Below are 57,671 nucleotides of genomic sequence, written 5' to 3'. Positions count from 1 at the left end.
CTATGAGGACGTGACCCTGGCGCTGATCAACCAGCAACGCCGAGACATCCGGCACGCGTGGGCATGGGCGCAGCCTCGGCATTTCCAGGAGGCCAATTGGATCAACCGTCACATCGAGGCCGCCTCGGACCTCAGGTCATTGATGGCCCTTGAAAGCACCTTCAAAGACCACACGACACCCGCCATCGCGGCGTTTGAACGAAAACTGCCGCCCCGCCCAGCGCCCATTCCTGAACCTGCCGCGCCGAAGCCGATCAACCTGAACGTCTACATCCATCGTGATTTGCACGGCGATAGCCGGCTGTCGTCCCTGCGCGAAGATTATTTTTCCTGGCTGCAAACCGAGCTGGAAGACCTGTCCGGCCGGACAGTCATGATCACCTTCCATCAGGAAACCGGGCCAGTTGCTTTAATTGATTTCAATTACAAAGGGGACGAACAAAAGAGAAGCTCTGCCTGGAAAAAAACGGTGCTCCAGTACCTGCAAAACCTTTCGACCACCCATTCACCGCTTGACCTGTACCTACTGCTGACAGGTGACAACATCAACAGTAGAGTCGCCGGCATTGCTAATGTGCGTGGAAGCTTCGGCATTGCCGCGACAACGTCATACCGCATCGCAGCCCATGAAGTCGGGCATATGCTCGGCGCGCTGCATAAAGACGGCGACAATATTTTCAATGGCTGGTGGCACGAAACCCTGATGAAGAATCGTGACTTTTTCTCGTTCCTGAGGGGCAACGCCTACCGGTTCAGCGACAAGAACCGGGACAATATCCGCACCTACCTGAGCCAGTTCGATTGACGCACGGCTATACGGCGGGGCTCGCCGCTCCGCCTTCGAGCTTGCGCCACAGCAACCGCACGTTCGCCTTGCGTACCAAGGCACAGCGGTACAGGCGGATTTCCAGCGGCACATGCCATTGCGGCCCGCCGCACACCACCAGCTCACCCCGCGCCAGCTCGGCGCGCACGCTCAACTGCGGTACCCAGGCTATGCCCAGCCCCTCAAGGGCCATGCTCTTGAGGCTGTCGGCCATGGCGGTTTCGTACACGGTGGTAAAGCGCAGCGCCCGCTGGCGCAGCAGCAAATTCACCGAGCGACCGAGAAACGCGCCGGCGCTGTAGGCCAGCAATGGCACGCTGCCCTCGCCTTCCAGGTCGAACAGCGGTTTGCCGTCGGCGTCGGCGGCACACACCGGGAGCATTTCGGTGTTGCCCAGGTGCAACGACGGGAAGATTTCCGAATCCATCTGCATCGCGGCGTCGGGGTCGTAGAACGCCAGCATCAAGTCACAACCGCCTTCGCGTAGCGCATGCACGGCGTCGCCAACGTTGGTAGCCACCAGCCGGGTGGCGATGTTCAGGCCTTCGTTGCGCAGTTGCGCGATCCAGCGCGGAAAGAAGCCCAAGGCCAGGGAATGCGCCGCCGCCACTTGCATGACCTCGCCCTGCCCGCCTTCCAGGTGATGCAAATGGCGCAGCACTTCACCGAGCTGCTCGACCACCGTGCGCGCGGTGACCAGGAACAACTGGCCCGCCGCCGTCAGCTCCACCGGCGTGCGCGAGCGGTTGACCAGGGTCAGGCCCAACGCGGCCTCCAAGCTGCGGATGCGTCGGCTGAACGCCGGCTGGGTGACGAAGCGCCGCTCCGCTGCCTGGGAAAAACTGCGGGTCGCCGCCAAGGCGCTGAAGTCTTCCAGCCATTTGCTCTCAAGGTTCATTACTGCCTCCCGTGGGTACGCACCATTTTGGCACACACGCCCGCCATGATAACCGGGTCACACTCACATTATGCCGTTTGTGCATAGGCCAGTGCTTAACAGCATTGGCCCAAAAAGTTCTACAAGCCTAGCATTCGCAGCGTTCCGGCCAGTTCCGGGTCCATATCGAGATGATTTCCGTCATGTCCTCCGCTGCATCTTTCCGTACCGAAAAAGACCTGCTTGGCGTACTCGAAGTACCGGCTCAAGCGTATTACGGCATCCAGACCCTGCGAGCGGTGAACAACTTCCGCCTCTCGGGCGTTCCGATTTCGCATTACCCGAAATTGGTGGTCGGTCTGGCAATGGTCAAGCAAGCGGCGGCTGACGCCAACCGCGAGTTGGGCCAGCTCAGCGAAGCCAAGCACGCTGCCATCAGCGAAGCCTGTGCCCGTCTGATCCGCGGCGATTTCCACGAAGAGTTCGTGGTGGACATGATTCAAGGCGGCGCTGGCACTTCAACCAACATGAATGCCAACGAAGTCATCGCCAACATCGCGTTGGAGGCCATGGGCCACAACAAGGGCGAGTACCAATACCTGCACCCGAACAACGACGTGAACATGGCGCAGTCGACCAACGACGCCTACCCGACCGCGATCCGCCTGGGTCTGCTGCTGGGCCATGACGCGCTGCTGGCCAGCCTCGACAGCCTGATCCAGGCGTTCGCCGCCAAAGGCGTCGAATTCAGCCATGTGCTGAAAATGGGCCGCACCCAATTGCAAGACGCCGTGCCGATGACCCTCGGCCAGGAATTCCGCGCCTTCGCCACCACCCTGGGGGAAGACCTGGCGCGCCTGAAAACTCTGGCGCCTGAGTTGCTGACCGAAGTGAACCTGGGCGGCACCGCCATCGGTACCGGCATCAACGCCGACCCGCGCTACCAGGCCCTGGCCGTACAGCGCCTGGCGGTGATCAGCGGCCAGCCGGTCGTGCCGGCTGCCGACCTGATCGAAGCCACCTCCGACATGGGCGCCTTCGTGCTGTTCTCCGGCATGCTCAAGCGCACCGCGGTGAAGCTGTCGAAGATCTGCAACGACCTGCGCCTGCTGTCCAGCGGCCCACGCACCGGCATCAACGAGATCAACCTGCCGGCACGCCAGCCAGGCAGCTCGATCATGCCCGGCAAGGTCAACCCGGTGATCCCGGAAGCCGTGAACCAAGTGGCGTTCCAGGTCATCGGTAACGACCTGGCCCTGACCATGGCGGCCGAAGGCGGCCAGTTGCAACTGAACGTGATGGAGCCGCTGATCGCGTTCAAGATCTTCGACTCGATCCGCCTGCTGCAACGCGCCATGGACATGCTGCGCGAGCACTGCATCGTCGGCATCACCGCCAACGAAGCCCGCTGCCGCGAACTGGTGGAGCACTCCATCGGCCTGGTCACCGCGCTGAACCCGTACATCGGCTATGAAAACGCCACCCGCATCGCCCGTATCGCCCTCGAAAGCGGCCGTGGCGTGCTGGAACTGGTGCGCGAAGAAGGCTTGCTCGACGACGCCATGCTCGACGACATCCTGCGCCCCGAAAACATGATTGCCCCTCGCTTGGTCCCGCTGAAGGCCTAAGCGTTTGTTGCACCGCTCACCAGGTTGAGGGACTAGACACCTCTCACCTTTTGAGGGCCTGAAGGCTCGTTCTTCAGGCCCTTTTTTTTGCCCCGAGGTTGTGAATGAAGCCTATAAAAACGCCAATATCGCTCTGTAAGTCCACCACCCAGCTGAAACCTTTAATCGCCCCGAGCAGACGGATCACGTTCGCCTAGGTATAGTGCCGCCCCTCTTCGCGTCAGAGATCGTCGGTAACGAGGTCCTGGACAGCGCGAAACCGCATGAATAACAACACCCGCAAAAGGATTGGGGTCGAAGCGTCGTGCACTGCCTGGTGCTGAGCGATAGCGTCGAACCGTCCTGCGTTTGCCATTAGAAAAATCAGCGAGGAACACTCCATGCTCGAAGTCATCAACGACTTCCTCTCAGGGAAAGTACTGATCGTGCTCATTGTCGGGCTCGGCGGTTATTTCACGATTCGCTCGCGTTTCGTACAACTGCGTCACTTCTTCCACATGTTTTCGGTATTTCGCGACAGCCTGAAAAACAGCTCCGATCAGCTCAGCTCCTTCCAGGCGCTGATGCTCAGCCTGGCCGGCCGCGTGGGTGCCGGCAACATTGCCGGTGTCGGTATTGCCGTGACACTGGGTGGCCCGGGCGCCGTGTTCTGGATGTGGGTCACCGCGCTGGTGGGCATGTCGTCGAGCTTCATCGAGTGCTCCCTCGGCCAGTTGTACAAGCGCACTGACGCCGAGGGCACCTTCCGTGGCGGCCCGGCCTATTACATCCAGCACGGTTTGCACAAGCGCTGGCTGGGCATGGTCATGGCGTTCCTGTTGCTGGTGACCTTCGGTTTCGCTTTCAACGGCCTGCAAGCCCACGCCGTGACCCACTCGCTGAACAACGCCTTCGGCCTGGACACCACCTACACCGGCCTGGCCCTGGCGGTACTGCTGGGCCTGGTGTTCATCGGCGGGATCAAGCGCATCGCCTCGATTGCCGACCTGCTGGTGCCGGTCAAGACCCTGGTCTACATCGCCGTAACCCTCTATGTGATCGTGCTGCAATTCGACCATGTGCCGGCCATGCTCGCGACCATCGTCAAGAGCGCCTTCGGCCTCGACCAGGCCTTCGGTGGCCTGGTGGGCAGCGCGATCATCATGGGTGTGAAGCGCGGCGTGTTCGCCAACGAAGCCGGCCTGGGCAGTGCGCCTAACGTGGCAGCAGTAGCCTCGGTTGAGCACCCGATCGCCCAGGGCGTGGTCCAGGCGTTCAGCGTGTTCCTCGATACCTTCGTGATCTGCACCTGTACTGCATTGCTGATCCTGCTTTCCGGTTTCTACACCCCGGGCTTTGAAGGCGACGGCATTGCCCTGACCCAGAACTCCCTGGCGGCGGTGGTCGGCGACTGGGGCCGCATGTTCATCTCGGTGGCCCTGGCGTTGTTCGTGTTCACCTCGATCATGTACAACTACTACCTGGGCGAGAGCAACCTGCGCTTCCTGGTGGGCAACAACCGCAAGGTGCTGATGGGCTACCGCGCACTGGTGCTGGTGCTGATCTTCTGGGGTTCCATCGAGAACCTGAGCACCGTGTTCGCCTTTGCCGACATCACCATGACCCTGCTGGCGTTCGTCAACCTGTTCGCCCTGGCGTTCCTGTTCAAGATCGCCATGCGTATCCTCAACGACTACGACAACCAGCGCGCAGCGGGCATCAAGACCCCAGTGTTCGACTCCAGCCAGTTCCCTGACCTGGACCTGGACCGCAAGGCCTGGCCGGCCAACCCGGTCAAGCCTGAGCCAGGTGCTCAAGCAAGCGCTGAACTGAACGCCCAAGCGCAACGCTGAGCGTAGATAGATGACACGCCGCCCGGCCTTGGGCATGCTCTGGGCCCGGCGGCGTTTTTCGTTCAGGAGAAAATTCGATGTCCCCAGCTAACAACGTGATGGTGCTCTATACCGGTGGCACCATCGGCATGCAGGCCAGTGCCAACGGCCTGGCGCCTGCGTCCGGTTTTGAAGCACGCATGCGCGAACAGCTTGCCGACGTGCAAGTGCCCACCTGGTGCTTTCGGGAAATGTCGCCGCTGATCGACAGCGCCAATATGACCCCCGCCTACTGGCAGCGCCTGCACGCCGCCGTGGTCGAAGCCGTGGACAACGGCTGCGACGCCGTACTGATCCTGCACGGCACTGACACGCTGGCCTACAGCGCCGCCGCCATGAGCTTCCAACTGCTCGGCCTGCCGGCGCCGGTGGTGTTCACTGGCTCCATGCTGCCCGCCGGTGTGCCCGACAGCGATGCCCGGGAGAACGTCAGCGGTGCCTTGGCGGCACTCGGCGAAGGCCTGGCGCCAGGTGTGCAGTTGTTCTTCCACGGCGCACTGATGGCGCCGACCCGCTGCGCGAAAGTCCGCAGCTTTGGCCGCCATCCGTTTGCTGCCCTGCAGCGCAATGGCGGCGTCGCCCAGGCCGAAATGATCCCGGCCGCCCTGCATTACCGCCAGCCCAAAGCCGTGGCCAACGTGGGTGTGCTGCCACTGGTGCCGGGCATCGCCGCCGGGCAACTGGATGCACTGATCGACAGCGGTATCCAGGCGCTGGTGCTGGAATGCTTCGGCAGCGGCACCGGGCCGAGCGACAACCCGGCGTTCCTGGCCAGCCTCCAACGAGCACAGGATCAAGGCGTGGTGGTGGTGGCGATCACCCAATGCCATGAAGGCGGCGTGGAACTGGATGTGTATGAAGCGGGCAGCCGCTTGCGCGGCGTCGGCGTATTGTCCGGTGGCGGCATGACCCGCGAAGCGGTGTTCGGCAAGCTCAATGCACTGCTCGGTGCCGGGCTCGACACTGCCGAGGTTCGCCGCCTGGTGGAACTCGACCTGTGTGGCGAGCTGAGCTGATCGGCCTGTAACTTGCTTCCCTTCCAGCCATCCCCTGGCTGGAAGCACCCCATGCTGCACTCCCACCTGACCACCCTCAACGCCGTATCCCTGGTGCTCAACGCCTTCAAGGCCGAAGGCTTGCCGGCCCAGGAACTGCTGGCCGGCAGCGGCATCTGTGCGGCGGACTTGAGCCGCGCCGACACGCGCATTACCACCAACCAGGAGATGCGCGTGTGCGCCAATGCCGTGGCGCGGCGCCGGGATATCGGCCTTGAACTGGGCCGGCAGATGCATGTATCGGCCTATGGCATGCTCGGCTATGCCCTGCTCACCAGTGCCACCTTTGGTGACGCCTTGCGCCTGGCGTTGCACTACCCGGCGCTGTTGGGAACACTTTTCGAGTTGAGCCTGGAGGAAGACGGCCAGCGCGTGTGGTTCACCGCCGGTGATTATCGAGAAGACCCGGCGCTTGAACGGTTCAATGTCGAACTGTGCCTGGCCTCGCTGAAGGTCATCTGCGACGACCTGCTGGGCCAGCCACTGCCACTGCTCGGCGCACGCTTCGAGCACGCCGCCCCGGACTACCGCGCGCGCTATACCGAAAGCTTCCCTTGCCCGTTGCAGTTCCAGGCCACCGCCAACGCATTTGCCTTCGACCGGCACTGGCTCGAACAGCCACTGCCGCTGGCAGACACCGTCACCCACCAGGCCATGGCCGAGCGCTGCCGCAAGCAGAACCTGGAGTTCACCGGGCGCCAGGCCTGGCTGGGCAGGATTCGCCAGTTGCTCACCGCGCAACTCAACGCCGCGCCGGGCCTGGAAGGCCTGGCCATGCAGATGAACTGCTCGGCGCGCACCCTGCGCCGGCATTTACACGACCTGGGCTGCAGCTACCAGGAGCTGTTGGACGAGTTGCGCTTCGAGCGCGCCAAGCAACTGCTGGCCGAGGACCAGTGGCCGATCTACCGGATTGCCGAAGCGTTGGGGTTCAGCGAAACGGCCAGTTTCCGGCATGCATTTGTGCGCTGGAGCGGCGTGGCGCCGAGCCAATTTCGAGCATGATGCGCCATTGAGGGGCGAATTACGGACAAACAATTTGGCCATATTCCTCCCCTTTTGGCCGCTCCTGCCGTTCTCTTAAACCGCGCCCACCGCAAGACTGCAGGCACCGACCCAGCCTGCGGAGAACAAGAATGCTGACGATCTATTCGGACGATCACCACCTGCACCACGGTCGCTGCGAATTGATGGACGGGCAGTTGATGCCCTGCTTCGAAATGCCCTCGCGGGCCGACCATGTGCTGCAACGGGTCAGGGACCGCGAACTGGGCCCGGTGCAGGCGCCACAGGATTTTGGCCTGGCGCCCTTGCAACGCATCCACAGCCGCGATTACCTGGACTTCTTCAAAGGCGCCTGGGCGCGCTGGACCGAATACGGCCAGGACGGCGACCTGCTGCCCTACACCTGGCCCGCGCGCACCCTGCGCCGGGTGCTGCCCACCAGCCTGCACGGCCAGTTGGGCTACTACAGCTTCGATGGCGGCGCGCCGATCACCGCCGGAACCTGGCAGGCGGCCTACTCGGCGGCGCAAGTGGCGCTCACCGCACAACAGGCGATCCAGCACGGCGCCCACAGTGCGTTCGCGTTGTGCCGCCCGCCGGGGCATCACGCCGCCAGTGACTTGATGGGCGGTTATTGCTACCTGAACAACGCGGCGATCGCCGCCCAGGCGTTTCTCGACCAGGGCCACCGCAAGGTCGCGATCCTCGATGTGGACTACCACCACGGCAACGGCACCCAGTCGATTTTCTACGACCGCAGCGACGTGCTGTTTACCTCGATCCACGGGCACCCGGAGGCCGAGTTTCCGTTTTTCCTGGGCTATGCCGACGAGAGGGGCGAAGGCGCAGGCGAAGGCTTCAACTTCAACTACCCGCTGCCCGCCGGCTCCGGCTGGGAAACGTGGAGCGCGGCGCTGGAGCAGGCCTGCCGGGAGATCGAACACTACGGCGCCGACATCATTGTGGTCTCACTGGGCGTGGACACCTTCAAGGATGACCCGATCTCACAGTTCAAGCTCGACAGCCCGGACTACCTGACCATGGGCGCGCGCATCGCACGCCTGGGCAAACCGACGCTGTTCGTGATGGAAGGCGGTTACGCGGTGGAAGAAATCGGCATCAATGCCGTCAACGTACTCGAAGGTTTTGAGGGGGCAGCCCAATGAACATGCTCAAGTCGCTTGTGCTCTGCGCCGCCGTGCTGAGCAGCGCCGCGTACGCCGAAGAAAAAACCCTGAAGGTCTATAACTGGTTCGACTACATCACGCCCAAGGCGCTGGAGGACTTCAAGGCGCAGAACCCGGCGATCAAACTGGTCTACGACATCTTCGACACCAACGAAGCACTGGAGGCCAAGCTGCTGACCGGTAACTCCGGCTATGACGTGGTGGTGCCGTCCAACGTATTCCTCGCCAAGCAAATCGAGGCCGGCGTGTTCCAGCCCCTGGACCGCAACCAATTGCCCAACTGGAACCACCTCGATCCCAAGCTGATGAAGCTGATCGAGGCCAATGACCCCGGCAATAAATTCGCCGTGCCCTACATGTACGGCACCATCCTGATCGGCTTCAACCCGGCCAAGGTCAAGGCCGCGCTCGGCGACAACGCCCCGGTGGACAGCTGGGACCTGATCTTCAAGGAAGAGAACATCAGCAAGCTCAAGCAATGCGGCGTGGCCCTGCTGGACTCGCCTTCGGAGATCCTGCCGCTGGCCCTGCAGCACCTGGGCCTGGACCCCAACAGCAGCAACCCCAAGGACTACGTCAAGACCGAGGCGCTGTTGATGAAGATCCGCCCGTACATCACCTATTTCCATTCGTCCAAGTACATGGCCGATATCGCCAACGGTGACATCTGCGTGGCCGTCGGTTATTCGGGCAGTTTTTCCCAGGCGGCCAACCGGGCCAAGGAGGCCAAGAACGGCGTAGTCGTCGACATGCGCCTGCCCAAGGAAGGCGCGCCGATCTGGTTCGACATGCTCGCCATTCCCAAAGGCGCGCAGAACCCGCAGGACGCCTACACCTTTATCAACTACCTGCTGCAACCCCAGGTGATCGCGCCGATCAGCGATTTTGTCGGTTACCCCAACCCGAACAAGGACGCCACCGGACAGGTCGACCCGGCCATCCGCAACAACCCCAACCTGTACCCCACCGAGGCGGCGATGGCGACGCTCTATACCTTGAAACCCCTGGGCCGTGATGCCGAGCGCGCCAGGACCCGCGCCTGGACCAAGATCAAGTCCGGCACCTGACGGGCCTACATAAACACCGCCTGCCTGACTGCGCGCTTTCTAGCATGGCTACACCCGGGGCCTGGCCTCGGGTTTTGTCCATCCCACGCATGTCAGGCTCCCCTATGACTTCAACCCAAAAAGCCTCTGCCACGCAGCAGCCGCCGCGCTACTACTCCACCGCCACCTTGATCACTCAATTGTCCACTGGCCCGGCGTTTCGGGAAGTGGCCGCCGTATTGCTGCGACGTGAACTCAAGGCGCATTACCCGAACCTGGATATCGACCCGAACATCACCCTGGTGGAATTGGCCGATCGCGAATCGGTGTCCAACGCCGACGCACGCTGGGCCACCTTCAAGCACACCGGTTGGTTGATCTTCAACGCGGCCTTGCCATTCCTTGGTTCGACGGTGGGGGGGCGCGGCGTGGATCTGGCAAATCATGGATCAACTGCAAGAAGTCGTGGAGGCCGAAGGCGACCCGCAACACCGCTCACGCTGGAGCGCCATCGCCGATCTGCTGCTCAACCTGGGCATGGCGATCACGTTGCACCGCGTGACCCTGCGCCCGTTGGAGTCAGAGCCTCCCACCCTCGCCAAGCTACCCAAACCGGTCGAGCCCAAGCCGGTAGAACGGATTGACTTCTACCTCAGCGAGATCGGCCTGGAGCCGGCGAGCCGGCTGTTTTTCGAGAAGAAAAAGACCTGATTCCGCCGTTACTTATCTACCGTCCCAGCCACTCCTGCTGTCGCTACCGTGCGCGTTCGCTGTTCGCCCTGGCCAACGACAGAAGGAGCCGCCAATGTCCAAAAACGCGCACAACAACAATAACCACACCCTGAACGGGCGCCCCACCAACGCCTACGAATTACTCACCCAATTGACCACCGGCCCGTCTGCCCGGGAAGTGGCGTCCTACACCCTTCGCTGGGTACTGAAGGAGCAGTACCCCACGCTCAATATCGACCCGGACCTGACGATGATCGTCACTCCGCGCTGGCATGTTCTTGAGTCGGTCATCATGCCGGTTCCGCCCCACGTCGAATCCATCACGACGGTGTTGGCACGCCAGATGCTGTCGCCCACCCCTGTGGTCTACCTTGAGGGCGAGCACTTCCTCACGCTGCATCCGGAGTCCCCCACAGCCGTGCACTTGCCGGTGAAAATCGATGCTATCGCACGCCTGATCAATGAGTTGGCCGGCCTGCTGTTCGCCGCCTTCCAGGAGCGCCAACTGGACTACTGGAATGGATCGAACGGCAACAATTGGCCGCGTTGGCAGACCTTCTCCCATTCATTGCGCAAGTCCTGGAATGTCACCACCGTTGAAGACTGGGATGTGCTTGAGTGTGAAATGGCCAGAGGGCTTTATCGGTTTCCATTGCGCGCCCAGCGCAGGGTCAAGGATCGCTACAACAGCCGCGCCTACGTGGTGGATGTCAGCCTGCTGCGCGACAACGTCACCGTGCATGTGGGGGTGCTGGATATGGCGGTGCTGATGGGTGAGTTCAACGAACAGACGATGATCCTGGCGTACTCACTGGTCAGTGGCTACGAGCGCTTCGGATCTCTCGAAGAGCTGGGCAAGGCACTGCCGGCCAAGGTCGTGCAACTGCAATCGGATACAACATTGCAGTGGAAGTTGTACGAGCCCGCCGACAGCTTTTTCGACAGCCTCGCCTGTGCCCTGATAGCCATGCAAATCCAAGCCATCGGTGAGGCCGAGAGGTTCGTTGCCGCTTCCACCGCACCACAGCCTGAGATGCCAACCACTCTCTCCCGGATTGTGCCCAGCATTGAAGACCTGAGCGACCATGCGCTCTCCCATATCCGCCAGATACATCAACAAATGCCGGACTGGCTGGCCAATGCTTCGGACCAGGACATCGCCCTCTACAGCCGCTACATCATTGAATTGGCACAGATCCACGCGTTCAACGAAGGCCGTTCTTTTCAGGACGGAATCCCGCCAATACGCGACTACGCCCTTGAGAAGCTGCAGGAGCAGATCCGCGCTCACAAAGAAGGTGCACACCTGAACCTGAACAAGGTTGCAGTGACGATCCAGAGCCCAGTGATCTGGGGCACCTTCGCAATACCGGGCGAGGTGGATGTGACCCAGCGCAGCCTGATCGACCTGACCCTGGAGAACCTCACCGGCCTGCCCACCGGCCAACCCACGGTGTACTACAACGGTTCAGTGGCGCCGCAATGGTTGAACTTCAGGTTCCTGAAGGAGGTGATCGGCACAGTCGATATCGGCGAACACTACCCGGCGCTGATCAAGAGCACGTTGCTCGACGACCCGGTCCAGTCAAGGGCCAGGCAATTGCTGTACATCAGTCATTTACGCGTGCAACTGCCACTGTTGGCTCTGCAATTGAAGATCCAGCAACGCCAGGGCATGGACGAACTCGGCTACCGCTATGTCGCCGCAGTGATGCAGGTAGAGAAGCAAGACCAGCAGGTTGACGGGCAGCCGATCGTGATCCGACCGCTTGCCTTTGTCCCGACATTGCGCAGCGGCATTCAGGGGGATGAAGTCGCCAATATGTTTGTGATCGGCCCGCTGGACCCTTCCGCCGGCCCCTGCGTGCTGTACCGCCCCTTGCTCGAACCAGTGCTTGCCCAGTTCCCATCCCGGCAAAACCTGCTGTACATGATCAAGCAGGACCAAGACCTGCGCGAATCAGTGCTGGCCTGGTTACCCGAAGACGTCCGCTTCAACTACGAGCAGTACGTGTTTCCCGACACCCTGCCGTCGCCTTGGACCGTTGTGCGAGTGATTGTCGAGCCGGCGACGGTGGTGGATATGAGCGGACCTATCGAATTGAGCGACGACGTGTTGGGCGACGGCGCCCTGATCACGCTGTTCAAGGCCAACGCCAACGCGATGGTCGAGTTGGCGACCCGTCAATCGATCTCCAATGAGCAGAAGCGCTGGGCGACCTTTCGCCAGACCGGCTGGCAGATCTTCAACGCCGTGCTGCCGTTTCTGGGGCCTACCGTGGGGGTTGCCGCGTGGATGTGGCAAATCATGGAAGACCTGGAGCAGGCCGAGCAGGCGGTGGACAAATCCGACAAATCCGAGGGCTGGAACGCGCTCGTCGACCTGTGGCTCAACCTCGGCATGGCATTGGCCCTGCACGTAGGGCTGCGTCATCCAACCCGTGAGCCCGTGACCGAACCCTCCAAACCCCGGCTTGAACCCATCCCCGAGAAACCGATCAAGCCCAAAGACCCGCTACCGCAGCCCCCCGTGGTCGCCAACCAGCAATTGCCGGACCTGCCGGGCACCGACCTGACCCCGTTACACCAGGAAACCCTGCATATCAGCGGCGCACTCAGTCGCGCGCCTTCGAGCCTGGGTACACGGCTGGACACATTCAAAACCGACAAACCCGCCACCCTTGGCGAGCAGAACAGAACACCCGGCGTTCATCTGCATCTGTATCCGGACAAGGACAAGTGGTACGCCCCGGTCGGCGAGCGCTGGTTCGAGGTCAATCTGGACGACAACGACAACGTGGTCATAGCCGACCCCAACGACCCCGCGCGCACTGGCCCGTTGCTGATCAGCAACCGGTCCGGCCAATGGTTCGTCGACGTACGGCTACGCCTGCGCGGGGGAGGCTTTCGCAATCGGCGGCGTGCCGCTCAGGGGCAGAAGCCGCAGCGCATCACTGAGCTGAGGAAAAGCCTCACTGACTTCGATGCCAACGAGAGTCGTCGCCAGGCGGAGCTTTCCGAATCCCTCGCTGCCATCGGCTCCGAGCCTGGCCCCTCGACCGCGCAAAGGCGCGATGCCTATATCGGCGACGTCGACCGGCGGCTGGAGGAATACGACGTGCCAATCCGCCAACTCACGGCACTGGGCGTTATCGACACGGTGCCCAACTACCAGATCGCCATGGTCGATTATTTGAACAAACAGTTGCTGCTCACCCGCTCCGCCGTCGAGGAGCGCCTGCGCCCCTATCGAGACACCTTGCTCGATACGGTCGGCTTGCTGGACGAAGCAACCTCCGAGATCCCCCAGAGCACCACCGATCTGGCCCAGGAAATGTCCACGCTGAACCTGGAAATGATCAGCCGCCTGGAGTACGTCGACTCACGCTTCAAGGAACTTTCGAAGCTGGGCAGCGCCGGTGCGCAGGTGATGCAGACAACTTCCAAGGCACTGCCCAACCTCAACCTGCACGACCTGAAGGCCTTGCAAATAATGGTGTCGCGCTTCCTGTGCATCAAAAACGGCAACGCGCCGGAACAGCAGCAGGCACGCACCCAGCTGAGCACCATCGTGGGTATGGCCGACCTCGCTGTGCAGAGTTACCTCGATACCCTGCAAAACGATGCCGACAGCCCCTTGTCGGAGCGTATCGAGGTGCTCGATAGCCTCGTCGACCAATTCACCACTGTCGACCAGCGCCTGCTTGACCTGCATGCCGATGCACCCGAACAGGTGCTCAGGGAACCGCTCAACGACCTGTTACGACTCGTCGACGAATTCAACCAACGTGCGACTCACGACTTGGCGCGACTGTTGCGCGAACGCAAGGCATTGGAGCCCAAGCCAGGACCCTCTCGGCCCGCACCGGTGGCACCCCGCAAGGTCATCAAGACACGCTTTCACGGCGTTGTGGTCGGCGAGCCACGCGAGTCGGACCCTTCCCTGGTAGATGTCAAAGCACCGCTGACCGGCAAGGTGATAGCCACCTTCCATGAAAAATCGCCGGGGCAGTGGGCGCAGCGGGTCGAGGAGCGTACCCGCCCGCCAGCCTCGAAGCCGATCAGCTTGGACACCAGCCTCAAAGAGGGCCAGGCGCTTCTGGATGCAATACCCGCCACAATCAAACGTCTTGAGGGCCATTCCAATAAACCCTGGCGCCTGCCGACAGACATCGAAGGGATGTTTCACCTGGAGGTGTCGCCCCTTGAGCGCGCGATTGAAAACATCGAGGAGGCCCTCACCCAACGCAATCTGACTGAAATCGACCACCCCGCCGCGGCCCAACTCAAGCTCAAGCTCAATGCAGCCGTGCAGCAGCTTTACGAAGAGGGCAAAGCCACGCGCATCAGTATGATCAAGGAGCAGGTTCCCGTCGCATCTCGTATTCAGTGGCTGTATGAACAGGGCGAGGTGATCGTCAGGAAAACCCTCACGCGCCGACGCCTCAAAAGCCGTAGCGACTTCCTGGACGAATACGGAGTCCACGATCGCAAGACCCAGGCCGTGTTGTGGTATGCGCACTTTCATTACCACTCGATGCAGGCAGGTAGCGAAGACTTCGTCGCCGGGCACTTCAAGACCGTTGCGCAACAAAAACTCGGGGGTGCCTTTCAGACCACAGGGCTCTCAGACAAAGAGCAGATTGCCATTGAGCGCGCAGCCATTGGCAAACCATTGGCCAAGTCGATGTTTTTCAACACGCACCCCCACAGCGAAACCTGAGGGCTCGCTCACTGCCATACCCTGCGCAAGCGCTCCAGCGCTTGGACAATCGCTGGCTCCGGTACGGCGGCGAACCCCAATACCAGGCCGGCACGCTGGTCCGCAGGCGGGCTGGATTGCGCCAGCCAATAACTGCTCAGGCCATTGATTTCAACCTCAGCGGCCCGCGCCAGTTCGAGCAACTGCTGCTCGCGGGCCAGGCTGTCCACGCGCACCGTCAGATGCAACCCTGCGGCGACACTGGGCAACTCGCCGACACCGGCCAACCCGCTTGGCCAACCCGCCAGCAAGGTATTGCGCCGGCTCAACGCAGCACGGCGCATGCGCCGGATGTGCCGCTGGAAATGCCCGGCAGCCATGAATTCGGCCATCACCGCCTGGGTGCTGACCTCGGAGTGGCGCATGTCGACGGCACGGCGCCGGGCGAACGCATCCACCAGGCCCGCCGGCAACACCAGATAGCCCAGGCGCAACGCAGGGAAGGCGACCTTGCCGAAAGTACCGACATAGAGCACGCGCCCACTGCGATCCAGCGCGGCCAGGGGCGACAACGGTGCGCCGCTGTAGCGGTACTCGCCGTCGTAGTCGTCCTCGATGATCCAACCGCCCGTACGCTCGGCCCAGGCGAGCAACTCCAGGCGCCGCGCCAGGCTCATCACCACCCCCATCGGGTACTGGTGGGAGGGTGTGACATAGGCCACGCGGCAATCGCTCAAGGTATTGAGCACCTGACAATCAATGCCTTCGCCATCCACCGGCACGCCGTGCAATTTCCCGCCCGCCAGGGCGAACGCATGCCCGGCCGCACGATAGCCGGGGTTTTCCACCGCCACGCCATCACCGGGCTCCACCAGCAACTGTGCACAAAGGCTGATGGCCTGCTGCGCGCCACTGGTGATCACTATTTGTTCAGCCGTGCAATGCATGCCTCGTGAGCTGCGCAAGTAGGCGGCAATCAGACCACGCAGGCGGCCGTCGCCCGCGGGGTCGCCGTAGCACAGCAGTTCCAGGTCCGGATTGCGCCAGAATGCCCCGTTCAGCTTCGCCCAGACCTCGAACGGAAACAGATCGAAGGCGGGTACACCCACACGAAATGCCCGTGGCGGCCCCGCTGGAGGCAGGGACAGGTGGTTGGTTTTTATCCGCGCCAAGCCCGCGCTGTGGATAACTTCACTGTCCAGATCTTCCGGCAAATCCGCCCATTTTGTGGATAAGGCTGGGGATAAGCCTGTTGAAAACCCTGTGGATACTTTTGTGGATAGTTTTTTTGCGGTGGGCAATTGGGCGACATAGGTGCCATCGCCAACCCGGCTTTCAATAAACCCCTCCGCATACAGCTGATCGTAGGCGCGCACCACGCTGTTACGGGAAATCGATAACGCCGCCGCCAGGTCACGGGTGGCCGGCAAACGCGTCCCACTGACCAATCGCCCGTCCAGCACGCGCTGGCGCAGGGCGTCATACAGCTGGCGCGTCAGGCCTTGACGGCGATCCAGCTCAATTCCGGCAGGGTTGAACGACAGGGGCGGCGAGACAGGCGACATATTGGACCTATGAAATGGGTGCCAGATGGCTCTTTCAACGAGCCATTAGCCTGCCTAGGATGCAGGCATTCGCCAAGGAATATTTCCATGTACACACCTCGCGCCTTTGCCCTCGACGATTTGCCCGAACTGCAGCAACTGATCCAGCACACCCGCCTGGCGCAACTGGTGACCTTTGGCGAGCATGGCCTGCAAGCCAGCCACCTGCCCTTGCTGCTCAACCCCGATGAAGGCCCGAACGGCACACTCTACGGGCACCTGGCCAAAGCCAATGCGCAGTGGAAAGACCTGCAGAACGGCAGCGAAGCGCTGGTGATCTTTGCCGGTGCCGAGGCCTACATCAGCCCGGCGTTCTACCCGGCCAAGGCCGAGCACGGCAAAGTCGTGCCTACCTGGAACTACATCGCCGTGCACGCTTATGGCAAAGCCGAGGTGTTCAACGATGCCGAGCGCTTGCTCGCGGTGGTCACTGCGTTGACCGATCGCCATGAAGGCGGCCGCGCCCAGCCCTGGAAAGTCAGCGACGCGCCGGCCGACTATATCGACGGCATGCTCAAGGCCATCGTCGGCTTCGCCCTGCCGATCGAGCGCCTGATCGGCAAACGCAAACTCAGCCAGAACCGCAGTGCGGCCGACATCGCCGGCGTGCGTGCGGGCCTGGCAACCAGCGCCGACGTGCGCGACCAGACCCTCGCCCGCTTTATTCCCCAAGGAGCCCCAGAATGAGCCCGATCGACATCCGCCAGGTCACCGCCGCCGACCATGCTGCCTGGTTGCCGCTGTGGCAGGCGTATTTGAAGTTCTACGAAACCGAACTGCCGGACGCCGTCAGCCAAAGTACCTGGCAACGCCTGATCGACACCCGCGAGCCGACGCATTCGGCCCTGGCCTGGCAGGACGGCAAGGCGGTGGGCATGGTTAACTTCATCTACCATCGTTCCAATTGGAGCATCGAGAATTCCTGCTACCTGCAGGACTTGCTGGTGGACCCGGCCCAACGCGGCACCGGCGTCGGTCGCAAGCTGATCGAGTTCGTCTACGCCACCGCCAAGGCCGATGGCTGCGCCAAGGTGCACTGGCTGACCCACGAGACCAATGCCACCGCGATCCAACTCTACGAACGCATCGCCGAACGCCCTGGGTTCATCCAATTTCGCAAAGGTCTTTAAGGAGCGCAGCATGACTACTTCCCTCGCCGACTGGAAAGGCGTCCCGGCCCCAACCGTCAAACTGCTTGAAGGGCGCTTCATCCGCCTGGAAAAACTCGACCCGGCCCGCCATGGCGACGAATTGTTCCAGGCCCTCCAGGGCCCCGGTGCCGACCCCAAGCTGTGGGACTACTTGCCGTACGGCCCTTTCCCGGAACGCAGCGCCTTCAATGACTGGCTGAACAACCACGCGGCCCACAGCGACCCGTACTTCTTCTGCGTGGTCGACCGCCAGACCGGCCAGGTGCAAGGCCTCCTCAGCCTGATGTCCATCGTCCCCGCACAGGGCCGTATCGAAATCGGCCACGTCACCTTCGGCGCACCGATGCAGCGCTCGCCGAAAAGCACCGAGGCGGTGTACCTGTTGGCCAAACACGCGTTCGACCAGGGCTACCGCCGCCTGGAGTGGAAGTGCAACAACGCCAACGATCGCTCCAGGTACGCGGCCGAGCGGTTGGGCTTCAGTTTCGAAGGGGTGTTCCGCCAGCACATGGTGGTGAAGGGCAAGAACCGCGATACCGCGTGGTACTCGATCCTCGATTCGGAGTGGCCGAAGGTTGGAGCGGGGTTTGAGAAGTGGTTGTCGCAAGAGAATCAGCGCGGGGATGGGCAGGTGAAAACATTGGCGCAGTGCCGTGCCTGAATCGCCAACACTGCGTTGATCAATGTGGGAGCCGGGCTCCCACATTGGGTCTTCAGTGCCAGCGCCGTTACCTAGAGGCTTCTGCGCACCTTCACTACCCCCATCTTCAATCCGAATGGCCGGAACACTGCATTCAGCGATTTCAGTGTCTGATTGCCTTCGCCATGCTCGATATGCACCAAGGTACGCACGGAGATTTTGCACATCCTGGCAAACTGGCTTTGATGCAGGCCGGTGACTTCGGTGCGCAAGCGGCGTACCGCTTCGGCGATTTCCAGTGTGCCTTCTGCCAAGGCATCCTGAATGCTTTCAATCAACAGGGTGCGTTCTTCCACGGTCAAGCTCATTTCAGTCCCCATTCTTTCAACCGCTGCGGCAGATGTTTCAACGCAATGCCGGGATGGTTCATTGTCACTGCAGGCAGGCCGCTGGCATTGAGTATGTCTGGCAGGGCTGAAAGCTGTTGCGCGGCCTCCCTCAGGTCTTCGAACAGCTGCTCGCTGTCGACAAGATCACCCAGCAAATGACATACACCCCGCCAATCCACGTCGCCCGCCCGCTCCAGCTCCCTGGGCCATTTGGTCGTGCGCGTGATGCCTTCGTCGTCCATTACCATCGGCGCCAAATCGTAGATGGGTGCAAGACGCAGGGCGTTCGCTTCGCGAATGATCGAGGTATTGCGACCATGGTTGTCCGAGTTGCCGAGGATTTTGTTCAACAGATCGCGCTTGAGATACTCAGCGACCAACCCCGGTACTTGATTGGACTGACCAGCCTCTCGCCACAATTCAACCAACAACGTCACCACCTCACGATGCGCCATGGCGCTGCCGGGCACCGTGACACCCGCCAATGAGTAGATTGACTCCACGGCATAGCGTTCGACCCCCTGCGCAGTGACGCGCCGATCAAAACGGTGCATCCACACACTGGGCTTGCTCGCTTCCTCCAGTGATAACCCCAACTCCGCCACGGTATCAATACCCAAGGCCTGCAAGGCTTTGTAGTAGTGGAATTCGCTACGCAGGATGTCCTGATCCGTCTGTGTGCCTTTGTTGCGTGCAAACTTCACAAACCAATGCTGCTTGACCTGCTCGTCGTCCAGCACCGCATCCGGGAATAACAAACCGTCCAGGTTTTCTGTCAGCAGTAATTTTGGCGCCTCCCCGCCCGCCCCCGTGGCTCCGCCGATAGCTGCGCCTTGCTCATAGGCATACTCCAGGAAACGGTTATCCCGCCGGATAACCTCATGACGTTCAAACCCCATGGGGGTTCGATTGTCCAAAGCCTCAACCGATTCTTTGATTCGCATATGTCCAATGGGGGCAGGCGTACTGCGCATCAGCAGAAAAAGGTCTGCACTGATGTCATCTGGTTTATCCCCACCAATACGCGCCATCAGAAAACGTTTAGCGGCACCCGCAGGTGCGATGTCATGTACAAAAGCGGGAGCATGCTGGGCTCTATCACCCTCCCATTGCAGTGGGAACGCGGCACTCACCGAAGTGGCGAAGGGTGTCGCCAGTTCATCAAGGTGTTCCACCAGATAGCGCTGGTCATAACCAAAACTGCACCGACTTTCGAAACCCAGTTGCGGCGTATCAAATGTCAGGAGCATGGCGTCCTGCCACTTTCCTTCAGCGTAGATTTGTAGTGTCAGACAGACCATGGCTCTCACCTGCAATTTAATGCATTCACCAGCTGAAAAGGTGAACTGAAATTGCAATATAGTGCAGATACGGAGCTCACGCACCCACTATGAACGCAATAAAATGCAGATTCAAAAAACATCGAGCAAAGGAAGATGAGTTTTTAATCGCCCCGTACTAGAGACAACTCCCGCAAACCAGGGGTCGATGGCCTGACAGTTATCACCCCACCATCTCGCTAAATTCCCGGCCTCATTCATCAGAGGTTGGGATTTCATGCCTTTTACACCGCACAGAGTTGCCCTTGTCATTGCCCTTGCTCTCAGCGCCGCCAGCCTTCAAACCGCACAGGCGCGGGGCGATATCGAATACACGCCGTACTGGTATCAACCCTACGATGCACTTGATGACGCGTGGGTCTACGTGCCCGAAACCAAAGCGGCGCCCCTCGACGGTTATCTCACCCGCAAGGCCACTTCGCACAATGGCTTGCAAGTGGCCAAGGTGCTGGAGCCCGCGCTGATTCGTTTGCTGCAGTCCGGGGAGCTGACTGCCGAGCAGATCAAAGCCCTGGAGAAATTCGGTGATGCGCTGGAGAAACAGCCTGGCGGAATCGGTGCCAGCCTTGAGCAATTGGCTGGCAGCCAGAACGCCAACCTCGCGGGCGCAACGCAAAACACCACGCAGCAACTCGGCAACCAATTGATTTCAACCCTGCGCACACTGCCCGCCGACGACGAAGGACACTTCTGGGTTCAAGGCCTGGGCCACGACGGCCGCCTCGATAAACAAGGCGGCAGCGCCGGCTTGAAATACAGCACCGAAGGCCTGCTGTTGGGCGCCGACTGGGCACTGGATCACGCCTGGCGCGTAGGTGTACTGGGCGCAAAATCCACCAGCCATTTCGACACTCCACGCTTCGCCTCCGAGTTGGACAGTTGGCACCTGGGCGGTTATGCCGTACGCCGGGACGGCCCGCTGGCCCTGCGCCTGGGCGCGATATACAGCGACCATGCGGGGCAGAACAAACGCAACGTCAACCTGCTGGATTACAAGGAGCACCTCAGGGGCCAATACAACGCCCAGAGCCAAACCCTGTTTTCCGAGCTGGGCTATCAACTGGGCAGCACGGATCTCAGCGTGGAACCCTTCGCCGGCCTCGGCTTCCAGCGCTACCACCGCGACAGCTTCAAGGAAACCGGTGGCCTGACCGCACTGAACGTAGATGCACAAACCCAGCAGAACTTGAGCAGCATCGTGGGCCTTCGCCTGGCAACGGTGTATCGATTCGATAACCAGGTCAGCCTCACACCTCATCTCAGCACCGGCTGGAAACACCTCTACGGCGAGGTCGAAAGCCAGGTGCGCCAGTCCTACCGCGCATTGCCAGGGCGGGTTGACGGCTTCACGGTCCAGGGCACTTCGCTGGATCGCAATAGCCTGGATCTGCAAGCCGGGCTGGACCTGGCCCTGTCGACACAACACACCGTCGGCCTGACCTACAGCGCCCAGGCCGGTACCAACAGCCGTAACCACGGCCTGATGGGGCAATGGAAGATGAGCTTCTGACCCACCAAACTCCAGGCAAAAAAAAGGGGGGCACCTGCCCCCCCGAGGATTAAACGGTCGTGTCGAAGGCTGTATCAGCCTTCGATCTCAATCAGGATTTCGCCAGGGTTGACCCGGTCGCCCTTGGCCACATGAACGGCGGTGACCTTGCCGGCAATCGCGGCCTGTACTTCGGTTTCCATCTTCATGGCTTCGGTAATCAGCACGGCCTGGCCGGCCTTGACCACGTCGCCTTCCTTGACCAGCACATCGACGATATTGCCCGGCATCGCTGTGCTGACATGGCCCGGCGCGGTAGCGTGCTTGCGGTTGCTGCTGCCGCCGCTGACGAACTCATTGAGCGGTTCGAACACCACTTCTTCCGGCATGCCGTCGATGGACAGGTAGAAGTGACGCTTGCCCTCGGCCTTCACGCCAACACCGGTGATGTCCACGCGGTAGCTTTCACCGTGCACGTCGATGACGAACTCGGTCGGCACGCCTTCGCCACCGGCACGCGCCACACCGCCGGCTTCAGGGATCGGCAGCAGCACTTCCGGCGCCAGGGTGCCGGCGTCGCGTTCTTCGAGGAACTTGCGCCCGATGTCCGGGAACATCGCGTAGGTCAGCACGTCTTCTTCGGACTTGGCCAACGCGCCGATTTCACCGCGCAGCTTGGTCATTTCCGGCTTGAGCAGGTCGGCCGGGCGCACGTCGATCACTTCTTCGCTGCCGATGGCCTGGCGCCGCAGTTTCTCGTTCACCGTGCCCGGCGCCTTGCCGTAGCCGCCTTGCAGGTAGAGCTTCACTTCGTTGGTGATGGTCTTGTAACGCTCGCCGGCCAGCACGTTGAAGAACGCCTGGGTGCCGACGATCTGCGAGGTCGGGGTGACCAGCGGCGGGAAGCCAAGGTCTTCACGTACGCGCGGGATCTCGGCCAACACTTCGCTCATGCGGTTGAGGGCGCCCTGCTCTTTCAACTGGTTGGCCAGGTTGGAAATCATCCCGCCCGGCACCTGGTTGACTTGCACACGGGTGTCGACCGCGGTGAATTCGCTTTCGAACTGGTGGTACTTCTTGCGCACGGCATAGAAGTACAGGCCGATCTCTTGCAGCAGCTCCAGGCTCAGGCCGGTGTCGAACTCGCTGCCTTTAAGGGCGGCGACCATCGACTCGGTCCCTGGGTGGCTGGTGCCCCAGGCGAAGCTGGAGATGGCGGTGTCGATATGGTCAGCACCGTTCTCGATGGCCTTGAGTTGGCACATCGCGGCCAAACCCGCAGTGTCATGCGAGTGGATAAAGATCGGCAGACTCTGCTCGGCCTTCAGCGCCTTGACCAGCTCGCCGGTGGCATACGGGGTCAACAGGCCGGCCATGTCCTTGATCGCGATGGAGTCGCAACCCATCGATTCCAGCTGCTTGGCCTGCGCCACGAAGGCTTCAACGGTGTGCACCGGGCTGGTGGTGTAGGCGATGGTGCCTTGGGCATGCTTGCCGGCGGCTTTCACCGCTTCGATGGCCACGCGCAGGTTACGCACGTCGTTCATGGCGTCGAAAATGCGGAAGACATCGATGCCATTCACAGCCGCCTTGGCCACGAACGCCTTCACCACATCGTCACTGTAGTGACGGTAGCCCAGCAGGTTCTGGCCGCGCAGCAGCATTTGCAGGCGCGTGTTGGGCAATGCGGCGCGCAGTTTGCGCAGGCGCTCCCACGGGTCTTCCTTGAGGAAGCGTACGCAGGCGTCGAAGGTCGCGCCGCCCCAGACTTCCAGGGACCAGTAGCCGACTTTGTCGAGCTTGTCGCAGATCGGCAGCATGTCGTCGGTGCGCATGCGGGTCGCCAGCAACGATTGGTGGGCGTCGCGCAGGATGGTGTCGGTGACAAAGATTTTCTTGGACATTGTTGTATTCCTCACAGGCCTGCGTGGGCGGCGATGGCGGCGGCGATGGCCAGGGCCAGCTCTTCGGGTTTGCGCTTGATCGAGTAGTTGGTCAGCTCAGGGTGGCTTTCCACGAAGCTGGTGTTGAACTGGCCGCTGCGGAATTCCGGGTTGCGCAGGATTTCCTGGTAGTAGGCGGCAGTGGTCTTCACGCCTTGCAGGCGCATGTCATCCAGGGCGCGCAGGCCGCGGTCCATGGCTTCTTCCCAGGTCAACGCCCACACCACCAGTTTCAGGCACATAGAGTCGTAGAACGGCGGGATGGTGTAGCCGGTGTAGATCGCCGTGTCCGTACGCACGCCGGGACCGCCGGGTGCGTAGTAACGGGTTATCTTGCCGAAGCTGGGCAGGAAGTTGTTTTTCGGGTCTTCGGCGTTGATACGGAACTGCAACGCGAAACCACGGTGCTGGATGTCTTCCTGCTTCACCGACAGTGGCAGGCCGGAGGCGATGCGGATCTGTTCGCGGACGATGTCGATCCCGGTGATTTCTTCGGTGATGGTGTGTTCCACCTGCACCCGGGTGTTCATCTCCATGAAGTACACCTCGCCCTCGGCGAGCAGGAACTCCACGGTACCGGCGTTCTCGTAGCCCACAGCCTTGGCGGCTCGCACCGACAGGTCGCCGATGTAGGCGCGCTGTTCCGGGGTCAGTTGCGGGCTTGGGGCGATTTCGATGAGCTTCTGGTTGCGACGCTGGATCGAGCAATCGCGCTCGAACAGGTGCACCACGTTGCCGAAGCTGTCACCGAGGATCTGCGCCTCAATGTGCTTGGGATTGACGATGCATTTTTCCAGGAACACTTCCGCCGAGCCGAAGGCCTTGGTGGCCTCGGAAATCACGCGGGGGAAGGCTTGTTCGAGTTCTTCGCGGCTGTTGCAACGACGGATACCACGACCACCACCACCGGACGTGGCCTTGAGCATCACCGGGTAACCAATGCGGTCGCCCTCGGTGAGTGCCTCGTGGATATCCGCGACGTTGCCTTCGGTGCCCGGCGTGACCGGCACACCGGCCTTGATCATGCTGCGGCGCGCTTCGGTCTTGTCGCCCATGCGGCGAATCACTTCGGCCGATGGGCCAATGAATTTGATGCCGCGTTCGGCGCAGATGTCCGCCAGTTCAGCGTTTTCCGACAGGAAGCCATAGCCGGGGTGCAGCGCATCGCAGCCGGTTTCCACCGCTAGGTTCACCAGCTTGCGCGGGTTCAGGTAACCGGCCAGGGGCTCGGCACCGATGCTGTGGGCTTCGTCGGCACGCTTGACGTGCAACGCGTGGCGGTCGGCGTCGGAGTAGACCGCGACCGAGCGAATGCCCATCTCGGCGCAGGCACGCACGATTCGTACGGCAATTTCACCACGGTTGGCGATCAGGATCTTTTTTATCACTTGGAAATTCCCTTGAGCCGATTGCTGCGTTCTTCGACCCACTGGAGCCGGGTCGGCGCGTGACCAAATGTTTCATGACAGTCGCGAGACACACACTAAGCCCGCCAAGGGATTAACAAAAATCAATAATTATTGGGTCGGGCATAAGTAAAGACTTATAGTTGTCCGAACAGCCGGTGGCGAGAGAATTAGAAAATGCGTAAGTCATTGATGCGACTGACATTGCGTCAATTGCAGATCTTCCATGAGGTGTGCGATTTGCGCTCCTACAGCCGTGCGGCCGAGGAAATGTCCCTCACGCAACCAGCCGTCAGCCTGCAAATCCGTCAACTGGAAGAGCTGATCGGCCAGCCGCTGTTCGATTACGTGGGCAAAAAGCTCTACATGACCGAGGCTGCCGAAGCCCTGCAGCGCGCCAGTCGCGACATCTTCGGGCGCCTGGAAAACCTCGATATGCAGCTTTCGGACATGCAGGGTTCGTTGCAGGGCCAGCTGAAACTGGCGATTGAATCCAGCGCCAAGTACTTCGTGCCGCACCTGTTCGCCGCCTTCAAGCGTCAGCATCCGGAAGTGCAGTTGCAATTGACGGTGGTGAACCGCGCCCAGGTGATTCGCCGGCTTTCGGACAACCGCGACGACCTGGTGATCATGTCCATGGTGCCCCAGGACATGGGCCTGGAATTCCTGCCCTTCCTCAACAACCCGATTGTCGCTGTGGCGCCTCCCGACCACCCCTTGAGCCTGCAAGGCCCGCTGCGCCTGCAGGACCTGGAGCCCTACACGCTGTTGCTGCGCGAACCAGGTTCCGGCACGCGACTGGCCTGCGAGGAGTACTTCAAGGAAAAACGCGTGCACTTCACCCAGACGGTGGAAGTGGCCTCGGCCGAGGCGCAGCGTGAGTGTGTCTGTGCAGGATTGGGCGTGGCCCTGTTGACGCGCCACGCGGTCAACATGGAGCTGGCCACCGGCGGGCTCAAGGAGCTGCCGGTGGAAGAACTGCCGCTGTACCGCAGTTGGTGCCTGGTGCAGGCCAAGGCCAAGCGCCTGTCACCGGTGGCCCATGCGTTCCTGGGCTTTATCCGCAGCGAACGGGTGCAGATCAGCGTGCTGGCTGAGCGCTTCGCTGGGAAGCCGCGGGTGCCTGCCAGTGGAGTTCCGGGTAGTCACTGATGCTCTGGAGCAACTGGCGCTCCTCACAACGGTCTTCGATTGCGCGACGGAACGCCATGCGGCGTTGGTCTTCCTGCTGACGACGGGTTTTGACGGAGCTGTTGCTGTCTTCGTAAGTCCGGGCCATTTGGAGTCTCCCAATGCGAGTACGGGGAGTTCAGGATGGCCTTGGGGAGTTACGGTTTGGCGGCACACGCATGACAAGACGATGAACATTCCTGATCTGTAGGAAATCCAAATGTGGGAGGGGGCTTGCCCCCGATAGCAGTGGGTCAGCCAATGCATTTGGTGACTGATACACCGTAATCGGGGGCAAGCCCCCTCCCACATTTTGACCTCAGGTCAATCGTCGAGGGCTTTGACGGATTTCGGTGACAGGCGAAGGCTGCGCAGACTGCGCTTCACGCTCTTGAGGTGGTTGACCAGGCTCGGCCCACGCGCCATGGCCACGCCCATCGCCAGCACGTCGATCACCACCAGGTGGGCGATGCGCGAAGTCAGCGGCGTGTAGATTTCGGTGTCTTCGTGCACGTCGATCGCCAGGTTGACCGTAGACAGTTCCGCCAACGGCGTCTGGCTTGGGCACAGGGTGATCAGCGATGCACCACTTTCACGCACCAGGTTGGCGGTGATCAGCAGGTCTTTGGAGCGGCCCGACTGGGAAATGCAGATGGCCACGTCCGTAGGCTTCAAGGTCACCGCCGACATGGCTTGCATGTGCGGGTCGCTGTAGGCCGCGGCGGTGAGCAGCAAACGGAAGAATTTGTGCTGGGCATCAGCTGCCACCGCGCCCGAAGCACCAAAGCCATAGAACTCCACGCGCTGGGCCTGGGACATCGCCGTCACGGCCTTTTGCAACTCCACCGGGTCGAGCTTCTCGCGCACTTCCATGAGGGTGTGCAAGGTGGTGTCGAAGATTTTCAGGCTGTAGTCGGCGACAGAGTCGTCTTCATGGATCGCAAATTGGCCGAAGCTGGCGCCAGCGGCCAGGCTTTGCGCCAGCTTGAGTTTCAAGTCCTGGAACCCGGAACAACCGATGGCGCGGCAGAATCGCACGATGGTCGGTTCGCTGATACCCACGCTATGGGCCAGGTCGGCCATGGAACTGTGCATCACAGCCGCAGGGTCAAGCAGCACGTGATCGGCAACCTTGAGCTCCGATTTGCGTAACAGGTGGCGCGACTGGGCGATATGTTGCAACAGGTTCAAAGGGCAGGACTCTTGTTATGGGCAGGGCCAGGGATGTAGCAAGCTTGTAGTTATACTACAAGAATTGCCGTTTTGCCCGTCCGACGCATCACTAAATCGCCCTGCCCCCCTTTGAATCTAAGGGCAGCCGCGTTGTAGCCACAGGGGCGTCCCCAGCGTCGTTAAGGAAATTCTGCATTTTTCCGTAACAAATCTGCCAACCCATCAGCCTGCATCGGCCGACTGATCAAATAGCCCTGCACTTCGTCACAACGCTCGCCCCGCAGGAAATCCAGCTGCTGCTGATCTTCCACGCCCTCCGCCACTACCTTCAGCGCCAGCCCGTGGGCCATGGCGATGATTGCCCGAGTGATGGCTGCGTCTTCGCGCCCCTGGCCCAGGCCGCGGATGAAGGTCTGGTCGATCTTCACGTAGTCCACGGGAATGCGCTTGAGGTAGCTGAGTGACGAATAGCCGGTGCCGAAGTCGTCAATCGCCAGCTTCACCCCCAGGTCTCGCAGTTGCTGGAAGGTCGCGATGATGTGTTCGACGCTGTCGAGCAATTGGCTTTCGGTCAGCTCCAGCTCCAGGTATTGCGGGTCCAGGCCGGTTTCTTCGAGCACCTGGCGTACCAGGCTGACCAACTTGCCCTGGCGCAGTTGGTGTACCGAGAGGTTCACCGATACCCGGATCGGCGCCAACCCCTGGCGCTGCCACTCGCAGGCTTGCCAGCAGGCCTCGCGCAGCACGAATTCGCCCAGGGGTACGATCAGGCCGGTCTCTTCGGCCAGGCCGATAAAGTCCCCCGGCGGCACCATGCCCCACTGCGGGTGCTCCCAACGGATCAGCGCCTCGGCCGCGTTGAGCTTGCCAGTGGCCAGGCACAGTTTCGGTTGATAGAACACCGTGAGCTGACGCTCTTCGATGGCCTTGCGCAGGTGGTTTTCCAGCTGCAAGCGCTCCAGGGTGCTGGCTTGCAGGCTGTCGGTGTAAAACTGGAAGTTATTGCCGCCCAAGTGTTTGGCGTGCTGCATGGCCATGTTCGATTGGCTGACCAACGCGGAAATTTCCCGCGCGTTGTCCGGCAACAGGCTGACGCCCATGGAGGCACTCACCACCAACTCGTGCCCCTCCACCGTCACCGGCACCCGCAGTTTGGCCAGCAGCCGCGTAGCGACCCGCGCCAGGCTCGACAGGTTGCCGTAGGCGTCGAACAACACAGCAAACTCATCCCCCGACAGCCGTGCAATGGTGTCGGCCTCGGGCAAGGCGTTGATTAAGCGTCGCGCCATTTTCTGCAACAACTGGTCGGCGACTTCATGGCCCAGGCTGTCGTTGAGCAGTTTGAAGCGGTCCAGGTTGATGTGCAGCAACGCCAGGCTGCGCCCACCCTGGCGTACGCGCTGGTGAGCTTCGCGCAACCGTTCGCGGAACAGCGAGCGGTTGGCCAGGCCGGTCAGTTCGTCGTAGTGAGTGAGGTAGCGCATACGCTCTTCGGACTCACGCCGTGCTGAAAGATCGGCGAAGAAGCCCACGATATGGCTGACTTTTCCTCGAATATCACGCACGACATTCAATTGCAGCCACTGCGGATACAGCTCGCCGTTTTTGCGTGTCTCCACCAATTCGCCCTGCCACGTGCCGTGGCTGAGCAACGCCTGGCGGATCACCGGGAAATGGCGGCGGGCGTCACGGCTGCTGGGCAGTTCCACCACGTTGCGGCCAATCATGTCGTCGGTTTCAAACCCCGTGACACGGCTGAAGGCTTGGTTGACGGCAATCAGCTTGTAGTCCGGATCAAGGATCACAATGCCTTCGCTGGCGGCTTCAAATACGGTCGAGGCCAACCGCTGCTGTTCCTCCAGGGCCTTGCCGGCGCTGATATCGCGGCGCGTCCCCAGCATGCGCGTGACCCGGCCGCTGGGCGCACGCTCCACGGCGCGGCCACGGTCTTCGATCCACACCCAGTGCCCGTCGCCATGGCGCACGCGGTATTCCACCTGGTAGTCCTCGCTGCGGCCCTTGAGGTGTTCCACCAGGGCACGCTTGAGCAGCGGCAGGTCTTCGGGGTGCAGGCGCGGCTTGAGGTGGCTGAGCATTGCCGTTACGTACTCCGGCTCCAGGCCGAACAGCTCCTTGAGCTGGGTGTGATGGACCTCGTCGGTTTGCAGGTTCCAGTCCCACAGGCCCAGTTCACTGGCTTGCAGGGCCATGGCCAGGCGCGCTTCGCTTTTATTCAGGGCCAGGCTGGCGGCGTCCAGTTCCTGGCTGCGCTGTGCCACACGGTCTTGCAGGCCGGTCTGGGCTTCGCGCAGTTCCTGTTCGACTTGGCGACGCTGCTCGACTTCGCGCACCAGTTCCTGATTGAGTTGCTCGCTGCGCTGCTGCGCCTGTTGCAGGTGCTCGATCAGCGCCTGGTTCTGGAAGCGGCGCAACAACCCGCGCTGAATCAGGCGATTGACCTGCCACGCCACCAGGCTCAAGGACGCCAGCAGGATCAGGCCAAGTACACCCCAGCCGCGCTGCTGCGGGTCGCCACTCCAGAACAGGTAGAGGATGGACGGCACCAGGCACGGCAAGGCAAAGGACAGGAACGCCGGCAGGCTCACGGCGTATGCCACGCTGGCCGACAAGGTCGCCGCGCCGATCAGGCCGAACACCCAGGCCTGTTGCATGAAGCTGTCCACCGGCACCAGGGCGATGGCGGCGGTGGCCAGCGTCAGGCCGCTGACCGCCGAACCGAGCAGGAACATGCGTTGCCACACCGGTTGGGCCTGGCGGCTGGGCATCGCCGAGTCAAACGCGGCCACCTGAATCACACGCATCGCCACCAGGGCCAGCAGCCAGACCAACCAGACGCTGTCCAACAGGTATTGCTGGGGGTTCCACAGTAGCCAGGCGCAGACCAGGCCATTGACCAACATCAACAGGGTCGGCAGCAGCGAGCCTTGATACAGCAGGCGTGTGCGCTCGACCGCCATCTCCGTGGCGTAGTGTTTACGGATAACCTGCGCAGGAGCCGCCGAGGGGCCAAGCAGGTCGGTGCTAAGGGTCATAGGCAGTGTTCTTATAATGGTGAGCCCGAAACGTCGACGGAGCATACACAAGCAAGCGCTTGGGCCAAACTGCTCCATGTCATAAAACCGCACGCTCATGCCGCGCAAACTTCCGGGCCAGACGGCTTGAGCGAGACGCTGCGCGGGCTGCGGCCATCGACCGACCGGTCATCACCCCGAAGGTTTTCCGTCGACCACCCGGCATTGGCATTTGCCCCACTTCCCCGGGGGCCATAGAATGCGCCGATGCGCGATGATCTCTCCCTTTTGCTGAACTCCCTCAACGATGCCCAACGCCAGGCCGTAGCGGCCCCCGTTGGCCGTCAGTTGGTCCTGGCCGGTGCTGGCTCCGGTAAAACCCGAGTGCTGGTGCACCGTATCGCCTGGTTGATCCAGGTCGAAAACGCGTCCCCGCATTCCATCCTGTCGGTGACCTTCACCAACAAGGCCGCTGCCGAGATGCGCCACCGCATCGAACAGCTGATGGGCATCAGCCCGGCCGGCATGTGGGTAGGCACTTTCCACGGCCTGGCGCACCGCTTGCTGCGGGCGCATTGGCAGGAAGCGGGCCTGGCCCAGACCTTCCAGATCCTCGACAGCGATGACCAGCAACGCCTGGTCAAGCGGGTGATCCGCGAGCTGGGCCTCGACGAACAACGCTGGCCCGCACGCCAGGCGCAATGGTTTATCAACGGCCAGAAAGACGAAGGCCTGCGCCCGCAACATATCCAGGCCAGCGGCGATCTGTTCCTGGCCACCATGCGCAGCATCTATGAGGCCTACGAGGCCGCCTGCGTGCGCGCCGGGGTCATCGACTTCTCCGAGTTGCTGCTGCGCGCCCTCGACCTGTGGCGCGATAACCCAGGCTTGCTGGCGCATTACCAGAAACGTTTCCGCCACATCCTGGTGGACGAGTTCCAGGACACCAACGCCGTGCAGTACGCCTGGCTGCGCCTGCTGGCCAAAGGTGGCGACAGCCTGATGGTGGTGGGCGACGACGACCAGTCGATCTACGGCTGGCGTGGCGCGAAAATCGAGAACATCTACCAGTATTCCGAAGACTTCCCGGACGCGGTCACCATCCGCCTGGAGCAGAACTATCGCTCCACTGCCGGAATCCTCAAGGCGGCCAACGCCTTGATTGCCAACAACACCGGGCGCCTGGGCAAAGAACTGTGGACCGACGGCGGCGAAGGCGAAGCGATCAACCTGTACGCCGCGTTCAACGAACACGATGAAGCGCGCTACGTGGTGGAAACCATCGAAAGTGCGCTGAAAACCGGCCTGGCGCGCAGCGACATCGCGATCCTGTACCGCTCCAACGCCCAATCGCGGGTCCTGGAAGAAGCCTTGCTACGCGAACGTATCCCGTACCGCATCTATGGCGGCCAGCGCTTCTTCGAGCGGGCCGAGATCAAGAACGCCATGGCTTACCTGCGCTTGCTGGAAGGCCGTGGCAACGATGCGGCGCTGGAACGGGTGATCAATATCCCGGCCCGTGGCATCGGCGAAAAAACCGTCGAAGCCATTCGTGACCACGCACGCCACGCCGATGTGTCGATGTGGGAAGCCATGCGCCTGCTCATCGCCAATAAAGGCCTGACCGGTCGTGCGGCGGGTGCGCTGGGTGTGTTTGTCGAGCTGATCGAGAACCTGGCGGCCAAGTGCGCGGAAATGCCCCTGCATTTGATGACCCAGACCGTCATCGAGCAGTCCGGGCTGATCGCCTACCACGAAGCGGAAAAAGGCGAGAAAGGCCAGGCCCGGGTAGAAAACCTTGAGGAACTGGTCAGCGCTGCCCGTGCGTTCGAAAACACCGAAGAAGATGAAGAGCTGACCCCGCTTGCCGCCTTCCTCGGCCATGCGTCGCTGGAAGCCGGTGATACCCAAGCCGATGAGCATGAAGACAGCATCCAGCTGATGACCTTGCACAGCGCCAAGGGCCTGGAATTCCCTTACGTGTTCCTGGTGGGCATGGAAGAGGGCTTGTTCCCGCACAAGATGAGCCTGGAAGAGCCCGGCCGCCTTGAGGAAGAACGCCGCCTGGCCTATGTGGGCATCACCCGGGCGATGCAGAACCTGGTGATGACCTACGCCGAAACCCGACGCCTGTACGGCAGCGAAACCTACAACAAGGTGTCGCGCTTCGTACGTGAAGTACCGAAGGGCCTGATCCAGGAAGTGCGCCTGTCCAACAGCGTCAGCCGCCCGTTCGGTGGTGGACAGCAGCAGAACTCCAGCAGCATGTTCGCCGGCTCCGAGATTCCGGAAACCCAGTTCAGCCTTGGCCAACAGGTCAGGCATTCGGTATTCGGCGAAGGGGTGATCCTCAATTTCGAAGGCGCGGGTGCCCAGGCGCGCGTGCAGGTGAATTTCGCCGAAGGCAGCAAGTGGCTGATGATGGGTTACGCGAAGCTCGAAGCCATTTGAAACATTTGCCCACATGAAGGTTTTTGGCCCGCCCTTGTTTTTAACGAGCGCGGGCCAATATCTGTAATAAGTCCTACAGACCACTCTGAATCGGTCCTACGCAAAAGCCCGAAACATTATGCCGCTAGCCACTGTCACCACACCTGTGCAACATGGCGCGCGTGCAATCCACAAATGGGAATTCCCTTTATGAAACGTTTTCTTAGCATCGCCATGGCGTTGTGCATCGGCCTGACGATGAGCCTCGACGCCAACGCCAAACGCTTCGGTGGCGGCAAAAGCTCAGGCGCAGCACCGACTCACCAGACTAGCCAAATGGCTCCATCCGCCGGTGCCGGCGGTGCTGCGGCCACCGCAGGCGCCGCCGGTGCTGCAGGCGCTGCAGCCAAGGCCGGCGGTGCTTCGCGCTGGTTGGGCCCTCTTGCCGGCATCGCCGCCGGTGGCCTGCTCGCCTCCATGTTCATGGGCGGCGGCTTCCAGGGCATGCAGATCTTCGACATCCTGATCATGGCGGTCATCGCCTTCCTGGTCTTCCGCTTTATCGCCGCCCGTCGCCGCAAGCAGCAGGAGCACATGGCTCCAGCCGGCGCGCCGATGCAGCGTGAAGTGTTCGAGCAAAAACCAGCCATGGGCTCGATCTTCGGTGGTTCGCCAGCGCCAGCTGCGGCCCGTCCGGTGATCAACGCACCGGCCTGGTTCAACGAAGAACGTTTCGTCGAAGCGGCCCGCAGCCACTTCCAGTCCCTGCAACAGCACTGGGACGCCAACGAAATGGACAAGATCGCCGAGTTCGTGACCCCGCAACTGCTGGAGTTCCTCAAGCGCGAACGCGCCGAGATTGGCGATGCATTCCAGTCGACTTACATCGACGACCTGCGCGTGCAACTGGACGGTGTGGATGATCGCGCCGACAAGACCATCGCCACCCTGACCTTCAGCGGTGTGTCGAAGTCCTCGCGTTTCGACCAGGGCGAAGTGTTCAGCGAAAGCTGGAACATGGAACGTGCCCAGGGCGATAACCAGCCATGGCTGGTCGCCGGTATCCGCCAGAACGGCTGATCCCTGCACGCTTGGTAAACAGATACAAAAAACCCCGGACCTGTCCGGGGTTTTCTATTTCACGGTTGCACTTATAGCGAGCTACTGTATAAAACGCCCCTATAAACCGCGCCATCTAGCAAGAGGATCCCGGCCGTGGAAGAAATCATCGAACAATTGCGTGAAGCCAACGAACCGGTCCCGGTTCCCTTGGAGCTGCCTGACGAAGACCAACTGGTGGAGATCGAGGAACAACTGTTCATCGACATCCCGTTTGTCTTCCGTGAATTCCTGCTGACCGTCAGCGACGTGGTGTACGGCAGCCTCGAGCCGGTGACCGTCACCGACCCGCAGTCCCACACCTACCTGCCGGACGTGGCCGCCAACGCCTGGGACGCCGGTGTCGACCGCAGCCTGATCCCGATCTGCCAGGACGGCGACGACTACTACTGCGTCGAAGAAGACGGCACAGTGGTGCTGTGGTCCGGCGAAGAAGAAATCGTCACCGAAGAAACCTGGGAATCGGTGTGGCACTGGGCGCGGGACGTCTGGCTGGAAAGCTGACCGGGCTCTATGGCTGAAGGGGCTTACTGTGGTGAGCGGGCTTGCCCCGCGTCGGGCTGCGAAGCAGCCCCCCCAAAAAATCCCCTCAATGCTCCGGCGTATCCTTATGGTTATCCAGCGTCTCCAACAAGGCAACCTGCATCCGCGTATGCACGCGGATGAACCAGCGCCAGAGCACCGCCGCCACCGCCGCCGTGACCACGGCGATCAGCACCAGCAACTTGTTGGTCGGCAGAATACTGGCCGACAAGGCTGCCAATAGCAGGAAGATCACCAGCAGCGAGAGGATCGGGATCAGTTCCGCGATCACCCTTCGCACACGCTGGGTATGCCGCCCGGCCATTTCCGGCTTCACGCTCATCTCCGCCAGCAGCATCGACAGCGCCTTGAGCTTGCGGTATGCCGCAATCAAGAACGGCAGCGACAACAGCAACGCCCCGCCCCAGATCAACGCCTTCTGCCAGCTCGGATCGCTGATCCAGCCTTCCAGATACCCACCGATGCGCGCCGCGAAAAAGCCGCCGGCAAAGAAGATCGCAATCACCAGTGCCAGGTTAACGCCCACTTGCAGGATGATCTTGCGGATCATCGACGCCAGCATCGCCCCCTCGCCCTGGGGTTGAATGCTGCGCAGCCATTCGCCATACATGCCGAATACTCGGCTCATACGCTGGGGCATGACCGACGCGATCTTCAACGACAGCGGGTCGGCACCGCGAATCAGGTACGGCGTGAGCAGTGTGGTGATGGCCGAAACCGCTACCGCCACCGGGTAGAGGAAATCACTGGTCACCTGCAGCGTCATCCCCAGCGCCGCGATGATGAACGAAAACTCGCCAATCTGTGACAGCCCCATGCCCACGCGCAGTGAGGTGCGGCCGTCATTGCCGGCGATAAACGCCCCCAGGCCGCAGGACAGCATCTTGCCCAGCACCACGGCCACGGTGATCACCGCAATCGGCCAGGCGTATTGCAGTAGGATCTGCGGGTCGATCATCAAGCCGATGGCGACAAAGAAGATAGCACTGAACATGTCGCGAACTGGCTCGATCAGGCGCTCGATCTTAATCAACTGCCGAGATTCGGCCATGATTGCGCCGATCAGGAACGCGCCCAGCACCATGCTGTATTCCAGTTTGACCACCAGCAGGCAGAAACCGAAACACAACCCCAGTACGGTGATCAGCAACATCTCGTTGCTTTCGAATTTGGCCACGTAGGCCAGCAAACGCGGTACCAGCAAAATGCCGATGACCAGCGCGACAATCATGAACAGCGAGAGCTTGCCGACTGTGGAGAACACCTCGCCGGAGCTGACCGTACCGCTGACGGCAATGCTCGACAGCAAGGCGATGATGCCAATGCCGAGGATGTCCTCGACGATCAGCACGCCAAAAATCAGTTGAGCGAAACGCTGGTTCTTCATCTTCAGGTCGTTGAGCGCCTTGACGATGATGGTGGTCGAGGAAATCGCCAGGATCGCGCCGAGGAACAGTGAATCCATGGTGTTCCAGTCGAACCAGCGACCGATTTCGTAGCCGATCCAGATCATCAGGATGATTTCCAGGAAGGCCGCGATGAACGCGGTGGCGCCGACCTTGAACAGCTTGCGCAGGCTGAACTCCAGGCCCAGGCAGAACATCAGGAAGATCACCCCCAGCTCGGCGAGGGTCTTGATGGTGTCTTCGTCGTGGATCAGGCCGAACGGCGGGGTGTGCGGGCCGATAATGAACCCGGCGACGATGTAGCCCAGCACCACCGGCTGCTTGAGGCGGTGAAACAGGATGGTGACAACCCCTGCCACCAGCATGATCACGGCCAAGTCCTGGATAAAGCTGATGGCGTGCATGGCGAGGGGCTCCTTGAGGGTACTGGCGCTTTTCCCACTTCCGCGCGCGCCTTTGAAATGTCGCAAAGTGCGGAAGGAAAAGTCTGCCTTGATCGTAAGAAATGCCCTGAGATGGGCTTTTGAAGGTTAACACCGCGACTTCCGCCGGAAAGCCGGTGCAATATATGGAAACAGATCGGTACAAGCGTGACGGCAAGCCGCCTACCGGCGTCCCGTTAAGGATGGCGCTGCAAAGATTCCAGCACCCGCAGAGGTGCCCCCCAACCAATGCCTACAACCCGTGAGTGTGCTATGGAACCCGGAAACGCCCAGCTGTCGATGACGGTATTGATGACCCCTGACATGGCCAACTTCTCAGGCAATGTCCACGGCGGCACCCTGCTCAAGTACCTCGACGAAGTGGCCTACGCCTGCGCGAGCCGTTATGCCGGCCGCTATGTGGTCACGCTGTCGGTGGACCAGGTGATCTTCCGCGAGCCGATCCATGTCGGCGAGCTGGTGACCTTCCTCGCGTCGGTCAACTACACCGGCAACACCTCGATGGAGGTGGGCATCAAGGTGGTGACCGAGAACATCCGCGAACGCTCGGTGCGCCATACCAACAGCTGCTTCTTCACCATGGTCGCGGTGGACGACCAGCGCAAACCGGCCGCCGTGCCCCCGCTGCAACCACAGAACAGCGAAGACAAGCGCCGGTTCGTGCAAGCCCAGCAGCGCCGGCAGATCCGTCAGGAACTGGAAAAGCGCTACCAGGAAATCAAGGCAGACGCGCTGTAGGCCCTTTCCCCGTTGTAGGAGCGAACAACCGCGCTCCTACAATCGCCAGCACTGATCATCGTGGGCACAGACATCAAAGCGCTGGTCCAACTGGCTCATGCGCTCCATATGATGGTTCACGATGTCCACCATCACCGCTTTGCTGGTGTTTTTGTAGTACTGCGCCATCAACTTGTCGTTCGCCTTGACGCGCTCGACCACGGCGGCGTCCGTCGGGTTCTGCCATTGCTCCAGGATGGCATCTTCGGTGCCGCTCAGGCGCATGCGGTAAACCCGCTCATAAAGCGCCAGGGTACGCGCCTTGCGGCCGGCCATTTCCTGATTCACCAGTGCATAGTTCTGACGGTACTGAACCCAATAGTCGTCAGGTGGCGTGAATGAGCCGAATCGCGCCTTGCGCTCGGCGATTGACTCTTCGACGGCTTGCGGACGCTGCGCGGTGTCAGGCTCCATCAACGTGATGAGTTGCATATGGGTTTCAACGATCGCGTTGATCAGCGCGGTACGGTGTGGCGTATCCGGGATCACCTTGCCGAATATCGGGCTTTTGCCCGCGCACGATGGCATGCCGTTCTCGAATATCGGCTGTGGAATGCGCACATCTTTGCCACCCGAGCGCGTCAGGCGCTGCAACGAGGTCGTGCAGATGCCACGCGCCATATCGAAGGTCACTTCGTACTCTTCCCCGGCCTTTGGCGTGATGCTCATTGATTTGCCGCAGACATAGCTGCCGCCATTGGTGTTGATCATCAACATGGTTTCCTTGCCGGGTCCCAGCTTGAACTCCAGCAAGCCCCGGGCCTTGGCCGGCGGGGGCACCGACATGCCGACACGCCGCCGGGTATCGACCAGGAAAATATTGTTGAGCATGCCGGTGGTCTGGCCCATGCAATGCTGCGCATCGTAGACGTCGATGGTGGTATTGGAGGTATTGGAGATGAAGCGCAGCTTGGCAGCGTCCGGCTCGGTGGCGTCAGGGTAAGTACCGTTCACACTGCAACCGGCCAGCAACGATGTCAGCACCAGGGCGGTCAGTGCCCGTGGCGACGGGAATACGGGGGACATGGTTCTTCCTTGAAAAGCACAGGGGACTAAGAGGCGCCCGATAGTACCGGACGCCCTTTGCCTGGCTCAATCAGGAATATTCCTACAACCCGATAGGCGTGGCTTCGAAACGCACGCGAGGATGGGCAATGCGGTCCTGGGCGCGCACCAGCTCCAGTTCGTAACTGGCGCAGGCCTGGGTTTCCAACAGCACTTCATGGACCGCTGCGGCGGTGAATTCGAAGGCGGCGAGCAGGCTGTCGCCCAACAGAACACGCGCCAGAAACAGCCCCGAGGTCAAATCGCCGACGCCCACCGGCTGACGGGGGAACGCCAGCAGCGGCCGGCGCAAATGCCAGCTACCATCGGCGGTCACCAGTAGCATCTCGAAACCGTCCGGCAACTTGCCTGGATAATCCAGGTGTTTGACCAATACGGCCTTCGGCCCACGCGCCAGCAACGCCTTGGCCATGGCCAGGCAATCGAACAGCGATTGCGGCTTGCGCCCGGCAAAGCTGTCCAACTCCAACTGGTTGGGGCACAGGAAGTCGGCCATGGCCGCGGCTTCGTCCAGTAGGAAATCGCTGACTTCCTGGGGCACGATGCAGCCCTTTTCGGGATGCCCCATCACCGGGTCGCACAGGTACAGGGCCTTGGGGTTGATGGCCTTGATGCGCGCCACGCCGGTCAGAATCGCCCGGCCCTGATCGGCGCTGCCCAGGTAGCCGGACAGAATCGCATCGCAATTGCCCAGCTCGCCGATGGCGGCAATGCCTTCCACCAACGCGGGAATCTGCTGTGGCGCCAACACTTCTCCCGCCCATTGGCCATACTGGGTGTGGTTGGAGAACTGCACCGTGTTCAGCGGCCACACGTTCACCCCCACGCGCTGCATGGGGAACACGGCGGCGCTGTTTCCGGCGTGGCCAAAGACCACATGAGACTGGATCGCAAGCAGATGAGGTGTGCGTTTCATGCGGGAGATTTCCGTAAAACCAATGAAATTCTGGCCGCGCAGTATGCGACTAAACGCAGCCTGTACGACAGACCGGCGACACAGTTAAGCTGCTCTCACTTTGTTGGAGTTTTTCGCATGCTGACCCTGGGAAACATGTTCGTGTTGATGCTGCTGGCGACCGGTGCCGCCTGGGTATGGCATAACCACGGCCTGCGCGAGCGGGCGCTGGAGCGGGTCAAGCAACATTGCGCCAAGCTCGACATCGAACTGCTGGACGGTGCGGTGGCACTCAAGCGCATCGGCTTTGTAAAGGATGCCAACGGTCGGCGGCGCCTGGCGCGCATCTACAACTTCGAGTTCACCGTGACCGGTGAAACCCGCCATCCAGGGACTATCACCCAGTTCGGTGCCCACAGTGCGCAGATCGAACTGGCGCCCTACCCGTTCGAGATCAAGACGCCGCTGCCCAGTGCCGAGGTGATTGAGCTGAGCCAGTGGCGCCAGGACCATGCGTCCAAGAACCGTCACTGACGACTGGCGGCCAGCGCACGCTGTAACACATCCACGTCCTGTGGCTCGCTGAAGATCAATTCGATACGCGAATCGCGGCGCCATTCGCTGGGTTGCCAGCTGAGCGGGCCGTTATCCACAGCGTTGGCGGACACCCAGCCTTCGGCACTGTGGATAACCAGCTTGGCGCGGCGCCAATCAAGGCTTGTAAGCCAGTTATGCAGCTGCGGGGTGTCGAACTGCTGGCTGGGGTGCCAGCGCCAGCCAATGCTCCAACCGCCCTCTTGAGCCTGACTCAGGCAAATGGGTTGGTCAGGATCGGTCCAGATAGCCGGCATTTGCCCCAGGCCTGTGGGCACGGCGAAGTTACCCACAGCCGCAACAGCCCGTGCGTCAAGGCCAGGTAAATGCGCCAGCGGTAGATGCGCCTGGCGAGTCCAGTAAAGCGGGCATTCGGGTAACTGGCGCTCGATCACCTCGCGCTGCGCTGCATTCAGTGCTTCGTCCTTGTTCAATACCAGCAACCCGGTACTCGCCAACGCTTCCTGCTGCGCTGGGGGCAAGGGTTTGCCCGCCGCCAGCGCTTGCGCATCCAGCACCAGCACGCACGGCTGGACGGCCAGCACGTTGTGCCACGGCGCTTCGCGCAACTGCTTGAGCAACTGCGCCGGATGACCCAGGCCCGAGGGTTCGATAAACAACCGATCAGGCTTGGCCTTACGCAACAAGCGACCCAAGCCTACTTGGAACGGAGCGCCATTCACACAACACAGGCAACCTCCCGCAACTTCGCCCAAGGCAATGCCGTCGTCATCTTGCGTGAGCAAGGCAGCGTCCAGGCCGATCTGCCCGAACTCGTTGATCAACACAGCCCAACGCTCATTGGCTGGGCGTTGGGCGAGCAGGTGCTGGATGAGGCTGGTCTTGCCGGCGCCCAAGGGCCCGGCAATCACGTGGGTGGGAATGTTCTGCAGCATGAGAGGCATCGTTCGGACCGTGTAGAGCGTTTGATCCTACGCGGTTATGCGAGCCAATCCAGTGTCAGGATCAAGCGGCGCTCGTCGGCCTTCAGTGCGGGCGAACGGTGAATCAGGCCATGGCCTTCATTGCCATGCCATTTGGTGCCCTTGAGCAAGGCCACTTCGCCGCAGTGGATCTGCTCGATACGCTCGGTGGGTTCGGCGTCCGGCTGGCTGAGTTTGCGACGGTCCATCACGCCTTCACGCAACCACTGGCTGCCAACCCCGGCATAGGTGGTGATCAGACGCACCGGCACGTGGTCGACGTGAAAACGCGGGCACATGGCTTTATCCAACAGACGCAGGCGCACGCCGATCCGCTTGGCGCCGAGCAGGCAGGCGAACGCACTGACCAGCCACGACACATCGGCGATAAAGCCTTCGTAGCCCTCAAGATCACGACAACTGGACGCCAAACCCTGCAAGTTGGGCTCGGCATCTTCATTGTTGAGCTCGATGACCATGGAGTCGGCCAACGGCTCGTTGAGCGACACCAACAAGGCGCCGAACTCGGCGATGTGCAGCGGCAACTGACGCTGCCACAGCGCCAGGTTGACGCCGTCTTCGAGGATATCGGACAGCGCCAGCGGGGTGTCACCGCAGGTCTGGCGAATCACGGGACGCAGGGGAATCACCGGGGCCAGCATCAGGCGGCTGCCTCCTCATACCAGGGGCCAAAAGGGTCGGCCAGCAGGCGCCAGCCTTCGACGCCCAGGGCCATTTCTTCATCGGTGAGCAAGCACGCATCCAACTCGGCGCGCATTCGGGTGAAGTCGATGTTCTGGCCGATAAACACCAGCTCCTGGCGGCAGTCGCCAGTGCTCAGTTGCCAGTTGCCCATGATCGCCGCGATGCTCTCTTCGTCCTGAGGCCATTGGCTTTTGGGCACAAAGCGCCACCAGCGGCCGGCAAACCCATGACGCATCAGGCCACCGGCCTGGGACCAACTGCCCGCATCCTGGTGTTTGCTGGCCAGCCAGAAAAACCCCTTGGAGCGCAGCAGTTTGCCGTTGACCCAGGGGCGGTCGATAAAGTCGAAAAAGCGCTGCGGATGAAACGGGCGGCGCGCGCGGTAAGCGGTGGAGGCGATGCCGTATTCCTCGGTTTCCGGCACATGTTCACCGCGCAATTCCTGCAGCCAGCCCGGCGCCTGGGCGGCGCGCTCGAAGTCGAAACGGCCGGTGTTGAGGATCTTGTTCAGCGGCACTTCGCCCATGACCATCGGGATGATTTCCGCCTGGGCGTTGAGGCGCTCGAGGATTGCCATCAACTCTTCACGTTCGCGGCTGCTGATCAGGTCGATCTTGCTGATAAGGATCACGTCGGCGAATTCGATCTGCTCGATCAGCAGGTCGGTGATGGAGCGCTCGTCTTCTTCACCGAGGGTTTCACCGCGCGAGGCCAGGCTTTCGGCGGCCTGGTAGTCGAGCAGGAAGTTCATGCCGTCGACCACGGTGACCATGGTGTCCAGACGGGCGATGTCGGCCAGGCTTTGCTCGTTCTCGTCACGAAAGGTGAAGGTCTCGGCCACCGGCAAGGGCTCGGAGATGCCGGTGGATTCGATCAGCAGGTAATCGAAGCGACCTTCCTTGGCGAGTTTTCCGACTTCTTCCAGCAAGTCTTCACGCAAGGTGCAGCAGATGCAGCCGTTGCTCATCTCCACCAGTTTTTCTTCGGCACGGTTGAGGGTGACGTCGCGCTGGACTTCGCTGCCATCGATGTTGATTTCGCTCATATCGTTGACGATCACCGCCACCCGCAGATTTTCGCGGTTGCGCAGGACATAGTTAAGCAGCGTGCTTTTACCGGCGCCGAGAAAGCCGGACAACACAGTAACGGGGAGGCGATTGGGCATCAGGTATTCCTCATCAGGGTTGGCCGGTCAAATCGCCCGTTTATGGCGTTCGCGCAGCTCTTCACGTTCTTTGGCTTCGATACACAGGGTGGCGGTAGGACGCAGCAACAAGCGCTTCAGGCCGATGGGCTCGCCAGTCTCGCGGCACCAGCCGTACTCGCCGCGCGCCAGCAATTCGAGGGCGTCGTCGATCTTGTCCAGCAGCTTCTTTTCCCGCTCCAGCAGGCGCAGTTGCCATTGACGCTGTTCTTCAGCGCTACCGACATCGGCCGGGTCGCTGTTGGTTTCCTGCTCGCGCAGCAGCAGGAATTGGGCGTCGATACGCGCTTGCAGCTCTTTGCGTTGGGCCAGCAGCAACTCACGGAAGAAGCCTTGTTGGGCCTCATTCATGTAGTCGTCGGGCAGCTGGGCCAGCAGGTCTTGTTCGGTCATGGAGAGCGGTTCACGGGTCAGGCTGTGCTTTTATGTTATAGTATAACAATACAAATAAGCCAATACCCTCTTGCTCACCACGACGAAGGGCGCAATGCTTGAACACTTCCCTGCCGCGAGAAACCTGATGAAATACCTGGTGTGCGCCCTGTTTTTGGCTGCGGCGGGACCTGCCTGCGCCCAGGCCCCCAGCCTGTTGGCCCACTGCACGCGCAGCGCCAACCTGCTGGCTTGTGTGGATCCATTGGGCAATGCCTACAGCGTGGCGACCGTCGGCAGTACCACGTATTTGCGCGGGTATGAGGTGATCGGCAAGCGCTACTGGGCGCAGACCAACAGCCGCTACGGGCAGCTGACGTTCTTTACCGGGTTGGCGTCGGATGGTGAGGCGTGGGTCGGCTACACGCGGCGCGTGGGCTGGACCACCCTCAACCGGTTTTCCAGTTCGGGTGGCGCCAGCGCCAAATTCACCTGCAGCCGTATAACGGGTTGCTAGACCTGGGCGTTCTTCTGTTCCTGCACCCACGCCATGTAGCTGTTCATCGGTGGGTTCTTCTGGAAATACTTTTTCAAGCCTTCGAACAACCCATCGGCAACTGCCTGTTGATGCCGCGCGGTGACCAGCCGCGCGCTGTCCCGCGCATTGGAAATAAACCCGGTTTCCACCAAAATCGATGGCACGTCGGGTGACTTGAGCACCGCGAATCCCGCCTGTTCCACGCGTTTCTGATGCAGGCTGGTGATGCCTTCCAGGCTGCCCAGGATCGAATTGCCCAGTTGCAGGCTGGAGGCGATGGTGGCGTTCATCGACATGTCCAGGATCACCCCGGCGAGCATCGGGTCCTTGTCCTTCAGATTCAGCAGGCTGGTGGCGCCAAGCAAATCGGCACCGTTTTCCCGCTGCGCCATGAACCTCGCCGTGGCGGACGTCGCGCCGCCTTCGGACAAGGCATACACCGACGCGCCCGAGGCAGTAATGCGCGGTGCCGCGTCCGCATGCACGGAGATAAACATGTCGGCATTGTGCTTGTGAGCGATCTCCACCCGTTTGCGCAGCGGTACGAAGAAGTCATCGTTGCGCACCAACTTCACATCAAAGCCCTTCTCGCGCTTCAAGCGTTTGGCCAACAGTTGCGCGATGGACAGCACCACGTCTTTTTCGCGCTGGCCCTTGGACCCGACCGCGCCCGGGTCCTTGCCGCCGTGGCCGGGGTCCACCACCACAATGATGTCGCGCTTGGGGTGCGCCTTATCCACGCGCGGCGCAGGTTCGGCGGCAATCTGGCGAGGCGCCTGGGTGGCGTTGGTCAGGTCCAGCACCAGGCGATGACCCTGGCCGTCCTGGGGCGGCAATAGAAAGCTGTTGAGCTGCATCGGTGCGACCAGGTCCAGCACGATGCGCGTATCGCCTTTACCAAAATGCCCAGAGCGAATCGAGGTGATGCCGCTGTTCTTCAACGCCAACTGAGAGAAATCACCGCTGAGGCCGGCGCCGCTGAGGTCGATGATCAGGCGCTCCGGCGCGCTCAGGGTGAAGGTCTTGTATTGCACCGGGCCGCTGAGGTCGAACACCAGCCGCAGCTTGTCGTCCGAGCGCCACAGGCGGGCGTTGCTGATCTGCGTGGCGTGGGCCGCGAATGGCAAGGTGAAAAGAGGGCTGGCCAGAAGCAGGTTAAGAAGCTGACGTCTGTGCATGAAAAGTTACCGCAAAAAGGAGCGTCCCTGCTCGACATGACTGAAAAAAGGCTGGCGCAGAAAAACCATCGTCGACACAATAGTTATACTATAACATGTCTTTTTATTTCCAATGATGGACCTGCTCATGAATGCGCTGACTCTGCCGGATATCGCCGCGCAGGCTTCACGCCAAGCCTTGCCACTCGACTGGGTGGGCATGTGCGGCATCGCCCTGCCAATCCTCATCGACGGCCAGCGCCTCACCGCCACCGCCGATGCCGGCGTGAGCCTGGACGATGGCGCCGCCCGTGGCATTCATATGTCACGCCTGTACCTGGCACTGGAGATGCTCGACCAACAGCCACTTACGCCTGCACTTCTGCGTAATGTACTGCAGCGTTTTCTCGACAGTCATGAAGGTTTATCTAATAACGCCTACCTGCGTATCCATACCGATCTGCTGCTCAAGCGCTCGGCGCTGGTCAGCCCGTTGGCCGGCTGGAAAGGCTACCCGGTGAGCATCCAGGCACGCCTGGAAAACCAGATGTTCCACGTGGAACTAAAAATTGACGTTACCTATTCCTCAACCTGCCCGTGCTCCGCTGCCCTCGCCAGGCAATTGATTCAGCAGCAATTTCTTGAAGACTTCGGCAACACGCCGCTGCAGCATGAGGACGTGTTGACCTGGCTCGGCAGCGCCAACGGCATCGTCGCCACGCCCCACAGCCAGCGCAGCAGCGCGCAGTTGCTGATCGAACTGGACGGCGACCAACCCAGCCTGCCCATCACCGAGCTGATCGATAACGTCGAAGCCGCCCTCGGCACTGCCGTACAAACCGCTGTAAAACGCGCGGACGAACAAGCCTTCGCACTGGCCAATGGGCAGAACCTGATGTTCTGCGAAGACGCCGCCCGCCGCCTGAACCTCGCCTTGAAACGCTCGGATGCCGTCAAAGCCTTCCACCTCAAAGTGATCCACGCCGAAAGCCTGCACGCGCACGATGCCGTGGCTGAAAGCCGCTGGACGAGAAACCATGCATGATCACCTGCACCGCCTTACGCTGGGGCGCCCCGGGCCAACCACTGACGCCCGGCCTCGACCTCACCCTTGAGAAAGGCAGCCTCACCGGCATCATCGGCGCCAACGGCACCGGCAAAAGCAGCCTGCTCAAAGTCATCGCCGGCCTGCAAAAACCCTTGGCGGGCAAGGTCACGGTGGCGGTTCCACACCGTGGCGGTCTGTCGTTTCTGCCCCAGCAACAGCACCTGGACCGCCAGTTCCCCATCAGCCTGCAGGAACTGATCGCCGCCGGATTCTGGGGCACCCAGCTCTCCCCGCAACAACGCAGCCAGCGCCTTGAAGCCGTGTTGGAGGACTGGTGCCTCAGCGGCCTGGAACACCGCCCGTTGATGGCATTGTCCGGTGGTGAGCTGCAACGCGCGCTGCTCGCCCGCATGAGCCTGGCCGAAGCGCCGGTGCTGCTGCTCGATGAACCCCACGCCGCCCTCGATGAAGAAGGCCAGGCGCTGTGCTGGAAACACATCCACGCCTGGCACGACGCAGGCCGTACGCTGATCGTGGTCTGCCATGACCTCGCTTCCGTGCGCCACCACACCCAGCAGGTGGTGCAGATCAAAAACACCGGCTGCCTGTTCGGCCCCAGCAAAGAGCTGATCCGCCCACAGCCCCAAATGCAGGTGGCCTGATGCACTTCGCCGCCCACCTGTGGATGCCCTTCCTCGACTTCGTATTCATGCGCCGCGCGCTGATCGGCGGACTGGTACTCGCCTGCAGCACCGCACCGCTGGGGGTGTTCCTGATCCTGCGACGCATGAGCCTGATCGGTGACGCCGTGGCCCACGGCATCCTGCCTGGTGCCGCCCTCGGTTTCTGGTTTGCCGGCCTCAGCCTGCCGGCCCTAACCATCGGCGGCCTCGGCGCCGGCCTGAGCATGGCCGGCCTGTCCGCATGGATCACCCGCCGCACCGGCCTGCGTGAAGACGCCAGCCTGGCCGCCATCTACCCCATCTCCCTCGCCGCCGGCGTGTTGATCCTCGGCATCGCCGGCAAGCGTCTGGATCTGCTGCACCTGCTGTTCGGCTCCGCCCTGGCCGTGGATGAAACCACCCTCACCGGCATGCTCTGGGTCTCGGGGTTCAGCCTGATCGCCATGGCGGTGATCTACAGACCGCTGTTGCTGGACACCCTCGACCCGCTGTTCCTGCAAACCGTCAGCCGCCTCGGCCCACTGGCCCACGGGTTGTTCCTGACCCTGGTGGTGCTGAACCTGGTGATCGGTTTCCAGGCCATCGGCGCCTTGATGGTGGTGGGTTTGATGATGCTGCCGGCCATCGCTTCGCGTTTCTGGAGCCGGCGCCTGCCGGTGTTGATCGCAGTATCGGCGGTGCTGGGATGCCTGTCGGTATGGCTGGGTTTGTTGCTTTCGTTCTACTACTCGCTGCCCAGCGGCCCGGCCATCGTGCTGGTGGCTGGCGCCGGGTATCTGCTGTCCGTGGTCTTCGGTCCGGTGCACGGCTTGCTGCGCCGCCCGCCCTCCCTTACATCCCAATGAGGTGTTTCCCGATGCGCGCTTTACTCGTGCTGTTCAGTCTGCTGCTGCCGTTGTCGATGGCCCAGGCCGCCGACAAACTCCAGGTGGTGACCAGCTTCAGTATTCTCGATGACATCACCCACCAGATCGGTGGCGATCACATCCAGATCAGCAACATGGTCGGCCCCGACGCCGACGCCCATACCTATGAGCCAACGCCGGACGACGCCAAGGCGCTGCTCAAGGCCAAGCTGATCATCAAGAACGGCCTGGGCTTCGAGCCGTGGCTGGACCGCCTGGTGGCCAGCACCGAAACCAAGGCCACCGTGGTCACCGCCAGCAAAGGCGTGATCTCCCACACCATGGAAGAAGACGGCGAAACCATTCCTGACCCACACGCCTGGCATAACCTGGCCAACGCCGAAATCTACGTGAACAACATCACCAAGGCGCTGGTCGCCGCCGACCCGGCGAACAAGGCGGATTACCTGCGCAACAGCCAGGCCTACCTGAAAGAAATCTACCGCTTGCTGGCCGAAGCCAAGGCCAAGTTCGGTGCGCTGCCAGCAGGCAACCGCCGCATCGTCACCTCCCATGACGCCTTCGGCTACCTGGGCCAGGCCTACGGCATTGAGTTCCTGGCGCCTCAGGGCTTGTCCACCGAACGTGAACCCTCGGCCGCCGAAGTCGCCGCGCTGATCACCCAGATCCGCAAAGACAAGGTCAAGGCCGTGTTCATGGAAAACATCAAGGACTCGCGCCTGCTCAAGCAGATCGCTGACGAAAGCGGCGCGCAGATCGGCGGCACGCTGTACTCCGATGCCCTTGCTGCAGAAGGCCCGGCCAGCACCTTCACCGGGTTGTTCGAGTACAACCTCAACACTCTGTGTGCGGCCCTGAGCAAGCCATGACCCTGAGCATGCTCGACCTGGAAGGGGCTGCCGTGGGCAGCCGCTTTCCACTGGAACCTGTACTCGATGCACTGCCGTGGAACAGCGACGGCCTGATCGCCGCCATTGCCCAGCAACACGGCAGTGGCGTGGTGTTGATGCTGGCCTGGATGAACCGCCAGGCCCTCAAGGAAACCCTGGCCACCGGGCAAGTCTGCTACTGGTCGCGCTCGCGCCAACAGCTATGGCGCAAGGGCGAAAGCTCCGGCCATTGGCAACAGCTGGTCGAAGCACGCCTGGATTGCGACGGCGACGCTGTGTTGCTGATCGTCGACCAGCAAGGCCCGGCGTGTCACACCGGCCGCCCCACCTGCTTCTACAACGTTATCGATGGCGACCACGTTCACATCATCACGGAGCCCTCAGCATGATCCGCAAAAACCCGTCCGGCGATCTTCCCGTCATTGCCGAATCGGCCTACGTCGACAAGACCGCAATCATCTGCGGCAAGGTCATCATTGGCGAGAACGTCTTCGTCGGCCCCTACGCGGTGATCCGCGCCGATGAAGTCGACGCCAGCGGGGACATGGACCCGATCACCATCGGCGCCAACTCCAACATCCAGGACGGCGTGGTCATCCACTCCAAGTCCGGCGCGGCCGTGACCATCGGCGAGTTCACCTCCATTGCTCACCGCTCCATCGTCCACGGACCCTGCAGCGTCGGCGACCGTGTGTTCATCGGCTTCAACAGCGTACTGTTCAACTGTGCCGTGGGCGATGGCTGCGTAGTGCGCCACAACTCGGTGGTCGACGGCCGCGATTTGCCCGCCGCCTTCTACGTGCCCTCCACCACCCGCATCGGGCCCAACACCGACCTGTCGCAATTCCCGCCGGTGAGCGTGAGCGCCTCGGAGTTTTCCGAAGACGTGGCGCGTACCAACGTCGACCTGGTGCGCGGCTACAAAGCCCTGCAAAACGAGTTCTGAGCCATGAGCCGCGTGCTGATTCGCAATGCCCGCCTGGTGAATGAAGGCCAGGAATTCGACGCCGACGTACTGGTCGCCAATGGCCGCATCGAGAAGATCGCCGGCAGCCTTGACGGCTATAACGAGCCAGTGGAAATCGACGCCCAAGGCCAGTGGCTGCTGCCGGGCATGATCGATGACCAGGTGCACTTTCGCGAACCCGGCGCGCCGGACAAAGGCAGCTTCTACAGCGAATCCCGCGCCGCGGTGGCCGGTGGCATCACCAGCTTCATGGACATGCCCAACACCAGCCCTGCCACTTTGGACCTGGAAACCCTGGCCGATAAAAAACGCCGCGCCGCCCTGCATTCGGTGGCCAACTATGGCTTTCACTTCGGCGTGAGCAACGACAACCTCGACACCGTCGCCGCCCTCGACCCGCGTGAAGTCGCCGGGGTCAAAGTGTTCATGGGTGCGTCCACCGGCAATATGCTGGTGGATGACCCGCGGATCCTGGAGCGACTGTTCGCCGAAGTGCCGACCATCCTGCTGGCCCATTGCGAACACACGCCGAGCATCCAGGCCAACGAACAACGTTTGTGCGAGCGCTTCGGCGACAAGATCCCCGCCGTCGCGCACCCACTGATCCGCGATGCCGAGGCGTGCTATCGCTCCTCGTCCTTTGCCGTGGAATTGGCCAAGCGCCATGGCACGCGCCTGCACGTGCTGCACCTGACCAGCGCCCGCGAACTGGCGCTGTTCGAAGACAAACCCCTGGCCGAAAAACGCATCACCGCCGAAGTCTGCCTGCACCACCTGCTGTTCGATGACCGCGACTATCACCGCCTCGGCCACCAGATCAAATGCAACCCGGCGATCAAGAGCCGCGCCGACCGCGACGCCTTGCGCCTGGCCTTGTTGAGCGACCGCCTGGATGTGATCGGCAGCGACCACGCCCCGCATGGCTGGGCGCAAAAACAGCTGGATTACCGTGAAGCGCCGGCGGGCTTGCCGCTGGTTCAGCATGCCCTGCCCGCGCTACTGGAGTTGGTAGCCGATGGGCACCTGCCGCTGGCGACCCTGGTCGCGAAAACCAGTCACCGCGTCGCCGATCTGTTTGCCATCCCCGATCGCGGTTATCTGCGCGAAGGCTATTGGGCCGACCTGGTGCTGATCAAACTCGAGCCCGGAGGCAAACCGGTCAGCAGCCAACCAATCCTGGCCCGCTGCGGCTGGACGCCTTTCGCCGAGCGCAGCTTTCGCCATAGCGTCAGCACCACCTTGGTGTCCGGGCACCTGGCCTTTCATAACGGTCAGGTAATAGACAGCTGCCAAGGATTACCTTTGCATTTCCAGCGCTAGAGAAGACGGCGATGATCCGCATCACCCTGCCAGACGGCACCCAACGCGAGTACGACGGCGCTTTGTCAGTTTATGAAGTGGCTGCCAGTATCGGGGCGGGGCTGGCCAAGGCAGCGGTTGCCGGCCGCGTCGAGGGTGAGCTGGTGGATTGCGAGCACGTGCTGGAACAGGACACCCGGCTCCAGATCATCACCACCCAGGATCGCGAGGGGTTGGAAATTCTGCGCCGCTCCTGCGCGAGCCTGTTGGCGATGGCCGTCAAACAACTGTTTCCCGCCGCTCAACGGGTAGCCGGGGCGGTAGTCGAAGACGGTTTTTACTTTGACTTGGCCTACGAACGCGTCTTCACACCGACCGACCTGGAACTGCTCGAGGCGCGTATGCGCCAGCTGGCAAACACCAATCATTCGGTACGGCGCTTGGGAGATTTTGACGCCCCAAGCCAAGGCCCCCTCGTGCCGAGCACGGGTGTGATCCAGGCCTTCAAACTGACCAGGGTTGTCAGCAGTGCGTCACAGCAGCGCATTACCGGCACCTGCTGGGCCAGCCAGCAGGTGGCGGTGCTCACGATGAGTCAACACCAGGTCGACTTCGGCCAGCAGGTATGCGATGCACTGAAAGGCGTGGGCGTGCGGGCGATCATGGACCGGCGCAGTGAGAAGATCGGCTACAAGATCCGCGAACACAGCCTCCATAAAACGCCGTATTTGGTGATAGTTGGCGAGAAGGAAAAAACCGGCGGTTACGTCAGCCTGCGTAGCCACCGGGGAGAAGACCTCGGCCAGATGAGCGTCGAGGCCTTGTGCGAAAGGCTTAAGCGCGAGGCTTGACCGTACCGCAATCGTTACCCAGCCACTGGGCGTGGCTGTCCAGGCTGCCCTTCTGCTGAATGCCGGTGGCATTGAAGGTGCCGTTGACGGTGGTCGTAAACTCTTTCTGGCTTTGGAACGTAGCTACACCCGTGCCCTGGGCTTTCGGGCAACTGAAGCGGAATTTCCACTGGTTGCCGGTCTTGTCGGTCACTTGCTGTTTGCAGCCCGATTGCGGGTCGGTCAGGGGGATAGAATCAGAGGCCACCTGTGCCGGCGTCAGGCACACCTGCACGCCTTTGCCAGCCATGGTGATGCCTTGTTTTTCCAGCATGGCGCGCTGCTCAGGGGTCATCTGTTGCTTGAGTTGACCGAGGATCAGCGACAGGTCCGGCAGGTCCTGGTTATCGACTTTCATATTGCTGGTGGTCAATTCCCACAAGCCCGGCGCCAGCATCTGCGCCTGTGCTGCCACGGGCAGCGACAAACCAATAACCATGGCTAAACCAAGCAGACGAGCATTCATCGGGTAACTCCTGGGCAATTGTTGGCGTTAGACGCCGCAAAGGCGTCAGTGTTGCACGCCAAATAAAATAGCGACATTCGTGACCGAACATGGTCTGTTAGGCACTGGATTGTCTGGAGTACCGTCGTCCATGGATTTTTTTGGCCCGCACCTGCTCGCCTACTTCATCGCCACGCTGCACTTTCTCGGGACTCTCGCCGCGATCCACGCGGTGCTGACCGTCAGGACCGCCCAAGGCTCGATCGCCTGGGCCTTGTCGCTGATGTTCATGCCCTACCTCACGTTGATCCCTTACCTGATCTTCGGCCGCAGCACGTTCGACGCCTACATCCAGGCCCGCCGCCAGGCCAACCAGGAAATGCACACCGCGATCACCGCGCTGAACTGGCGCCCCTGGGTCGAGGAAGCCCTGGCAGCACGCAACTCCAGCGCCTACACCTCTTTGCGCGCCATGCCCAAGCTGGGCCGCATGCCGTGCCTGGCCAACAATGAAGTGCGCTTGTTGATCAATGGCGAGGCCACGTTCAGCGCAATCTTCGAGGCGATCCGCAACGCCAGGACAGCCGTGCTGTTCCAGTTTTTCATCATTCATGACGACGAGCTTGGCCGCCAACTGCACGCCCTGTTGAAGGAAAAAGCCGCTGAAGGCGTAGACATCCACGTGCTCTACGACCGCATCGGCAGCCACGCCCTGCCCCATCGTTATGTACAATCGCTGCGCGACGCCGGGGTAAAAGTCAAAGCGTTCGCCACCCGCAGCGGCTGGCTCAATCGCTTCCAGGTCAACTTCCGCAACCATCGCAAGATCGTGGTGGTGGACGGCATCACCGGGTTTGTCGGCGGGCATAACGTCGGCGATGAATACCTGGGCAAGAAACCACCGCTGGCGCCGTGGCGCGACACCCATGTGCAGGTTACCGGCCCGGTGGTGGCGTGTTTGCAGGAGTCGTTTGCCGAAGACTGGTTCTGGGCGGCACGCGAGTTGCCGCCGCTGATCCTGCCGGACGCCTACCCGGAAGACGGCGTGCTCTGCCAATTGCTTGCCAGCGGTCCCGCCGACCCATATGAAACCTGCTCATTGTTTTTTGTCGAGGCCATCCACGCGGCGACCGAACGCGTATGGATCACCAGCCCGTACTTCATCCCCGACGAAGCCGTGTTCGCCGCCCTGCGCCTGGCGGTGCTGCGCGGGGTCGATGTGCGCCTGTTGCTGCCCTCACGGCCCGACCACCGCATCGTCTACGCGGCGTCCAGCCTTTACGCGATCGAAGCGGTGCGCGCCGGTGTGCGGGTGTTCCGCTACACGCCGGGGTTTCTGCATCAGAAGGTGGTGTTGGTGGACAGCGAAATCAGCGCCATCGGCAGTGCGAACATGGACAACCGTTCGTTCCGGTTGAATTTCGAAGTGATGTTGCTGACGGTCGACGAAGCCTTCGCTCGGGAAGTCGAGCAGATGCTGCTGGACGACTTCGCCCTGGCCCACGAGGTCAGCCAGCAAGAAAGCCGCGAGACCCGCCGCCTGCAACAACTGGGCATGCGGGTCGCGCGGCTTATTTCACCGATTCTCTAACACACTGCGGTGAACCCTGTGGGAGGGGGCTTGCCCCCGATAGCGGTGGTTCAATCAACTCAGGCATTGGCTGACACACCGTCATCGGGGGCAAGCCCCCTCCCACACTTGGACCTTCATTGTTCTCAGAAACGGGGTTAGCGGTAGATATCTTCCCGCGTCCACGGCAGTTCGTGGCTGCCATCGGCATGGGGTTTCACCGCCAGAATCTGGTGCAGGTTGATCCAGCCCCGGGCAAACGCATACGCACAACCGGCCAGGTACAGCCGCCAGATGCGCAACGCCTGCTCCGGCACCATCTTCGCCGCCGCTTCAAGATTGTCTTCCAGGCGCTCGCTCCAATGGTCCAGGGTGCGCGCGTAGTGCAGGCGCAGGCTTTCGACATCGACCACTTCCAACCCGACTTCGCTGATTTCGGCGGTCATCATCGCCAGGTGCGGCAGCTCGCCGTTAGGGAACACATAACGCTCGATGAACTCCCCGGCGCCACGGCCGACCGGGCGACCATCGGTGTGCTTGGCGGTAATGCCGTGGTTCATCACCAAGCCGCCTTCGCGCACAGCGCCAAACAGGGTTTTGCAGTACTGCGCCAGGTTGGCGTGGCCGACGTGTTCGAACATGCCCACGCTCACCACTTTGTCGAAACGGCCGTCTTGCGGCAGGTCGCGGTAGTCGAGCAATTGCAGGTCCACCTGATCTTGCAGCCCTTCGGCCTTGACCCGCTCGCGCGCCAGGGCCAACTGCTCCTTGCTCAAGGTGATGCCAAACACTTTGACCCCGAACTCCCGCGCAGCAAACCGCGCCAACCCACCCCAACCACAGCCTACGTCGAGCAAATACTCACCCGGCTGCAGCCGCAGCTTGCGGCACAGGTGGCGAAATTTGTCTTGTTGCGCCTGGTCGATGGATTCGCTGCCGGTTTCGAAATAACCGCAGGAGTACGCCATATCCTGGTCCAGCCACAGCTGGTAGAACTCGTTGGACAGGTCGTAATGATAGGAAATGGCCGCTGCGTCGGTGGCCTTGTCGTGGATCGAGCGCACCGGACGACTCCCCTCGTCGTCTTCGATCAGGGCATGACTCAATTCGTCACACACCCGGATGACCTCGGAGATAGAGCCTTCCAGCTCCAGTTTGCCCTCGACGAAGGCTTCGCCCAGTGAATCGAGCGTGGGATGGGTCAGCTTGGTCACGACCGTGGGGTCCTTCACCACGATGGTTACACTGGGCTCGGGGCCCAAGTTGAATTCATGGCCGTCCCAGAGTCGAAGACGCAGCGGTAGCTGAAGATTCTGTAAGGCCGGTGGAAGTTGCGCGAGCATGAGTAGTCCCCCCTTGTTTCAGACGTCTGCTGTGAGGGTAGACCATCCCAAGACAAAGTAGGAGGCTATCGATTTGATAGCCGTCTTCTATGGGGCTCGGCGCTCGAGCAAACCGTCCTGAACCCACTGTTTCAGCCACGTCACGGCCTGCAGTGGGGCACCCTCTGCATAAGTGACTGCCAGTTCCGCGCACAGTTCTGAAAAACTCCAGCCGGTGGTCACCATGCCTGCCAGGGCGCAGACTTCAGCGGGTTCCAGGCTGCGGTAATGGCACACATTCTGGTGCCGCCACACCAGGCAGATGTGCGCCGGGTCGAGCGTATGACTGTGGGGGAAGTCTGAGTCATCCTTGCTGGCGCGCCAGATCGCCACGGTATTGAAGTGGCAGAGGACCTGTTGCACGGAGGGCGCCAGCGTGACTTGCAGGCCCGGCCAGTCTTCAGGCGCCAGGCTTGCCATGTCGTGGAGGGTCAGCCGTTCGCCCTGCGGCGCATCAAACGCCAGGGTAAACGCCCACTCCAACCGCGCCAGCTCCGCCAGCGGCGCACTTTGCTCCGCCACCAGGTGCTCAAGGATAAACGTCGGGAAACGCTCACCCAACCAGCGCAGGCTGTAATGGGCCGAGGGATAACGGCGCACGTAGGCTTTGGTCAGCGCGGCGAATTCATCATCCCCCAACCAATAGTGAATGGCGCTGAAGTCATGCCGCAAGACGTCCTGCAACCGCGAGATATAGGCGTTGTGATAAATCGCCAGGCCCGTGTCCACATCCAGCGTCGGCCCGCCCAGCAGGGTCGCGGCGAAGCCACTGTTGGCCACGGGTGTTTCGGATAACAGGTGCTGTTCAAAGGCCAACTGCCAATCGGTCAGGCGCATAAAGGTCTCCTGGCCAACGCCATGGCCCCCAGCTCACGGGCCTTGCTCAGCTCGGTCAGCAACTCTTCGAAGGGTGGAAAATGGTCGTCCCGCTCCAACAGCGTGGACACAGGGCCCAGGTGCTCCAGCGTTTGTTGATAGAGCGCCCACACCGGGTCACACACAGGGTGGTCATGCGTATCGACCACGTAGTCGCCGTAGTCCATGTGCCCTGCCAGGTGCAGCTGGCGGATGCTCTGCGGCGGCAGGTTGCGGATAAACGTCCAGGCATCGAAACCATGGTTGCGCGAGCTGACGTACACATTGTTGACGTCCAGCAACAACTGGCACCCCGACAGGTGGGCCAGGGCGTTGAGGAATTCCCACTCGGTGAATTCATCGGCCTTGGAGCGCACGTAGCTGGAGACGTTTTCCAGCACCAGCGGACGTTCCAACACATCCTGCACTTGGCGCACGCGGGCGGCCACGTGGTAGAGGCTTTCTTCGGTGTAAGGCAGCGGCAGCAGGTCATGCAACTGGTGGGCGCTGCCGCGGCTCCAGCACAGGTGATCGGACACCCACGCCGGCTGGATACGCTCGGCGAGCTGTTTGATCTGCTTGAGGTAGTCGGTATCGAGGGCATGCGGCCCGCCGATTGAGAGGGACACGCCATGCATCACCAGGGGATAACGCTCGGCTATCGCATCCAGGTAGTACAAGGCTTTACCGCCCTGGACCAGGTAATTCTCGGAGATCACTTCGAACCAATCCACGGCCGGCGATTGTTCGAGGATCTGCTGGTAGTACTCACTGCGTAAACCCAGGCCGTAACCGAGGCTTGGAAGGGAGGCAGGCATAAGACACTCCTGGGAAGTGTCCGCAGCGGTGAGGGGCAGCCGCTGCGGGAGCACTGGGTTGCCGGTTATTCGCCGACGGTGCCGCCCTTGGCGTCGCACATCGACTTGGTCATCGACAGGAAGCCCTGGCCTTTGCAAGAACCCTGACCTTTGCACGCATGGTCCTTGGTCTTGCAGTCGTTCTGGCCTTTGCAGGCGTTGACGCCATAGCAGTGAACGGTGGCGTCTGCAGCCTGCACCTGGGTGGCAACACCGGCAAACATAGTGGCGGCAGCCATAGCGAGAGCGGCACCAGCAGCAGCGGATTTGATGTTCATTGTTGTGTTCCTCATGATCGTAGGGGTGTCGGTCTGAACGGATTGTTCAGTCTCGACATACCACTAGAGTGAGGCCCCTCATCCGCGTTACAGCTGTGTGCAAAAATTTCTGAAAATTATTCTTCAAGCTTCAAAAGGGGTTCCTGAAAGCGCAGCAAACGCCCGGCATTGCCCAGTACCAGCAAGGTACTGAGGTTATGCAACACCGCCGCAATCATGGCCCCGGCAGCGCCCAACCAGCCAAACGCGGCGAATATCACGATAGCCAAGGTCCAGCCCAGACCGATGATCACGTTGACCTGCAGCGTCTGCCGGCACTGGCGGCTCAAGCGCACGCACGTCCCCAGGCGCCGCAAGTCACTGCCGATCAACACCACATCCGCCGACGCCAGGGCGATATCCGCCCCGCCCGCGCCCATGGCCACCCCGACCACACCGGCCTTGAGCGCCAGCGAATCGTTGATGCCATCGCCCACCACCATCGGCCGGAAACCGCTGCCGATTTCACCCAGCACGCGGTTGAGCTTGTCTTCCGGCAGGGCCTGGGCTTCGACGTCGCTGATGCCCACGTCCAGCGCCAGGCTGTCCGCGACGCTCTGGCGGTCGCCGGTGAGCAACAGTTGGCGACCAAGGCCGAGGTCACGCAGCTCTTGCAGGGCCTGGCGGGCTTCCGGCTTGACGCTATCGGCCAGCAGCAGCCAGGCCAGGAACTGACCGTTCAACGCCAGCCCGGCGATGGGGCCATCGTGGTTCGGCACCGCGGTGGTCAAGATGCCCAACTGCTCGAATAACTCCGGGCGGCCCAAGGCCGCTTCGCCCTGATCGGTATGCGCCACCACGCCGAGGCCCTGGCGTTCGCGGATGTCCGTCAACGCCAGCATTTGTTCCTGCGTCGCCAACCCCGCCAATGCCCGGCTGACCGGGTGGCTGCTGGCCGAGCCCAGGCTCGCCGCCAGGTTCAACAGTACCTGCCGGTCCGGCGCCGTGGTGTCGATGGATTGCAGGCGCAAGGTGCCAAAGGTCAGGGTACCGGTCTTGTCGACCACCAGCGAGGTCAGGTCCGCCAGCTCTTCGAGGAACGCCGAGCTGCGAATCAGAATCCCATGCCGCGCCGCCACGGCGATCCCGGCAATCGCCGTGGCCGGTGCCGACAGCACCAACGCACACGGGCACGCCGCCACTAGCACGGCGAGCATCGCCTGGG

Annotated in this window: 52 protein-coding genes (2 of these 52 cut by a window edge); 29 read left to right on the top strand and 23 right to left on the bottom strand. The window is 61.5% G+C overall.

What is annotated here, in order from left to right:
* Positions 1–805, top strand: partial view of a zinc metalloprotease gene (locus NL123_RS00450; RefSeq protein ID WP_494357036.1) — the end only. The gene continues 1,145 nt to the left of window position 1, outside the view; the window shows 805 of its 1,950 coding nt (coding positions 1,146–1,950); its start codon lies beyond the left edge, outside the window; it ends in the stop codon at positions 803–805.
* Positions 806–812: 7 nt separating this feature from the next.
* Here the strand turns inward: NL123_RS00450 and NL123_RS00445 are convergent, their stop codons facing one another.
* The gene (locus NL123_RS00445; RefSeq protein ID WP_248485397.1) at positions 813–1,724 is read right to left on the bottom strand and encodes a LysR substrate-binding domain-containing protein; all 912 of its coding nucleotides are present in this window, start codon (positions 1,722–1,724) and stop codon (positions 813–815) included.
* Positions 1,725–1,906: 182 nt separating this feature from the next.
* On the opposite strand from NL123_RS00445, the gene aspA reads away from it, so the two are divergent.
* From aspA to NL123_RS00405, 8 genes are all read left to right on the top strand, one after another.
* Positions 1,907–3,331: an aspartate ammonia-lyase gene (aspA, locus tag NL123_RS00440; protein WP_025854459.1), complete on the top strand. Its 1,425-nt coding sequence runs from the start codon at positions 1,907–1,909 to the stop codon at positions 3,329–3,331.
* Between the two features lie 380 nt (positions 3,332–3,711).
* Positions 3,712–5,163, top strand: coding sequence for an alanine/glycine:cation symporter family protein (locus tag NL123_RS00435; RefSeq protein ID WP_248485398.1), 1,452 nt, complete (start codon positions 3,712–3,714; stop codon positions 5,161–5,163).
* 77 nt (positions 5,164–5,240) lie between these two features.
* Positions 5,241–6,218, top strand: coding sequence for an asparaginase (locus NL123_RS00430; RefSeq protein WP_494357035.1), 978 nt, complete (start codon positions 5,241–5,243; stop codon positions 6,216–6,218).
* 51 nt (positions 6,219–6,269) lie between these two features.
* On the top strand, positions 6,270–7,262 hold the full coding sequence (locus NL123_RS00425; RefSeq protein WP_248485402.1) for an AraC family transcriptional regulator: 993 nt from the start codon (positions 6,270–6,272) through the stop codon (positions 7,260–7,262).
* 131 nt (positions 7,263–7,393) lie between these two features.
* On the top strand, positions 7,394–8,428 hold the full coding sequence (locus NL123_RS00420; RefSeq protein ID WP_248485404.1) for a histone deacetylase family protein: 1,035 nt from the start codon (positions 7,394–7,396) through the stop codon (positions 8,426–8,428).
* Positions 8,425–9,516 (top strand): polyamine ABC transporter substrate-binding protein, encoded by a 1,092-nt coding sequence (locus NL123_RS00415; RefSeq protein ID WP_494357034.1) that lies wholly within the window; start codon positions 8,425–8,427, stop codon positions 9,514–9,516. Before NL123_RS00420 ends, NL123_RS00415 begins: the two co-directional genes overlap by 4 nt.
* Before the next feature lie 423 nt (positions 9,517–9,939).
* Entirely contained in the window at positions 9,940–10,206 is a 267-nt protein-coding gene (locus NL123_RS00410) for a hypothetical protein (protein WP_494357033.1), read from the top strand.
* A gap of 94 nt (positions 10,207–10,300) precedes the next feature.
* Entirely contained in the window at positions 10,301–14,950 is a 4,650-nt protein-coding gene (locus NL123_RS00405) for a dermonecrotic toxin domain-containing protein (RefSeq protein ID WP_494357032.1), read from the top strand.
* Between the two features lie 8 nt (positions 14,951–14,958).
* Here NL123_RS00405 and pdxR read toward each other — a convergent pair whose 3' ends face one another.
* Positions 14,959–16,494, bottom strand: a complete 1,536-nt coding sequence (pdxR, locus tag NL123_RS00400; protein WP_494357031.1) for a MocR-like pyridoxine biosynthesis transcription factor PdxR — start codon at positions 16,492–16,494, stop codon at positions 14,959–14,961.
* An 87-nt stretch (positions 16,495–16,581) separates the two neighbouring features.
* Between pdxR and NL123_RS00395 the strand changes: the two genes are divergently transcribed.
* From NL123_RS00395 to NL123_RS00385, 3 genes are read left to right on the top strand one after another with little or no spacing between them, the layout of a single operon-like run.
* On the top strand, positions 16,582–17,220 hold the full coding sequence (locus tag NL123_RS00395; protein WP_248485411.1) for an FMN-binding negative transcriptional regulator: 639 nt from the start codon (positions 16,582–16,584) through the stop codon (positions 17,218–17,220).
* On the top strand, positions 17,217–17,663 hold the full coding sequence (locus NL123_RS00390; protein WP_494357030.1) for a GNAT family N-acetyltransferase: 447 nt from the start codon (positions 17,217–17,219) through the stop codon (positions 17,661–17,663). Before NL123_RS00395 ends, NL123_RS00390 begins: the two co-directional genes overlap by 4 nt.
* Positions 17,664–17,673: 10 nt before the next feature.
* The gene (locus NL123_RS00385) at positions 17,674–18,345 is read left to right on the top strand and encodes a GNAT family N-acetyltransferase (protein WP_494357029.1); all 672 of its coding nucleotides are present in this window, start codon (positions 17,674–17,676) and stop codon (positions 18,343–18,345) included.
* Between the two features lie 71 nt (positions 18,346–18,416).
* Here NL123_RS00385 and NL123_RS00380 read toward each other — a convergent pair whose 3' ends face one another.
* Together NL123_RS00380 and NL123_RS00375 are read right to left on the bottom strand one after the other, a co-directional pair.
* A complete protein-coding gene (locus tag NL123_RS00380; RefSeq protein ID WP_092241585.1) occupies positions 18,417–18,692 on the bottom strand; it encodes a helix-turn-helix domain-containing protein in 276 nt (91 codons plus the stop codon).
* Positions 18,689–20,014 carry a type II toxin-antitoxin system HipA family toxin gene (locus tag NL123_RS00375; RefSeq protein ID WP_494357028.1) on the bottom strand — a complete coding sequence of 442 codons (1,326 nt, stop codon included), beginning with the start codon at positions 20,012–20,014 and terminating at the stop codon, positions 18,689–18,691. Before NL123_RS00375 ends, NL123_RS00380 begins: the two co-directional genes overlap by 4 nt.
* Positions 20,015–20,270: 256 nt before the next feature.
* Between NL123_RS00375 and NL123_RS00370 the strand changes: the two genes are divergently transcribed.
* A complete protein-coding gene (locus tag NL123_RS00370; RefSeq protein ID WP_494357027.1) occupies positions 20,271–21,563 on the top strand; it encodes an autotransporter outer membrane beta-barrel domain-containing protein in 1,293 nt (430 codons plus the stop codon).
* Positions 21,564–21,637: 74 nt separating this feature from the next.
* Here the strand turns inward: NL123_RS00370 and oadA are convergent, their stop codons facing one another.
* Positions 21,638–23,446, bottom strand: a complete 1,809-nt coding sequence (gene oadA / locus NL123_RS00365; RefSeq protein ID WP_058424313.1) for a sodium-extruding oxaloacetate decarboxylase subunit alpha — start codon at positions 23,444–23,446, stop codon at positions 21,638–21,640.
* Between the two features lie 11 nt (positions 23,447–23,457).
* On the bottom strand, positions 23,458–24,873 hold the full coding sequence (locus NL123_RS00360) for an acetyl-CoA carboxylase biotin carboxylase subunit (protein WP_003195732.1): 1,416 nt from the start codon (positions 24,871–24,873) through the stop codon (positions 23,458–23,460).
* A gap of 195 nt (positions 24,874–25,068) precedes the next feature.
* Between NL123_RS00360 and NL123_RS00355 the strand changes: the two genes are divergently transcribed.
* A complete protein-coding gene (locus NL123_RS00355; protein ID WP_248485423.1) occupies positions 25,069–26,043 on the top strand; it encodes a LysR family transcriptional regulator in 975 nt (324 codons plus the stop codon).
* On the opposite strand, the gene NL123_RS00350 is transcribed toward NL123_RS00355, so the two are convergent.
* The 3 genes from NL123_RS00350 to NL123_RS00340 all read right to left on the bottom strand — a co-directional run bounded on the left by NL123_RS00350 (position 25,973) and on the right by NL123_RS00340 (position 30,287).
* Entirely contained in the window at positions 25,973–26,170 is a 198-nt protein-coding gene (locus NL123_RS00350) for a PA3496 family putative envelope integrity protein (protein WP_248485424.1), read from the bottom strand. The genes NL123_RS00355 and NL123_RS00350 overlap by 71 nt on opposite strands.
* Before the next feature lie 215 nt (positions 26,171–26,385).
* A complete protein-coding gene (gene hexR, locus NL123_RS00345) occupies positions 26,386–27,252 on the bottom strand; it encodes a transcriptional regulator HexR (RefSeq protein WP_003177007.1) in 867 nt (288 codons plus the stop codon).
* 161 nt (positions 27,253–27,413) lie between these two features.
* Positions 27,414–30,287, bottom strand: coding sequence for an EAL domain-containing protein (locus NL123_RS00340; protein WP_248485426.1), 2,874 nt, complete (start codon positions 30,285–30,287; stop codon positions 27,414–27,416).
* A 246-nt stretch (positions 30,288–30,533) separates the two neighbouring features.
* Between NL123_RS00340 and uvrD the strand changes: the two genes are divergently transcribed.
* From uvrD to NL123_RS00325, 3 genes are all read left to right on the top strand, one after another.
* A complete protein-coding gene (gene uvrD, locus NL123_RS00335) occupies positions 30,534–32,717 on the top strand; it encodes a DNA helicase II (protein ID WP_071494679.1) in 2,184 nt (727 codons plus the stop codon).
* A gap of 189 nt (positions 32,718–32,906) precedes the next feature.
* Positions 32,907–33,776, top strand: a complete 870-nt coding sequence (locus tag NL123_RS00330; RefSeq protein WP_494357026.1) for a Tim44 domain-containing protein — start codon at positions 32,907–32,909, stop codon at positions 33,774–33,776.
* A gap of 135 nt (positions 33,777–33,911) precedes the next feature.
* The gene (locus tag NL123_RS00325; protein WP_028618538.1) at positions 33,912–34,319 is read left to right on the top strand and encodes an SMI1/KNR4 family protein; all 408 of its coding nucleotides are present in this window, start codon (positions 33,912–33,914) and stop codon (positions 34,317–34,319) included.
* 85 nt (positions 34,320–34,404) lie between these two features.
* On the opposite strand, the gene NL123_RS00320 is transcribed toward NL123_RS00325, so the two are convergent.
* Positions 34,405–36,168, bottom strand: a complete 1,764-nt coding sequence (locus NL123_RS00320) for a cation:proton antiporter (RefSeq protein ID WP_058424318.1) — start codon at positions 36,166–36,168, stop codon at positions 34,405–34,407.
* 291 nt (positions 36,169–36,459) lie between these two features.
* On the opposite strand from NL123_RS00320, the gene NL123_RS00315 reads away from it, so the two are divergent.
* The gene (locus NL123_RS00315) at positions 36,460–36,945 is read left to right on the top strand and encodes an acyl-CoA thioesterase (RefSeq protein ID WP_033897247.1); all 486 of its coding nucleotides are present in this window, start codon (positions 36,460–36,462) and stop codon (positions 36,943–36,945) included.
* A 36-nt stretch (positions 36,946–36,981) separates the two neighbouring features.
* Here the strand turns inward: NL123_RS00315 and NL123_RS00310 are convergent, their stop codons facing one another.
* Positions 36,982–38,010 (bottom strand): hypothetical protein, encoded by a 1,029-nt coding sequence (locus tag NL123_RS00310; protein ID WP_494357025.1) that lies wholly within the window; start codon positions 38,008–38,010, stop codon positions 36,982–36,984.
* An 82-nt stretch (positions 38,011–38,092) separates the two neighbouring features.
* A complete protein-coding gene (pdxY, locus tag NL123_RS00305; RefSeq protein ID WP_071494682.1) occupies positions 38,093–38,965 on the bottom strand; it encodes a pyridoxal kinase PdxY in 873 nt (290 codons plus the stop codon).
* Positions 38,966–39,082: 117 nt separating this feature from the next.
* Between pdxY and NL123_RS00300 the strand changes: the two genes are divergently transcribed.
* Positions 39,083–39,478, top strand: a complete 396-nt coding sequence (locus NL123_RS00300) for a DUF3301 domain-containing protein (protein WP_058424321.1) — start codon at positions 39,083–39,085, stop codon at positions 39,476–39,478.
* Here NL123_RS00300 and NL123_RS00295 read toward each other — a convergent pair.
* The 4 genes from NL123_RS00295 to dksA are packed head-to-tail and all read right to left on the bottom strand — an operon-like array spanning position 39,472 to position 42,763.
* Positions 39,472–40,434: a CobW family GTP-binding protein gene (locus NL123_RS00295; RefSeq protein ID WP_494357024.1), complete on the bottom strand. Its 963-nt coding sequence runs from the start codon at positions 40,432–40,434 to the stop codon at positions 39,472–39,474. The two genes, NL123_RS00300 and NL123_RS00295, sit on opposite strands and share 7 nt — an antisense overlap.
* A 44-nt stretch (positions 40,435–40,478) precedes the next feature.
* Positions 40,479–41,123: a DUF1826 domain-containing protein gene (locus NL123_RS00290; RefSeq protein WP_248485435.1), complete on the bottom strand. Its 645-nt coding sequence runs from the start codon at positions 41,121–41,123 to the stop codon at positions 40,479–40,481.
* The gene (zigA, locus tag NL123_RS00285) at positions 41,123–42,331 is read right to left on the bottom strand and encodes a zinc metallochaperone GTPase ZigA (protein ID WP_092241563.1); all 1,209 of its coding nucleotides are present in this window, start codon (positions 42,329–42,331) and stop codon (positions 41,123–41,125) included. The genes NL123_RS00290 and zigA overlap by 1 nt, the downstream gene beginning before the upstream one ends.
* 27 nt (positions 42,332–42,358) lie before the next feature.
* Positions 42,359–42,763, bottom strand: a complete 405-nt coding sequence (dksA, locus tag NL123_RS00280) for an RNA polymerase-binding protein DksA (RefSeq protein WP_248485437.1) — start codon at positions 42,761–42,763, stop codon at positions 42,359–42,361.
* 127 nt (positions 42,764–42,890) lie between these two features.
* Between dksA and NL123_RS00275 the strand changes: the two genes are divergently transcribed.
* Positions 42,891–43,259: a glutamine synthetase gene (locus NL123_RS00275; RefSeq protein ID WP_071494687.1), complete on the top strand. Its 369-nt coding sequence runs from the start codon at positions 42,891–42,893 to the stop codon at positions 43,257–43,259.
* Here the strand turns inward: NL123_RS00275 and NL123_RS00270 are convergent.
* On the bottom strand, positions 43,256–44,458 hold the full coding sequence (locus NL123_RS00270; protein ID WP_248485438.1) for an N-acetylmuramoyl-L-alanine amidase: 1,203 nt from the start codon (positions 44,456–44,458) through the stop codon (positions 43,256–43,258). The genes NL123_RS00275 and NL123_RS00270 overlap by 4 nt on opposite strands.
* 127 nt (positions 44,459–44,585) lie before the next feature.
* On the opposite strand from NL123_RS00270, the gene folE2 reads away from it, so the two are divergent.
* Genes folE2 through NL123_RS00230 form a run of 8 tightly spaced genes read left to right on the top strand, consistent with a single transcriptional unit; the run spans position 44,586 to position 51,041 of the window.
* Entirely contained in the window at positions 44,586–45,482 is an 897-nt protein-coding gene (folE2, locus tag NL123_RS00265) for a GTP cyclohydrolase FolE2 (protein WP_494357023.1), read from the top strand.
* Entirely contained in the window at positions 45,479–46,147 is a 669-nt protein-coding gene (locus NL123_RS00260; RefSeq protein ID WP_494357022.1) for a metal ABC transporter ATP-binding protein, read from the top strand. The genes folE2 and NL123_RS00260 overlap by 4 nt, the downstream gene beginning before the upstream one ends.
* Positions 46,147–47,013: a metal ABC transporter permease gene (locus tag NL123_RS00255; RefSeq protein ID WP_071494690.1), complete on the top strand. Its 867-nt coding sequence runs from the start codon at positions 46,147–46,149 to the stop codon at positions 47,011–47,013. The genes NL123_RS00260 and NL123_RS00255 overlap by 1 nt, the downstream gene beginning before the upstream one ends.
* Positions 47,014–47,024: 11 nt before the next feature.
* Positions 47,025–47,903 (top strand): metal ABC transporter substrate-binding protein, encoded by an 879-nt coding sequence (locus NL123_RS00250; protein ID WP_248485441.1) that lies wholly within the window; start codon positions 47,025–47,027, stop codon positions 47,901–47,903.
* The gene (gene hisI, locus NL123_RS00245; RefSeq protein ID WP_494357021.1) at positions 47,900–48,313 is read left to right on the top strand and encodes a phosphoribosyl-AMP cyclohydrolase; all 414 of its coding nucleotides are present in this window, start codon (positions 47,900–47,902) and stop codon (positions 48,311–48,313) included. Before NL123_RS00250 ends, hisI begins: the two co-directional genes overlap by 4 nt.
* A complete protein-coding gene (locus NL123_RS00240) occupies positions 48,310–48,870 on the top strand; it encodes a gamma carbonic anhydrase family protein (RefSeq protein WP_058424331.1) in 561 nt (186 codons plus the stop codon). Before hisI ends, NL123_RS00240 begins: the two co-directional genes overlap by 4 nt.
* A 3-nt stretch (positions 48,871–48,873) precedes the next feature.
* Entirely contained in the window at positions 48,874–50,211 is a 1,338-nt protein-coding gene (locus NL123_RS00235) for a dihydroorotase (protein WP_494357020.1), read from the top strand.
* 11 nt (positions 50,212–50,222) lie between these two features.
* A complete protein-coding gene (locus tag NL123_RS00230; RefSeq protein ID WP_248485443.1) occupies positions 50,223–51,041 on the top strand; it encodes a His/Gly/Thr/Pro-type tRNA ligase C-terminal domain-containing protein in 819 nt (272 codons plus the stop codon).
* Here the strand turns inward: NL123_RS00230 and NL123_RS00225 are convergent.
* Positions 51,025–51,546, bottom strand: coding sequence for a DUF3617 domain-containing protein (locus NL123_RS00225; protein ID WP_071494695.1), 522 nt, complete (start codon positions 51,544–51,546; stop codon positions 51,025–51,027). The two genes, NL123_RS00230 and NL123_RS00225, sit on opposite strands and share 17 nt — an antisense overlap.
* A 130-nt stretch (positions 51,547–51,676) precedes the next feature.
* On the opposite strand from NL123_RS00225, the gene cls reads away from it, so the two are divergent.
* Positions 51,677–53,116, top strand: coding sequence for a cardiolipin synthase (cls, locus tag NL123_RS00220; RefSeq protein ID WP_494357019.1), 1,440 nt, complete (start codon positions 51,677–51,679; stop codon positions 53,114–53,116).
* A 137-nt stretch (positions 53,117–53,253) separates the two neighbouring features.
* Here the strand turns inward: cls and cfaB are convergent, their stop codons facing one another.
* From cfaB to NL123_RS00195, 5 genes are all read right to left on the bottom strand, one after another.
* On the bottom strand, positions 53,254–54,438 hold the full coding sequence (gene cfaB, locus NL123_RS00215) for a C17 cyclopropane fatty acid synthase CfaB (RefSeq protein ID WP_071494697.1): 1,185 nt from the start codon (positions 54,436–54,438) through the stop codon (positions 53,254–53,256).
* Positions 54,439–54,525: 87 nt separating this feature from the next.
* On the bottom strand, positions 54,526–55,314 hold the full coding sequence (locus tag NL123_RS00210; RefSeq protein WP_494357018.1) for an HvfC/BufC family peptide modification chaperone: 789 nt from the start codon (positions 55,312–55,314) through the stop codon (positions 54,526–54,528).
* On the bottom strand, positions 55,305–56,150 hold the full coding sequence (bufB, locus tag NL123_RS00205; RefSeq protein ID WP_248485446.1) for an MNIO family bufferin maturase: 846 nt from the start codon (positions 56,148–56,150) through the stop codon (positions 55,305–55,307). Before bufB ends, NL123_RS00210 begins: the two co-directional genes overlap by 10 nt.
* A 65-nt stretch (positions 56,151–56,215) precedes the next feature.
* On the bottom strand, positions 56,216–56,467 hold the full coding sequence (gene bufA2, locus NL123_RS00200; RefSeq protein ID WP_058424339.1) for a BufA2 family periplasmic bufferin-type metallophore: 252 nt from the start codon (positions 56,465–56,467) through the stop codon (positions 56,216–56,218).
* 116 nt (positions 56,468–56,583) lie between these two features.
* A protein-coding gene (locus NL123_RS00195; RefSeq protein WP_494357017.1) for a cation-translocating P-type ATPase crosses the window boundary here: on the bottom strand, positions 56,584–57,671 show its 3' portion. The gene runs 799 nt beyond the window's last position; the window shows 1,088 of its 1,887 coding nt (coding positions 800–1,887); its start codon lies beyond the right edge, outside the window; it ends in the stop codon at positions 56,584–56,586.

The organism is Pseudomonas sp. FBCC-B1565 (genome assembly GCF_059133265.1).
The sequence above is the reverse complement of the archived record's forward strand: the minus strand, read 5'-3'. Positions and strand labels throughout refer to the sequence as shown.

Bases quoted from the DNA above. Each gene is read 5' to 3' on its own strand.
- NL123_RS00310 (WP_494357025.1), bottom strand. From the start codon at position 38,010: ATGTCCCCCGTATTCCCGTCGCCACGGGCACTGACCGCCCTGGTGCTG.
- pdxY (WP_071494682.1), bottom strand. From the start codon at position 38,965: ATGAAACGCACACCTCATCTGCTTGCGATCCAGTCTCATGTGGTCTTT.
- NL123_RS00290 (WP_248485435.1), bottom strand. From the start codon at position 41,123: ATGCTGGCCCCGGTGATTCCCCTGCGTCCCGTGATTCGCCAGACCTGC.
- NL123_RS00210 (WP_494357018.1), bottom strand. From the start codon at position 55,314: ATGCGCCTGACCGATTGGCAGTTGGCCTTTGAACAGCACCTGTTATCC.
- NL123_RS00225 (WP_071494695.1), bottom strand. From the start codon at position 51,546: ATGAATGCTCGTCTGCTTGGTTTAGCCATGGTTATTGGTTTGTCGCTG.
- NL123_RS00355 (WP_248485423.1), top strand. From the start codon at position 25,069: ATGCGTAAGTCATTGATGCGACTGACATTGCGTCAATTGCAGATCTTC.
- NL123_RS00430 (WP_494357035.1), top strand. From the start codon at position 5,241: ATGTCCCCAGCTAACAACGTGATGGTGCTCTATACCGGTGGCACCATC.
- NL123_RS00425 (WP_248485402.1), top strand. From the start codon at position 6,270: ATGCTGCACTCCCACCTGACCACCCTCAACGCCGTATCCCTGGTGCTC.
- NL123_RS00380 (WP_092241585.1), bottom strand. From the start codon at position 18,692: ATGAGCTTGACCGTGGAAGAACGCACCCTGTTGATTGAAAGCATTCAG.
- NL123_RS00230 (WP_248485443.1), top strand. From the start codon at position 50,223: ATGATCCGCATCACCCTGCCAGACGGCACCCAACGCGAGTACGACGGC.
- NL123_RS00300 (WP_058424321.1), top strand. From the start codon at position 39,083: ATGCTGACCCTGGGAAACATGTTCGTGTTGATGCTGCTGGCGACCGGT.
- zigA (WP_092241563.1), bottom strand. From the start codon at position 42,331: ATGCCCAATCGCCTCCCCGTTACTGTGTTGTCCGGCTTTCTCGGCGCC.
- uvrD (WP_071494679.1), top strand. From the start codon at position 30,534: ATGCGCGATGATCTCTCCCTTTTGCTGAACTCCCTCAACGATGCCCAA.
- NL123_RS00315 (WP_033897247.1), top strand. From the start codon at position 36,460: ATGGAACCCGGAAACGCCCAGCTGTCGATGACGGTATTGATGACCCCT.
- NL123_RS00435 (WP_248485398.1), top strand. From the start codon at position 3,712: ATGCTCGAAGTCATCAACGACTTCCTCTCAGGGAAAGTACTGATCGTG.
- NL123_RS00340 (WP_248485426.1), bottom strand. From the start codon at position 30,287: ATGACCCTTAGCACCGACCTGCTTGGCCCCTCGGCGGCTCCTGCGCAG.
- pdxR (WP_494357031.1), bottom strand. From the start codon at position 16,494: ATGTCGCCTGTCTCGCCGCCCCTGTCGTTCAACCCTGCCGGAATTGAG.
- folE2 (WP_494357023.1), top strand. From the start codon at position 44,586: ATGAATGCGCTGACTCTGCCGGATATCGCCGCGCAGGCTTCACGCCAA.
- NL123_RS00270 (WP_248485438.1), bottom strand. From the start codon at position 44,458: ATGCACAGACGTCAGCTTCTTAACCTGCTTCTGGCCAGCCCTCTTTTC.
- NL123_RS00395 (WP_248485411.1), top strand. From the start codon at position 16,582: ATGTACACACCTCGCGCCTTTGCCCTCGACGATTTGCCCGAACTGCAG.
- NL123_RS00275 (WP_071494687.1), top strand. From the start codon at position 42,891: ATGAAATACCTGGTGTGCGCCCTGTTTTTGGCTGCGGCGGGACCTGCC.
- NL123_RS00410 (WP_494357033.1), top strand. From the start codon at position 9,940: ATGGATCAACTGCAAGAAGTCGTGGAGGCCGAAGGCGACCCGCAACAC.
- NL123_RS00420 (WP_248485404.1), top strand. From the start codon at position 7,394: ATGCTGACGATCTATTCGGACGATCACCACCTGCACCACGGTCGCTGC.
- NL123_RS00255 (WP_071494690.1), top strand. From the start codon at position 46,147: ATGCACTTCGCCGCCCACCTGTGGATGCCCTTCCTCGACTTCGTATTC.
- NL123_RS00445 (WP_248485397.1), bottom strand. From the start codon at position 1,724: ATGAACCTTGAGAGCAAATGGCTGGAAGACTTCAGCGCCTTGGCGGCG.
- NL123_RS00405 (WP_494357032.1), top strand. From the start codon at position 10,301: ATGTCCAAAAACGCGCACAACAACAATAACCACACCCTGAACGGGCGC.
- NL123_RS00295 (WP_494357024.1), bottom strand. From the start codon at position 40,434: ATGCTGCAGAACATTCCCACCCACGTGATTGCCGGGCCCTTGGGCGCC.
- NL123_RS00375 (WP_494357028.1), bottom strand. From the start codon at position 20,014: ATGGTCTGTCTGACACTACAAATCTACGCTGAAGGAAAGTGGCAGGAC.
- cfaB (WP_071494697.1), bottom strand. From the start codon at position 54,438: ATGCTCGCGCAACTTCCACCGGCCTTACAGAATCTTCAGCTACCGCTG.
- NL123_RS00350 (WP_248485424.1), bottom strand. From the start codon at position 26,170: ATGGCCCGGACTTACGAAGACAGCAACAGCTCCGTCAAAACCCGTCGT.
- NL123_RS00385 (WP_494357029.1), top strand. From the start codon at position 17,674: ATGACTACTTCCCTCGCCGACTGGAAAGGCGTCCCGGCCCCAACCGTC.
- aspA (WP_025854459.1), top strand. From the start codon at position 1,907: ATGTCCTCCGCTGCATCTTTCCGTACCGAAAAAGACCTGCTTGGCGTA.
- hisI (WP_494357021.1), top strand. From the start codon at position 47,900: ATGACCCTGAGCATGCTCGACCTGGAAGGGGCTGCCGTGGGCAGCCGC.
- NL123_RS00415 (WP_494357034.1), top strand. From the start codon at position 8,425: ATGAACATGCTCAAGTCGCTTGTGCTCTGCGCCGCCGTGCTGAGCAGC.
- NL123_RS00250 (WP_248485441.1), top strand. From the start codon at position 47,025: ATGCGCGCTTTACTCGTGCTGTTCAGTCTGCTGCTGCCGTTGTCGATG.
- bufA2 (WP_058424339.1), bottom strand. From the start codon at position 56,467: ATGAACATCAAATCCGCTGCTGCTGGTGCCGCTCTCGCTATGGCTGCC.
- NL123_RS00240 (WP_058424331.1), top strand. From the start codon at position 48,310: ATGATCCGCAAAAACCCGTCCGGCGATCTTCCCGTCATTGCCGAATCG.
- NL123_RS00235 (WP_494357020.1), top strand. From the start codon at position 48,874: ATGAGCCGCGTGCTGATTCGCAATGCCCGCCTGGTGAATGAAGGCCAG.
- NL123_RS00330 (WP_494357026.1), top strand. From the start codon at position 32,907: ATGAAACGTTTTCTTAGCATCGCCATGGCGTTGTGCATCGGCCTGACG.
- NL123_RS00390 (WP_494357030.1), top strand. From the start codon at position 17,217: ATGAGCCCGATCGACATCCGCCAGGTCACCGCCGCCGACCATGCTGCC.
- cls (WP_494357019.1), top strand. From the start codon at position 51,677: ATGGATTTTTTTGGCCCGCACCTGCTCGCCTACTTCATCGCCACGCTG.
- oadA (WP_058424313.1), bottom strand. From the start codon at position 23,446: ATGTCCAAGAAAATCTTTGTCACCGACACCATCCTGCGCGACGCCCAC.
- bufB (WP_248485446.1), bottom strand. From the start codon at position 56,150: ATGCCTGCCTCCCTTCCAAGCCTCGGTTACGGCCTGGGTTTACGCAGT.
- NL123_RS00260 (WP_494357022.1), top strand. From the start codon at position 45,479: ATGATCACCTGCACCGCCTTACGCTGGGGCGCCCCGGGCCAACCACTG.
- dksA (WP_248485437.1), bottom strand. From the start codon at position 42,763: ATGACCGAACAAGACCTGCTGGCCCAGCTGCCCGACGACTACATGAAT.
- NL123_RS00370 (WP_494357027.1), top strand. From the start codon at position 20,271: ATGCCTTTTACACCGCACAGAGTTGCCCTTGTCATTGCCCTTGCTCTC.
- NL123_RS00320 (WP_058424318.1), bottom strand. From the start codon at position 36,168: ATGCACGCCATCAGCTTTATCCAGGACTTGGCCGTGATCATGCTGGTG.